The sequence below is a fragment of the Streptomyces sp. NPDC059142 genome, from assembly GCF_042755665.1.
Taxonomy (GTDB): Bacteria; Actinomycetota; Actinomycetes; order Streptomycetales; family Streptomycetaceae; genus Streptomyces.
In genome coordinates, this window is sequence record NZ_JBHZDA010000016.1 from 1 (window position 1) to 57671 (window position 57671).

46 protein-coding genes and 1 pseudogene (1 of these 47 running past the window's edge) are annotated in these 57671 nt (G+C 73.3%); 24 read left to right on the forward strand and 23 right to left on the reverse strand.

Annotation, left to right across the window (positions count from 1 at the left end; genetic code table 11):
• Positions 1–268 precede the first annotated feature (268 nt).
• The gene (locus tag ACFXPK_RS08745; protein WP_385073132.1) at positions 269–571 is read right to left on the reverse strand and encodes a DUF2530 domain-containing protein; all 303 of its coding nucleotides are present in this window, start codon (positions 569–571) and stop codon (positions 269–271) included.
• Between the two features lie 248 nt (positions 572–819).
• Between ACFXPK_RS08745 and ACFXPK_RS08750 the strand changes: the two genes are divergently transcribed.
• Positions 820–2274, forward strand: a complete 1455-nt coding sequence (locus tag ACFXPK_RS08750) for an NCS2 family permease (RefSeq protein WP_385073135.1) — start codon at positions 820–822, stop codon at positions 2272–2274.
• 52 nt (positions 2275–2326) lie between these two features.
• On the opposite strand, the gene ACFXPK_RS08755 is transcribed toward ACFXPK_RS08750, so the two are convergent.
• A complete protein-coding gene (locus tag ACFXPK_RS08755; RefSeq protein WP_385007145.1) occupies positions 2327–2509 on the reverse strand; it encodes a ribbon-helix-helix protein, CopG family in 183 nt (60 codons plus the stop codon).
• A 254-nt stretch (positions 2510–2763) separates the two neighbouring features.
• Here ACFXPK_RS08755 and ACFXPK_RS08760 point away from each other — a divergent pair, with 254 nt between their 5' ends.
• From ACFXPK_RS08760 to thpR, 3 genes are read left to right on the forward strand one after another with little or no spacing between them, the layout of a single operon-like run.
• Positions 2764–3210 carry a MarR family transcriptional regulator gene (locus ACFXPK_RS08760; RefSeq protein WP_365810155.1) on the forward strand — a complete coding sequence of 149 codons (447 nt, stop codon included), beginning with the start codon at positions 2764–2766 and terminating at the stop codon, positions 3208–3210.
• A gap of 29 nt (positions 3211–3239) precedes the next feature.
• Entirely contained in the window at positions 3240–4958 is a 1719-nt protein-coding gene (locus ACFXPK_RS08765; protein WP_385073139.1) for an MFS transporter, read from the forward strand.
• 44 nt (positions 4959–5002) lie between these two features.
• A complete protein-coding gene (gene thpR / locus ACFXPK_RS08770) occupies positions 5003–5647 on the forward strand; it encodes an RNA 2',3'-cyclic phosphodiesterase (protein ID WP_385007149.1) in 645 nt (214 codons plus the stop codon).
• 188 nt (positions 5648–5835) lie between these two features.
• Here thpR and ACFXPK_RS08775 read toward each other — a convergent pair whose 3' ends face one another.
• Complete coding sequence (locus ACFXPK_RS08775) at positions 5836–6825, reverse strand: aldo/keto reductase (RefSeq protein ID WP_385073143.1); 990 nt, start codon at positions 6823–6825, stop codon at positions 5836–5838.
• Between the two features lie 111 nt (positions 6826–6936).
• Positions 6937–7974, reverse strand: a complete 1038-nt coding sequence (locus tag ACFXPK_RS08780; RefSeq protein ID WP_385073146.1) for an alpha/beta fold hydrolase — start codon at positions 7972–7974, stop codon at positions 6937–6939.
• Between the two features lie 36 nt (positions 7975–8010).
• Between ACFXPK_RS08780 and ACFXPK_RS08785 the strand changes: the two are divergent.
• Positions 8011–9033: pseudogene (locus ACFXPK_RS08785) on the forward strand (WD40 repeat domain-containing protein); the annotation flags it as partial.
• A 93-nt stretch (positions 9034–9126) separates the two neighbouring features.
• Here the strand turns inward: ACFXPK_RS08785 and serC are convergent.
• From serC to ACFXPK_RS08820, 7 genes are all read right to left on the reverse strand, one after another.
• Complete coding sequence (gene serC / locus ACFXPK_RS08790) at positions 9127–10245, reverse strand: phosphoserine transaminase (protein WP_384998151.1); 1119 nt, start codon at positions 10243–10245, stop codon at positions 9127–9129.
• 135 nt (positions 10246–10380) lie between these two features.
• Positions 10381–11622, reverse strand: a complete 1242-nt coding sequence (locus ACFXPK_RS08795; RefSeq protein ID WP_385073151.1) for a cytochrome P450 — start codon at positions 11620–11622, stop codon at positions 10381–10383.
• Positions 11623–11666: 44 nt separating this feature from the next.
• Positions 11667–12935, reverse strand: a complete 1269-nt coding sequence (locus tag ACFXPK_RS08800; RefSeq protein WP_385073154.1) for a cytochrome P450 — start codon at positions 12933–12935, stop codon at positions 11667–11669.
• The gene (locus ACFXPK_RS08805; protein WP_385073157.1) at positions 12932–13609 is read right to left on the reverse strand and encodes an ATP/GTP-binding protein; all 678 of its coding nucleotides are present in this window, start codon (positions 13607–13609) and stop codon (positions 12932–12934) included. Before ACFXPK_RS08805 ends, ACFXPK_RS08800 begins: the two co-directional genes overlap by 4 nt.
• Entirely contained in the window at positions 13590–13982 is a 393-nt protein-coding gene (locus ACFXPK_RS08810; protein ID WP_384998163.1) for a DUF742 domain-containing protein, read from the reverse strand. The genes ACFXPK_RS08805 and ACFXPK_RS08810 overlap by 20 nt, the downstream gene beginning before the upstream one ends.
• Positions 13979–14443 (reverse strand): roadblock/LC7 domain-containing protein, encoded by a 465-nt coding sequence (locus ACFXPK_RS08815; RefSeq protein WP_385073160.1) that lies wholly within the window; start codon positions 14441–14443, stop codon positions 13979–13981. The genes ACFXPK_RS08810 and ACFXPK_RS08815 overlap by 4 nt, the downstream gene beginning before the upstream one ends.
• Complete coding sequence (locus tag ACFXPK_RS08820; RefSeq protein ID WP_385073163.1) at positions 14440–15909, reverse strand: ATP-binding protein; 1470 nt, start codon at positions 15907–15909, stop codon at positions 14440–14442. The genes ACFXPK_RS08815 and ACFXPK_RS08820 overlap by 4 nt, the downstream gene beginning before the upstream one ends.
• Positions 15910–16197: 288 nt before the next feature.
• On the opposite strand from ACFXPK_RS08820, the gene ACFXPK_RS08825 reads away from it, so the two are divergent.
• Entirely contained in the window at positions 16198–19110 is a 2913-nt protein-coding gene (locus tag ACFXPK_RS08825; protein ID WP_385073166.1) for an FAD-binding and (Fe-S)-binding domain-containing protein, read from the forward strand.
• Here the strand turns inward: ACFXPK_RS08825 and ACFXPK_RS08830 are convergent.
• Both ACFXPK_RS08830 and ACFXPK_RS08835 read right to left on the reverse strand, forming a co-directional pair.
• Positions 19092–20402, reverse strand: coding sequence for a hypothetical protein (locus ACFXPK_RS08830; protein ID WP_385073169.1), 1311 nt, complete (start codon positions 20400–20402; stop codon positions 19092–19094). The genes ACFXPK_RS08825 and ACFXPK_RS08830 overlap by 19 nt on opposite strands.
• Entirely contained in the window at positions 20399–21043 is a 645-nt protein-coding gene (locus ACFXPK_RS08835; RefSeq protein ID WP_385073172.1) for a hypothetical protein, read from the reverse strand. The genes ACFXPK_RS08830 and ACFXPK_RS08835 overlap by 4 nt, the downstream gene beginning before the upstream one ends.
• Positions 21044–21349: 306 nt before the next feature.
• Here ACFXPK_RS08835 and ACFXPK_RS08840 point away from each other — a divergent pair, with 306 nt between their 5' ends.
• The 3 genes from ACFXPK_RS08840 to ACFXPK_RS08850 all read left to right on the forward strand — a co-directional run bounded on the left by ACFXPK_RS08840 (position 21350) and on the right by ACFXPK_RS08850 (position 23952).
• The gene (locus tag ACFXPK_RS08840) at positions 21350–22021 is read left to right on the forward strand and encodes a hypothetical protein (protein WP_385073175.1); all 672 of its coding nucleotides are present in this window, start codon (positions 21350–21352) and stop codon (positions 22019–22021) included.
• A 311-nt stretch (positions 22022–22332) separates the two neighbouring features.
• Entirely contained in the window at positions 22333–22944 is a 612-nt protein-coding gene (locus ACFXPK_RS08845; protein ID WP_384998185.1) for a hypothetical protein, read from the forward strand.
• 54 nt (positions 22945–22998) lie between these two features.
• The gene (locus tag ACFXPK_RS08850) at positions 22999–23952 is read left to right on the forward strand and encodes an endonuclease/exonuclease/phosphatase family protein (RefSeq protein WP_385073178.1); all 954 of its coding nucleotides are present in this window, start codon (positions 22999–23001) and stop codon (positions 23950–23952) included.
• A gap of 12 nt (positions 23953–23964) precedes the next feature.
• Here the strand turns inward: ACFXPK_RS08850 and ACFXPK_RS08855 are convergent, their stop codons facing one another.
• Together ACFXPK_RS08855 and ACFXPK_RS08860 are read right to left on the reverse strand one after the other, a co-directional pair.
• Entirely contained in the window at positions 23965–25815 is a 1851-nt protein-coding gene (locus ACFXPK_RS08855; protein WP_385073181.1) for a sulfatase, read from the reverse strand.
• A gap of 99 nt (positions 25816–25914) precedes the next feature.
• Positions 25915–26793: a LysR family transcriptional regulator gene (locus tag ACFXPK_RS08860; protein WP_385073184.1), complete on the reverse strand. Its 879-nt coding sequence runs from the start codon at positions 26791–26793 to the stop codon at positions 25915–25917.
• Between the two features lie 247 nt (positions 26794–27040).
• Here ACFXPK_RS08860 and ACFXPK_RS08865 point away from each other — a divergent pair, with 247 nt between their 5' ends.
• From ACFXPK_RS08865 to ACFXPK_RS08905, 9 genes are all read left to right on the forward strand, one after another.
• Entirely contained in the window at positions 27041–28036 is a 996-nt protein-coding gene (locus ACFXPK_RS08865) for a DMT family transporter (protein WP_385073187.1), read from the forward strand.
• A gap of 81 nt (positions 28037–28117) precedes the next feature.
• Positions 28118–28921, forward strand: coding sequence for a TIGR03084 family metal-binding protein (locus tag ACFXPK_RS08870; protein ID WP_385073190.1), 804 nt, complete (start codon positions 28118–28120; stop codon positions 28919–28921).
• Positions 28918–30789, forward strand: a complete 1872-nt coding sequence (locus ACFXPK_RS08875; RefSeq protein ID WP_385073193.1) for an acyclic terpene utilization AtuA family protein — start codon at positions 28918–28920, stop codon at positions 30787–30789. The genes ACFXPK_RS08870 and ACFXPK_RS08875 overlap by 4 nt, the downstream gene beginning before the upstream one ends.
• Positions 30786–32393 carry an acyl-CoA carboxylase subunit beta gene (locus ACFXPK_RS08880; protein ID WP_384998206.1) on the forward strand — a complete coding sequence of 536 codons (1608 nt, stop codon included), beginning with the start codon at positions 30786–30788 and terminating at the stop codon, positions 32391–32393. The genes ACFXPK_RS08875 and ACFXPK_RS08880 overlap by 4 nt, the downstream gene beginning before the upstream one ends.
• An 8-nt stretch (positions 32394–32401) precedes the next feature.
• Positions 32402–34522: a biotin carboxylase N-terminal domain-containing protein gene (locus ACFXPK_RS08885; protein ID WP_385073198.1), complete on the forward strand. Its 2121-nt coding sequence runs from the start codon at positions 32402–32404 to the stop codon at positions 34520–34522.
• Positions 34519–35691: an acyl-CoA dehydrogenase family protein gene (locus tag ACFXPK_RS08890; protein ID WP_385002677.1), complete on the forward strand. Its 1173-nt coding sequence runs from the start codon at positions 34519–34521 to the stop codon at positions 35689–35691. Before ACFXPK_RS08885 ends, ACFXPK_RS08890 begins: the two co-directional genes overlap by 4 nt.
• 84 nt (positions 35692–35775) lie before the next feature.
• Entirely contained in the window at positions 35776–37455 is a 1680-nt protein-coding gene (locus ACFXPK_RS08895; RefSeq protein WP_385002675.1) for a 4-coumarate--CoA ligase family protein, read from the forward strand.
• The gene (locus tag ACFXPK_RS08900; protein ID WP_385073201.1) at positions 37452–38237 is read left to right on the forward strand and encodes an enoyl-CoA hydratase family protein; all 786 of its coding nucleotides are present in this window, start codon (positions 37452–37454) and stop codon (positions 38235–38237) included. The genes ACFXPK_RS08895 and ACFXPK_RS08900 overlap by 4 nt, the downstream gene beginning before the upstream one ends.
• A 35-nt stretch (positions 38238–38272) precedes the next feature.
• Positions 38273–38905, forward strand: a complete 633-nt coding sequence (locus ACFXPK_RS08905) for a TetR/AcrR family transcriptional regulator (protein WP_385073203.1) — start codon at positions 38273–38275, stop codon at positions 38903–38905.
• 62 nt (positions 38906–38967) lie between these two features.
• Here ACFXPK_RS08905 and ACFXPK_RS08910 read toward each other — a convergent pair whose 3' ends face one another.
• Positions 38968–40086, reverse strand: coding sequence for a citrate synthase 2 (locus ACFXPK_RS08910; protein ID WP_385002667.1), 1119 nt, complete (start codon positions 40084–40086; stop codon positions 38968–38970).
• A 287-nt stretch (positions 40087–40373) separates the two neighbouring features.
• Between ACFXPK_RS08910 and pdxH the strand changes: the two genes are divergently transcribed.
• Both pdxH and ACFXPK_RS08920 read left to right on the forward strand, forming a co-directional pair.
• Positions 40374–41012 (forward strand): pyridoxamine 5'-phosphate oxidase, encoded by a 639-nt coding sequence (gene pdxH, locus ACFXPK_RS08915; protein ID WP_385002685.1) that lies wholly within the window; start codon positions 40374–40376, stop codon positions 41010–41012.
• Between the two features lie 472 nt (positions 41013–41484).
• Entirely contained in the window at positions 41485–43002 is a 1518-nt protein-coding gene (locus ACFXPK_RS08920) for a PAS domain-containing protein (protein WP_385002664.1), read from the forward strand.
• An 87-nt stretch (positions 43003–43089) separates the two neighbouring features.
• Here ACFXPK_RS08920 and ACFXPK_RS08925 read toward each other — a convergent pair whose 3' ends face one another.
• From ACFXPK_RS08925 to ACFXPK_RS08935, 3 genes are all read right to left on the reverse strand, one after another.
• A complete protein-coding gene (locus tag ACFXPK_RS08925) occupies positions 43090–44586 on the reverse strand; it encodes a SulP family inorganic anion transporter (RefSeq protein ID WP_385073206.1) in 1497 nt (498 codons plus the stop codon).
• Between the two features lie 107 nt (positions 44587–44693).
• Positions 44694–45278: a carbonic anhydrase gene (locus ACFXPK_RS08930; protein ID WP_385002659.1), complete on the reverse strand. Its 585-nt coding sequence runs from the start codon at positions 45276–45278 to the stop codon at positions 44694–44696.
• Positions 45279–45968: 690 nt separating this feature from the next.
• The gene (locus ACFXPK_RS08935) at positions 45969–46733 is read right to left on the reverse strand and encodes an SIS domain-containing protein (protein ID WP_385002656.1); all 765 of its coding nucleotides are present in this window, start codon (positions 46731–46733) and stop codon (positions 45969–45971) included.
• A gap of 304 nt (positions 46734–47037) precedes the next feature.
• Between ACFXPK_RS08935 and ACFXPK_RS08940 the strand changes: the two genes are divergently transcribed.
• Positions 47038–47730 (forward strand): metal-dependent transcriptional regulator, encoded by a 693-nt coding sequence (locus tag ACFXPK_RS08940; RefSeq protein WP_385002653.1) that lies wholly within the window; start codon positions 47038–47040, stop codon positions 47728–47730.
• A 509-nt stretch (positions 47731–48239) separates the two neighbouring features.
• On the forward strand, positions 48240–49106 hold the full coding sequence (locus tag ACFXPK_RS08945) for an alpha/beta fold hydrolase (RefSeq protein ID WP_385002682.1): 867 nt from the start codon (positions 48240–48242) through the stop codon (positions 49104–49106).
• Between the two features lie 73 nt (positions 49107–49179).
• On the opposite strand, the gene ACFXPK_RS08950 is transcribed toward ACFXPK_RS08945, so the two are convergent.
• The 3 genes from ACFXPK_RS08950 to ACFXPK_RS08960 form a co-directional block, all read right to left on the reverse strand.
• A complete protein-coding gene (locus ACFXPK_RS08950) occupies positions 49180–50808 on the reverse strand; it encodes a transporter (protein ID WP_385073210.1) in 1629 nt (542 codons plus the stop codon).
• Positions 50809–50918: 110 nt separating this feature from the next.
• Complete coding sequence (locus tag ACFXPK_RS08955; RefSeq protein ID WP_385007224.1) at positions 50919–51725, reverse strand: ABC transporter ATP-binding protein; 807 nt, start codon at positions 51723–51725, stop codon at positions 50919–50921.
• Between the two features lie 102 nt (positions 51726–51827).
• A complete protein-coding gene (locus tag ACFXPK_RS08960) occupies positions 51828–52520 on the reverse strand; it encodes a bifunctional DNA primase/polymerase (protein WP_385073213.1) in 693 nt (230 codons plus the stop codon).
• A gap of 328 nt (positions 52521–52848) precedes the next feature.
• Between ACFXPK_RS08960 and ACFXPK_RS08965 the strand changes: the two genes are divergently transcribed.
• Both ACFXPK_RS08965 and ACFXPK_RS08970 read left to right on the forward strand, forming a co-directional pair.
• A complete protein-coding gene (locus ACFXPK_RS08965) occupies positions 52849–54231 on the forward strand; it encodes a transcriptional regulator (RefSeq protein WP_385007228.1) in 1383 nt (460 codons plus the stop codon).
• Positions 54232–54649: 418 nt separating this feature from the next.
• On the forward strand, positions 54650–56422 hold the full coding sequence (locus ACFXPK_RS08970) for a hypothetical protein (protein ID WP_385073216.1): 1773 nt from the start codon (positions 54650–54652) through the stop codon (positions 56420–56422).
• A gap of 109 nt (positions 56423–56531) precedes the next feature.
• Here ACFXPK_RS08970 and ACFXPK_RS08975 read toward each other — a convergent pair whose 3' ends face one another.
• Positions 56532–57671 carry the 3' portion of an ABC transporter substrate-binding protein gene (locus ACFXPK_RS08975; protein WP_385073219.1) on the reverse strand. The gene runs 120 nt beyond the window's last position, so 1140 of the gene's 1260 nt are visible here — the last part of the coding sequence; its start codon lies beyond the right edge, outside the window — the gene reads right to left on this strand; the stop codon is at positions 56532–56534.

A 57671-nucleotide genomic window follows, 5' to 3' on the forward strand; every position in this document is an offset into this window, starting at 1 on the left:
GGGTCGTGGGCGGGGGCGGGGGCCCCCGCCCCGGGGCCCCCCGCCACCCCGCACCCGCCGGCCCCCCCCCCCCCCCCCCGCGGGCCGCCGGGGGTAACCGCGCCATTGGTGTTGATCTTCGCCCGCTGCGTCATGCTCCGACGGTACGGCGGGGAGGGCCCCGCCACCCGCCGGCCGGGGCGAAGATCAGACCCCGGTACGACGGTTCGTGGCAGGAATCGTCCCTGGGCAGGAGAGCCGGGGGACAGATGTAGGGGTCACGCCCGCCTCACGCCCCGCCGGGGCCGGGCGCGGGCCCGTTCCCCTCCGCGTCGTCCTCGTCGTCGCCGGCGGCCGCGCGCTTGAGCGCCGCGTCCCGCCCCCGTACGTACCAGATCCCGATGAGTCCGAGCCCGGCGCCGGCCAGGCAGGTCCAGATCCACCAGGCGTGTCCGTGGTCGCTGTACCAGCCGTAGAACGGGAGCTGGACGAGGAAGAGGGCGAACCAGATGATCGTGCCGCCCGTGACGGTGCCGACGACCGGCCCCTCCAGAGGCTCGGGCGCGGCGCGCTGGGGCGTAGAACCGGTCATGGGATCAGTGTAAGTGGGGGTGGCCGGGGACCGGAGGGCAGGCGGCTCAAGGGTCTACGCGCGGAGATAGCGATCTTCGTCTGATCTGTTCATACTGAAACGGTTTGTGGGTGTCTGGTTTTGTTCGTTCGAACATCCAATGGAAATCCTATGAACACATCAGTCTGATCAAGTTGTGCCGCAGCTCCGCCCCACCTCCGCCCCGCCCCCACCCAGTCCTCTCCCTCGTCTGACGTCTGAGGTCCCGCATGCCTTCCTCGGCCACCGCTCCGGTCGGTTCCGACGCCCAGCCGCCGAACCCCGGGCAGCAGTCCGGCGGGCTCGACGGTTTCTTCAAGATCTCGGAGCGCGGCTCCACGATCGGCCGTGAGGTACGGGGCGGCCTCGCCACCTTCTTCGCGATGGCCTACATCATCGTGCTGAACCCGATCATTCTCGGCAGCGCGAAGGACATGTACGGGCACCAGCTCGACAACGGCCAGCTCGTCACCGCGACCGTGCTGACCGCCGCGTTCTCCACGCTCCTGATGGGCGTCATCGGCAATGTGCCGATCGCCCTCGCGGCCGGCCTCGGCGTCAACACCGTCGTCGCCCTGCAACTGGCACCCCGGATGAGCTGGCCGGACGCCATGGGCATGGTCGTCCTCGCGGGTCTGCTGGTGATGCTGCTGGTCGCCACCGGACTGCGCGAGCGGGTGATGAGCGCCGTACCGCTGGGGCTGCGCAAGGGCATCGCGATCGGTATCGGCCTCTTCATCATGCTGATCGGGCTGGTCGACTCCGGGTTCGTCTCCCGTATCCCGGACGTCGCCCAGACCACCGTGCCCCTCCAGCTCGGCGGGAACGGTCATCTGCAAGGCTGGCCGATCCTCATCTTCGCCATCGGTGTGCTGCTCACCCTCGCACTGATCATCCGCAAGGTGCCGGGCGCGATCCTGATCTCCATCGTCGCCATGACGGTCCTCGCGATGATCGTCAACGCGGTCACCACGGTGCCGAACTGGGGCCTGACGGTGCCCAAGTGGCCCGGCAACCCGGTCGCGGGCCCGGACTTCGGCCTGATCGGGCAGGTCAGTCTCTTCGGCGGCTTCGAGAAGGTCGGCATCCTCACCGGCGCGCTCTTCGTCTTCACCGTGCTGCTCTCGTGCTTCTTCGACGCGATGGGCACGATCCTCGGCGTCGGGGACGAGGCCAAGCTGATGGACAAGAACGGCAACCTCCCCGGGATGAACAAGGTCCTCTTCGTCGACGGCATCGCGGTCGCGGCGGGCGGCGCGGGTTCCGCCTCGGCCAACACCTGTTACGTGGAGTCCACGGCGGGCGTCGGCGAGGGCGCCAGGACCGGGCTGGCGTCGGTGGTGACGGGCCTGCTCTTCGCGGTGGCGCTCTTCCTCACCCCGCTGGCGACGATGGTCCCGTCGCAGGCGGCGACGCCCGCACTGATCGCGGTGGGCTTCCTGATCCTGGCCGGCTCCGTACGGGACATCGACTGGAGCGACTTCACGATCGCCGTGCCGGCCTTCCTGGCCATGGTGATGATGCCGTTCACGTACTCGATCACCAACGGCATCGGGATCGGCTTCATCACCTTCAGCGTGCTGCGCCTGGCGACCGGTCGGGGCCGCGAGGTGCCGGCGGCGCTGTACATCGTCTCGGCGGTCTTCGTCTTCTACTACGCGATGCCGGCGCTGGGCCTGACCTGACCTGACCTGACCGGCTCCCGTCCGTCCCCTCCGGGGCGGGCGGCCGGGCCGGTCACGGCACGCCGTAGAACCGTTCCGTCTCGTCGACGGACGCGTTGAAGCGTTCGTCGAAGTCGTCACGGATGAGCGTCCGGGTCACATAGTCCTGGACGCTCATTCCGCGTATGGCGGCATGGTGGCGGATCCGGTCGAGCAGCTCACCGTCGATCCGCAGGCTGAGCACTGTCGATCCCATACGCACCAGAGTCGGGGGCGCACGCCGCCCGGCGGGACGCTTTCTGCCTCAATCTCACTCGTACGGGTGATCTGCCCCGCTGTTGTTCCCCTGCCGCCCCGCGTCGGTCCGCCCGCCCGCCCGCCCGGTCGGTCCGCCCGCCCGCCCGCCCGGTCGGTCCGCCCGTCCGCCCCGCCCGGCCGGTCCGCGATCCCGCTCGGAGTCGTGCTGCGCCCCGGTGGTATTTAGCTTGGGTAATGAGTTAAGCTAAATACATGCCTGACCTGCCCCACGGTGACGAGAACGAGAACGACGCCGCCGTGAACGCTCTCCGCTCCGCCGTCATGCGGCTGGGCCGGCGACTGAAGCACCAACGTGTGGACGAGTCGCTGTCCCCGACCGAGATGTCGGTCCTGGGCACGCTCGCGCGCTGTGGCTCCGCCACGCCGGGCGAGCTGGCCCGCAAGGAGCATGTGCAGCCGCCGTCGATGACCCGCATCGTCGCGTTGCTGGAGGCGAAAGGTCTTGTCAGGCTTGAGCCGCATCCCGACGACCGTCGGCAGAAGGTGGTCAGCCAGACTGAGCGGGCCGAGGCGATGCTCGAAGAGAGCCGCCGTAAACGCAACGTCTGGCTGGCGACCCTTGCCGAGGGCCTGGACGAGGACGAGTGGGCGAAGCTGCGCGCTGCCGCTCCCGTGCTGGAGAAGCTCGCCCATTTGTAGACCGCGCGCTGTAAGGAGGCGAACCCCCATTGAGTACGGGATCCGGAGCAGACTCCGCCCCCGCACCGCAATCCACCCACGACAGCACCACCCGCGTCACCACCACCCGCGTCGGCACCACCCCTGACGCCGTTCCGCCCGAGGGCACCATCCCCGAGGCGGACGACCCGGACGCCATAGGCTCCACGGACGGCACCGGCCCCCTCGGCCGCACCGAACCGCTCCCTCCCGCCTCCCCGGACTCCGCCGCCGCTCACCCGGCCGGCCGTACGGACCCGACCGGCCGTACCGACCCGACCGGCTGTACGGACACCGGCGCGACCGGCTGTGACGACTCCACCGGGAGCAAGCCGGCCGCCGGCGGAACCTTCTCCTCGCTGAAGATCCGCAACTACCGCTTGTTCGCGACGGGCGCCGTCGTCTCCAACATCGGTACGTGGATGTCCCGCGTCACCCAGGACTGGCTGGTCCTGAGCCTCACCGGCTCCTCCGCCGCCGTCGGCATCACGACGGCCCTCCAGTTCCTGCCGATGCTGCTCTTCGGCCTCTACGGCGGCGTCATCGCCGACCGCTACCCGAAGCGCCAACTCCTGCTCTTCACCCAGGCCGCGCTGGGCCTGTGCGGCGTCTCCCTCGCCGTGCTGACGCTCTCCGGGCATGTCCAGGTCTGGCATGTCTATCTGCTCGCGTTCCTGCTCGGCATGGTCACGGTCGTCGACAACCCGACCCGCCAGTCCTTCGTCTCCGAGATGGTCGGCCCGGACCAACTGCGCAACGCGGTCAGCCTCAACTCGGCCAACTTCCAGTCGGCCCGGCTGGTCGGACCCGCCGTCGCCGGTGTGCTGATCACCACCGTGGGCAGCGGCTGGGCGTTCATGCTGAACGGCGTCTCCTTCCTGGCCCCGCTCATCGGGCTGCTGGTGATGCGCCCGCACGAACTGCACCGGTCCGTCCAGGTACCGCGTGCGAAGGGGCAGCTCAGAGAAGGGCTCCGCTATGTACGCGGCCGTCCCGACCTGATCTGGCCGATCGTCCTCATCGGCTTCATCGGCACGTTCGGCTTCAACTTCCCGATCTGGCTGACGGCCTTCGCGCACGAGGTCTTCGAGGGCGGAGCCGGGCTCTACGCCTTCTTCAACATCCTGATGGCCGCCGGCTCCCTCGCCGGTGCCCTGCTCGCCGCACGCCGCCGCTCCAGCCGCGTCCGGCTGCTGATCCTGGCGGCGATGGCCTTCGGCCTGCTGGAGATCGTGGTCTCCTTCTCGCCGTCCGTCTGGATGTTCTCGCTGCTGCTCCTGCCGATCGGCATGATCGGGCTGACGACGAACATCAGCGCCAACACGAGCGTCCAGATGGCCGCGGACCCGGAGATGAGGGGCCGCGTGATGAGCCTCTACATGATGGTCTTCGTCGGCGGCACCCCCATAGGCGGCCCGCTCCTCGGCTGGGTCACCGACACCTACGGCGCCCGCGTCGGCTTCGCCACGGGCGGCGTGGTCTCCCTGCTCGCGGCGGCGGCGATCGGCCTGGTCCTCACCCGGGTGGTGGGGGTACGGCTCAAGGTCGACCTGCGCGGCGGACGGCCGCACATGGAGTCCTACCCTAACCCCCCCCCAAACCCCCCCGCGCGGGCCGCGGGCCCCGGGGCCCGGGGCCCTGGGCCCGTCCCCGTTGGGGGCGGGGGGGGCCCGGGGCGGGCGGAGGCCGCCGGGGCCCGCTTTTCCGCCCTTCGACGCTACGCACAGTGACGGCGTGCCGTCCGGTAGGCCGTACGCCCGGCAGAATCCCCTCCATGAGTTCCACGACGAGCCCGACGACGCTCAGACTCTTCGCCGCCGTCCTGCCGCCCGCCCCGGCCGCCGTCGAACTGGCCGATGCCGTACGGCGTCTGCGCGACCTGCCCGGGGCCGACCGGCTGCGGTGGACCGGGCAGGAGGGGCGGCACTTCACGCTGGCCTTCATGGGGGAGGTCGACGCGGCGCTGCTGCCCGAGCTGACCGTACGGCTGGAGCGGGCGGCGTACCGGACCGAGCCGTTCCGGCTCCGGGTGCGCGGGGGCGGGCACTTCGGCGGCCGTACGCTGTGGGCCGGCGCCGCCGGGGGCATCGACGAGCTGCGGCTCCTCGCGGAGCGGGCCGGCGCCGCCGCGCGCCGGGCCGGGGTGCCGATGGACGAGCGGCACCACTCCTACCGCGCGCACCTCACGCTGGCCCGTGGCGCCGCCGGGCGCGAGGTCGATCTGGAGCCGTACGTGGAGGCCCTGACGGGCTTCGAGGGCCGGGCGTGGGACGTGTCCGAGCTGGTTCTCGTACGGAGCCGGCTGCCGGTCTCCGGGGTGGCGGGCGAGCGGCCCCGGTACGAGCCGATCGCGCGCTGTCCGCTCGGCCGGGGCCGTCCGGTCCACCCGGGCGCCGGTTCTGCCGGACCGGGCGGTTAGGCTCGGACCCGTGGACCCGAAAACCCGAAACCGCATCATGGCCGCCGTGCTCGTGCTGATGTTCGCGATCATCGCCGTGGCGGCCGCGGTCGGCTGAGCCCTGTCCGGCACAGGGCCCCGCCGACCGCCACCGCCGTTCACCCGGCTTCAGCGGCCTCCGCCGGCCGGAGCCGGGGCCGGAGCCTGGGCTACCAGGCGAAGGCCTCCGGCGACGGCCCCGGACCCGGGAAGATCTCGTCCAGCGCCGACAGGACCTCCTCGGAGAGCGTGACGTCGACGGCGCGTACGGCCGATTCGAGCTGTTCGAGCGTGCGCGGGCCGACGATCGGGCCCGTCACGCCCGGACGGGTGAGCAGCCAGGCCAGCGCCGCCTCGCCCGGGTCGATGCCGTGCTTGTCGAGCAGGTCCTCGTACGACTGGATCCGCGCGCGGGTCGCGGTGTCGGCGAGGGCGTCGGCTGCCCGGCCCGCGGCGCGCCGCCCGCCCTGCACCTCCTTCTTGATCACTCCGCCCAGCAGACCGCCGCCGAGCGGCGACCACGGGATGACCCCGAGCCCGTACTCCTGCGCGGCCGGGATGACCTCCATCTCGGCGCGGCGCTCGACCAGGTTGTAGAGGCACTGCTCGCTGACCAGGCCGTACGAGCCGAGGCGGCGGGCGGTCTCGTTGGTCTGGGCGATCTTCCAGCCGGGGAAGTTGGACGAGCCCGCGTAGAGGATCTTGCCCTGCTGGATCAGGGTGTCGATGGCCTGCCAGATCTCCTCGACCGGGGTGGAGCGGTCGATGTGGTGGAACTGGTACAGGTCGATGTGGTCGGTCTGGAGCCGCTTGAGGCTCGCGTCGACCGCGCGCCGGATGTTGAGCGCGGAGAGCTTGTCGTGGTTGGGCCAGACATCGCCGTCGCCGGCCATGTTCCCGTAGACCTTGGTGGCGAGGACGACCTTGTCGCGGCGGTCGCCGCCCTTGGCGAACCAGGTGCCGAGGATCTCCTCGGTGCGGCCCTTGTTCTCGCCCCAGCCGTAGACGTTCGCGGTGTCGAAGAAATTGATGCCCGCGTCGAGCGCGGCGTCCATGATGGTGTGACTGTCGGCCTCGTTGGTGAGGGGTCCGAAGTTCATCGTCCCGAGGACGAGTCGGCTGACCTTGAGTCCGGTGCGTCCGAGCTGCGTGTACTCCATGACCCCACAGCCAACGCGTTCGAGCGCACTCGAAGCAACCCCTGGTTCCCGGCGTGATGCGCGCGGTTGACGCGGTGGGTGGTGTGAAACGGCGGGGAACGGTGGTACGGCTCAGCCCATGAGCGCGTCGATCGCCGCCCGCACCGCGCGCCGCGCCTCGGCGCTCCCCTGGTGGCCCGCGTCGTCGATCACGGTCAGCCGGGCGTCCGGCCAGGCGCGGGCCAGCTCCCAGGCGGTGCCGAGCGGCCCCGCCAGATCGTGCCGCCCGTGGACGAGGACCCCGGGGACGCCGGCCAGCCGGTGCGCGTCGCGCAGCAGGGCGCCCTCCGCCAGCCAGGCTCCGTGGGAGAAGTAGTGCGCGCAGATCCGGACGAACGCCTGCTGGTGCGCGGGCGGCCGGTCGGCGTACGGGGTGGGGGCGCCGTGCGGCTCCCGGGAGAGCACGGCGTCCTCCCAGGCGCACCAGTCGAGGGTGGCCCGCTCCCGTACGGCGGGGTCGGGGCTCTCCATCAGGCGCGCGTAGGCGGCGACGAGGGGGAGCGCGGCGGCCGTACGGTGGTCCATGCCTTCGGGGACGGCCGCTCCCTCCCCGGCCGGACGGCTCGGCTCCGCGAGGGCGCCGGCGCCCTCGCGGAAGCGGTCCCACTGCTCGGGGAAGAGCCGTCCGGCGCCCCCGTACAGCCAGGCGATCTCCGAGCGGCGGGTGGCCGTGACGCCGGAGATGACGATCCCGGAGACGCGCTCGGGGTGCCGTTGCGCGTAGGCGAGGATCAGCGTGGATCCCCACGAACCGCCGAACAGCAGCCAGCGTTCGATCCCGAGACGGCTCCGCAGCCGCTCCATGTCGGCGACGAGATGGTCCGTGGTGTTGTGCCGCAGGTCGGTGGCGGGATCGCTCGCGTGCGGGGTGCTGCGCCCGCAGTTGCGCTGGTCGAAGAGGACGACACGATGGCGCCCGGGGTCGAAGTACCGGCGGGTGTACGGGTGGCTCCCCGACCCGGGGCCGCCGTGCACGACGAGCGCGGGCCTGCCCCGAGGGGCGCCGCTGACCTCCCAGTACAGGTGGTTGCCGTCGCCGACGTCGAGCATCCCGTGGTCGTACGGCTCGATGGGCGGATGGACCGGCGGGGAGGCGGGGACGGAGGTCATGGCACGCCACGCTACGGGGGGTGGCAGGCTGGGGGGATGCGTTTTCCCTCGCGCGGTCGTGGCCGCCGTTCCGGAGCCGTCGCCGCGCTGCCGGCCGTGGTGGTGCTCGTGTCCCTGTCGGGGCTGTGGGGGCCGGCCACGGCCCACGCCGACGACGGGAAGCCCGACCAGAGCTTCACGATCGAGGACGAGCGGATCACCGAGTCCAGCGGACTGGCCGCCAGCCGGCTGCACCCCGGCGTGTACTGGACGCACAACGACAGCGGTTACGGGCCGCAGGTGTACGCCGTGGACTCCCGTACCGGCGAGACCGTCGCGACGATCACCATGCGGGGCGTCGGCAAGCCCCGGGACGTGGAGGCCATTTCGATCGGGTCCGACGGGAACGTCTACGTCGGTGACATCGGCGACAACCTCAACGGGACCTGGGACCACGTCTGGATCTACCGCTTCCCCGAACCGAAGCGGCTTGAGGACGCCACCGTGCGGGCCACGCAGTTCACCGTCGAGTACGCCGACGGGGCGCGCGACGCCGAGGCGATGATGGTCCACCCGAAGACCGGGCGCGTCTACATCGCGTCGAAGAACGAGGACGGCGGCGGGCTGTACGAGGGCCCCGCGGAGCTGTCCTCGTCCGGTACGAACACCTTCCGGCGGATCGGCGAGGTGCCGTGGGTGACGGACGGGGCGTTCTCGCCGGACGGCGAGGAGTTGACGCTGCGCTCGTACTTCAGTGCCCGCGCCTACGCCTGGAAGGACGGCCGCCTCGGCGCGGACCACCGGGTGCGGGCGCCCATCCAGCGGCAGGCGGAGTCGGTGACGTACACGACGGACGGCAGCGCGCTGATGTTCGGCTCGGAGGGCAGCCGGAGCGGTGTCGTCCGGGTGGACCTGAACAAGGAATCGGGCGGCAACGCCTCGTCCGGAGGCGGAAGTTCCTCGTCCGGCGACAGCGGTACGGGCGCCTCCGGGAGCGGGCAGACGGGGAACGCCACGTTCGGGGCGATCGTGCTCGCCGTGGGGGCCGTGCTGTACCTCGGCTACCAGCGGCTGCGGCGCAGGAACTGCGTCGGGCCCCGGCGCGCCTGGCGCCGGGGCCCGCGCACGGACCACGGGAACCGCCGGAACGGGACCGGCGGGGGTGGTGCGGTGTCAGAGGCGCTCGATGACGTAGTCGATGCAGGTCGTCAGGGCCTCGACGTCCGCCGGGTCGATCGCCGGGAACATCGCCACGCGGAGCTGGTTGCGGCCGAGCTTGCGGTACGGCTCGGTGTCGACGATGCCGTTGGCGCGCAGCGCCTTGGCCACCGCGCTCGCGTCGATCTCGTCGTCGAAGTCGATCGTGCCGATGACCTGCGAACGCTTCGCCGCGTCGACCACGAACGGGGTGGCGTACTTGGACGCCTCGGCCCAGCCGTACAGGTTCCGGGAGGAGGCGGCCGTACGGCTCACCGCCCAGTCCAGGCCGCCCTGCGAGTTGAGCCAGGTGAGCTGCTCGTTGAGGAGGAAGAGCGTGGAGAGCGCCGGGGTGTTGTACGTCTGGTTCTTCAGCGAGTTGTCGATCGCCGTCGGCAGCGAGAAGAACTCCGGGACATGGCGGCCCGAGCCGTGGATACGGGCGGCGCGCTCCAGGGCGGCCGGCGAGAAGACGGCGATCCACAGGCCGCCGTCGGCGGCGAAGGACTTCTGAGGGGCGAAGTAGTAGACGTCCGTCTCGGTGATGTCCACCGGCAGACCGCCCGCGCCGGACGTCGCGTCGACCAGGACCAGCGATCCCTCGTCGGCGCCCGCGACCCGCTCGACGGGGGCCGCGACACCCGTGGAGGTCTCGTTGTGGGTGAAGGCGTAGACGTCCGTGCCCGGCTCGGCGACCGGGTCCGGGTGCGAGCCGGGGTCGGCGGAGATGACGGTCGGGTCGGCGAGCCACGGCGCGAGCTTGGCCGCCTTGGCGAACTTGGAGGAGAACTCACCGAAGGAGAGGTGCTGCGACTTGGCGTCGATCAGTCCGTGCGTCGCGATGTCCCAGAAGGCGGTGGAGCCGCCGTTGCCCAGGATCACCTCGTACCCCTCGGGCAGCGAGAAGAGGCTGCTCACCCCGGAGCGTACGGAGCCGACCAGGTTCTTCACCGGGGCCTGCCGGTGGGACGTGCCGAGGAGAGAGGTGCCGGTGGCGGCCAGCGCGTCCACCGCCTCCGTCCGCACCTTGGAGGGGCCTGCGCCGAAACGGCCGTCGGCGGGCTTGATGTCAGCGGGAATCTGGATATCGGCCACGGGCCGGAGCCTAGCCGTTCCCCCAACGCGACGGGAACGTGTCCGTCGGATGAGACACCCCGGATCGCACTCCCGTTCGTAGCTTCGTCCGATCTTCGCGGCCACCGTGGTCAGGTCCCTGATCGTCCCGCGCGCTCATGGCGCCGTCAGGTGGACGGGGAGGTCGAACAGATCGTTCTGGGTGACCACGGGCTTGTTGCGGAGGTCCGTCGCCGGTACCGCGAGGCCCAGGCCGGGGAAGCGGGCGTACAGCGCGGGCAGCGCCACGGCCGCCTCCAGACGGGAGAGGGCCGCGCCCGGACAGATGTGCGGGCCATGGCCGAAGGAGAGGTGGCGGTTGGGGGTGCGCGTCGCGTCGAAGGCGCCGGCCGTCGGGCCGTACTGCTGTTCGTCACGGCCGATCGCCCCGTAGGACACGATCAGCGCCTCGCCCTCGGGGAGGACGGAGCCACCGACCGCGACGTCCCGCGTCGCGAACCGGAAGAGGACGTGCGAGGTGGGCGAGGACCAGCGCAGGGTCTCCTCGATCACGTTCTCCCACGGGATCGTGCCCGCCAGCACGAGCGCGCGCTGTTCCGGATGGGTCTCCAGGGCCACCACGGCGTTGACGATCAGGGTGATCGTCGTCTCGTGGCCGGCCGCGACCATCACCATCAGGGTGTTCAGGATCTCGTCCGCCGTCAGCCGGTCGCCGTCCTCCGAGGCGGCGAGCAGCGCACTGGTCAGATCGTCGCCCGGCGCCACGCGCTTGGTGTCGACCACCCGGGTGAACAGCTTCCGGAGGTCCGCCATCATCGCCGGGACCTCCTCCGGCGGGGTCTGCGTGGAGAAGAACTTCTCGTACAGCTCCTTCAGCCGGGGATGGTCCGCGGGGTCGACGCCCATCAACTCGCCGACGACGCTCATGGGCAGGCGGTACGCGAACTCCGCCTTCAGGTCGACCGGCCCCGGCGACCGCCCGGCGAGGCCGTCCAGCAGGCCGGACGTCAGCTCCTCGATCCGGGTGCGCAGCCGCTCCACCCTCCGCACGGTCAGCGCCTGCGCGACCAGCGCCCGTAGCCGGCGGTGGTCCCGGCCGTCCACGGTCAGCAGCGAGCGGCCCGGGTCGGCGAGCCCGATCAGCGGCCAGTCCGGCGGGATCTCGCCGCGCCGCCAGGCGCTCCACACCCCGATGTCCTTGACCAGCCGGGCATCGGTGAGGAGCCGGCGCGCCTCGGCGTGGTGCGTCACCGCGTAACAGGCCACGCCGCCGGGGAGCACGACGCGCGCCAGCGGGCCGGCGGCGCGGAGCGCGGCGCTCTCGGCGTCCAGGTCGGTGACGAGCGGATCGAGCACGACCGGGGCGGGACCGGTCCGGTGTGCGTGGGGACAGTTCATGCCGTGCCTCCGTGAGCGGGTCCGTCAGCCGGAAGGGTCGGGGGTCAGTCCGCGCGTCCGTACGCCGGGGTGGGGCCGAAGAGCACCGGCAGTTCCGACAGCCCCCGCTGCCACGGCGACTGGCGCCAGGTCAGCGCGTCGGCGGGGACGGCGAGATCGATGTCGGGGAGCCGGTCGAGCAGCACCTCGATGCCCGCGCGGGCCACGATCTCGGCGATCTCCTGGGCCGGGAAGGGACAGCGGTGCTCGCCGTGCCCGAAGGAGAAGTAGGCGTTGTTGCCGCCGGTGAGCGTGGAGCTGTCGGTACGGACCTGGGGGTCGTGGTTGGCGCCCGCGATGCCCAGGAGCAGCAGGTCGCCCGCCCTGACACGGCGGGTGCCGAGGGTGGTGTCGCGGGTGGCCCAGCGGCCCGCGACGTTCTGGGTCGGGGCGTCCTCCCACAGGACCTCGTTCATGGCCTCGGCGACGCTGTGCCGGCCGCCCGAGAGCGAGGCGGCGAACCGGTCGTCGGTGAGCATCAGCCGCAGCGAGTTGCCGATCCAGTCGGCGGTGGGCTGGTGGCCCGCCGCCATCATCACCATCAGGTCCTCGGCGACCTCGGTGTCGGTGAAGCCCCGGTCGTTGCGGAGCATCCGGGAGACGACGTCGTGGCCGCCCGCGACATGCTTCTCCCGCAGCAGCGTGGCCACCGACTCCGCGAGGAAGCGCTGGCCCGCCAGGGCCTCCTCGCTGCCGTCGGTCAGATCGTTGAGCGCCTTGACGATGGCGGGGCCCTGGTCGTCGGGGAAGCCGTAGATCCTGGCGAGGACCCGGACGGGGAGGAGCTTGGCGTACCGGGAGATGATCTCCGTACGGCCCTCCGTGCAGAAGCCGTCGATCAGCTCGTCGGCGAACTCCTCGGCGTACCGCTTGAGGACGAACGGGTCGACCGCCTCCAGCGCGTCGCTGATCATCCCGGCCCGCCGGCGGTGCTGTTCGCCGACGGTGTAGAGGACGGACGGCTGGTCGCGGCCGATCATCGGCGCCAGGGGCCAGTCGGCGGGGACGTTGTCCCACTGGTTCCAGAGGGCGGAGTCGCGGCTGAAGAGCGCGGGGTCGCCGGTGACCTGGTGCACCTCGCGGTAGCCGAGGACCAGCCAGGCCGGCAGGCCGCCGTCGAGGAGTACGGGGGCGACGGAGCCGTGGTCGCGCCGCAGCTCCCGGTAGAGGCCGGTGGGGTCGGTCCGGTGGCGGGAGCTGCCGAGCGGGACGGCGCCCTCCCCGAACCGGCCGCAGCCGGTGGCGCCGCCCGGGCCCTGGTCCGTCGTGGTCACGGTGTGCCCTCCGGGGACGGTCCTGCCGTGTCCGCCGCCGCTGCCGCGTCCTTCTCGGCCAGGGCGGACAGGGTGTGCAGATGCTCCACGAGCGTGATCAGCACGTACTTGCTGGACGAACGGTCCCGCGCGTCGCACTCGACCATCGGCACGTCCGGCGCGATGTCCAGCGCCTCGCGTATCTGCTCCTCGGTGTGGAGCGGCCCGCCGAAGTCGTTGCACGCCACGATGAACGGCGTGCCGTGGTGCTCCAGACGGTCGATCGCGTACCAGGAGTCCGCGAGCCTGCGGGTGTCGACGAGGACCACCGCGCCGAGCGTTCCGGAGAACAGCCGGTCCCAGAGGAACCAGAAACGTTCCTGTCCGGGTGCGCCGAACAGGTAGAGCACCGACCGCTTGTCGAGGGAGATCCGGCCGAAGTCGAACGCGACCGTGGTCGAGGTCTTCCGGCTCAGCCCGTCGAGGTCGGCGAGCTCGTCGATCCCCTCACCCGCGCGGGTCATCGTCTCCTCGGTGTTGAGGGGACGGATCTCACTGACGGAACGGACCATGGTGGTCTTCCCGACGCCGAAACCACCGACGACGACGATCTTCAGACCGTTGTCGGCGGTGCTGGCGAGGGAAGGACCGGCCGGCGAGGGGCCGGAGGGCCGTTCAAAGGTTGCGGAGTCCAACGAGCACCTGCTCCAGGATGTGGGGATCGGGCAGCCGGCCGGCCGAGCGATCCGTACGGGGATGACGAGCGCTGATCCGGCCCGTGTCGAGCAGATCGGCGAGCATGATCCGGACGATGCTGCCCGGCAGGCGGAGCTGGGCGGCGATCTCCACGACGGCCGTCGGGGTCCGGCACATGCGCAGGATCGAGACGTGCTCCGACTGCATGCCCGGGGTCGGATCGGACTCCGCGACCACCAGGGTCACCAGGTCGAACGTGTCGGAGTCGGAGCGGCTGCGCCCTCCGGTGAGGGTGTACAGCCGGTCGGGGGACTCGTCCCGCCCGGGGCGCCCCGGGCGACCGGAGTGGCCGCCGGGACCGGGGCCGCTCATACGGAGCCCGTGGCGCCCGTGCCCGTGGTGCTCGGCGTCGGGGGCGCGGACGGCTCGGACGACGAGCGCGGGGGCGCGCTGAGGTACGCGCCGAGCTGTTCGACGAGTTCGCTCATGTTGTGCCCGACCAGGCCGACATCGGAGTCCTCGGCGGCGACGACGGCCAGATGGGCGCCCTCCCCGGCCTCCACGATCAGCAGGAGGCCGCCGTAGAACTCGGCCATGGCGGACCGTACGCCGCCCTGTCCGTTGCCGAACTCGACGGACGCGCCGTGCGACAGGCTCTGGATGCCGGCCGCGATGGCGGCGAGCTGGTCGGCCTGGTCGACGGAGAGTTCGGGCGTACGGCACAGCTTGAGGCCGTCCCGGGAGAGGACCAGCGCGTGGCGGGCGCCGGGGGTGCGCTGGAGCAGGCTGTCCAGCAGCCAGTTGAGCTTCTCGTCGGTGGGGGTGCCGTTCATCGGGAATCGCCTTCCGGATCCGGGTGCGTGGTCGTGGCCGGGCGCTGCGGAGTGTCCCGTACGGCCTTGCGGAAGCTGCTGAACCGGGCCGCCTGGACGGCCGGGCTGGTGGGGGGTGCGGGGGGCGTGGTGGTGCGGGCGGCGGCCGCGCCCTCGCCGGTACGGCGCATCGAGGCGGCGAGCGTACGGCCGCGGCGCCGCTTGGGCAGCCCGCTCTCGCCCAGCTCGGGCGGGGGTTCCGGGGCCGGTTCCGCGGCGGCGGGACGGGCGGCGGTCCCGGGGGCGGCGGTCCCGGGGGCGGCGGCGGCCGGGGTGTCCGCGGCCGGTGCGTCCGCCGGTGCGTCCGCCGGGGCGGGTACGGGCCGGGGCGGTTCCCCGGCGGTGTCCGCGGCCGGGGACACCGCCGTCGCGGCCTTCCCGCGGGGCGGCGCGGGCGGCGGCGCCACGTCCTGGGCCGGTCCGGGCGCGCCCGGGCGCACCTGCGTGACCAGGTCCTGCGGGAGCATCATCAGCGCGCCCGTGCCGCCCCGCGCCGAGGGCCGGAACGACACCGTCAGCCCGTGCTTGCGCGCCAGCCTGCCGACCACCGCGAGCCCGAGCCGGGTGCCCGAGAGACCGCTGAGGTCCGAGGGCACCGTCGTGACGGCCTGTTCGGCGCGGCGCAACTGGACGTCGCTCATCACCAGGCCGCTGTCCTCGACGGTGATGACGATGCCGGCCGGCACCTCCTCCACGTACACATGGACCTCGGCGGTCGGCGGCGAGAAGTTGGCCGCGTTGTCGAGGAGTTCGGCGAGCGCGTGCATGACGCCCTCGGCGGCGTGGCCGGCGATCGCGACCTGGCTCGTCGAGTGCAGCCGTACCCGCTGGTAGCCGCTGATCCGGCCCATCGCGCCGCGCAGGATGGACTCCATCACGATGGGCTTGGCCCAGCGCCGCCCGGAGCGCGCGCCGGTCAGCACGGCGAGGGAGTCGGCGAGCCGGCCGGCCTGCGCGGTGCGGTGGTCGAGATGGAGGAGATCGCCGAGGACGTCCTCGTCGGTGTGGCGGTGCTCCATCTCGCGCAGATCCGCGAGCATGCTCGTCGCGAGCGCCTGCATCCGCCCGGCCGCGTTGGCGCAGGCGGAGAGGGCGGCGGCCCGGTTGGACTCGCTGCGGGCGGCGGCGTCCGCGCCGCGCCGCGCGTCGGCGAGGGCGTGCCGTACGTCCGCCGCGGCCCGCTCGGCGTCGCTGTCGAGCCGCTCGATCCGTGCGGCGAGTTCGGCGTTCCGCTCGCGCAGCCGCTCACGGGCGGCCGTGAGGTGCGCGACGGCGGTGACGGCGGCGACGAGCGCCGCGGCGCCGCCCCAGGCGAGCGGCGTCCGTACGGAGGCGGGAGCGTCGGAGACGGCCCACAGGCACAGGAGCCCGCTGACGGCAGCCGATATCAGCAGGGCCGGTGCGGTGAACCGGAGTGAACGGCGCAAATTCGGCTACCTCGTAGACGGAGAGGCGGGGGAGAGGCGGGTGAAAGGCGGGGCGCGGGGGGACGGGGACGGCGTGCGGCGGACGGGCGCCCCCTTCGAGGGAACCCTCCGGGAAATCCCGGGGACCCCGAGAGGCCGCCCGGAGACTACGTAACGTGCTCAAACGGTGGCCACTATATGAGAATTGACGATCAGATTGGGAGGTTCCCGGCCGCTTTCTTCTCCGGGGCAGGCGTGGTGGAGATCGAAACCAGCGATCCGCGCGCCCTCCGGGGGCATCCTGGAGGTATGGCCGATCAGGTTGAGCAGCGGGAATCGACAGCAGCGGCGCTCTATACGTCCACCGCCCTGGCGCAGGAGCTGAAATCAGCCATGCGGGGCGAGGTGGACTTCGGGGCGGCCACACGGGCCCTCATGACCATGGACGCGTCCAACTACCGCAGGGTTCCGGTGGGAGTGGTCGCGCCGCGCGACCCGGCGGACGTGGCGGCGGCCCTCGCGGTGTGCGCGGAGCACGGCGTGCCGGTGGTGCCGCGCGGCGCGGGCACCTCGATCGCCGGGCAGGCGACGGGGGTCGGGGTGGTCCTCGACCTCACCCGCCATCTGCGCTCCGTCCTGTCGGTGGACGAGCGGACCCGTACGGCGGTCGTCCAGCCCGGCGTCGTCCTGGACGACCTGCGCGCCGCCGCCCGCCCGTACGGTCTGACCTTCGGCCCCGACCCGTCCACGCACAGCCGGTGCACCCTCGGCGGGATGATCGGCAACAACTCGTGCGGCTCGCACTCGGTGGCCTGGGGCACCACCGCCGACAACGTCCATGAACTGTCCGTCCTCACCTACGGCGGCGAGGCGCTGCGCCTGGGCCGGGGCTGGGGCGCCGACGGGGGCGCCGGCGGGGGCGCCGGGCCGAGGGCCGCGCCCGCCGGGCTGCGCGCGCTGGTGGACCGGAACCTGGCGCTCCTGCGCACCGGGTTCCCGCCCGCGATGCCCCGCCGGATCTCCGGCTACGCGCTCGACGCGCTCCTCCCGGAGAACGGTGCCGACCTCGCCCGCGCGTTCTGCGGCAGCGAGGGCACCCTCGGCGTCGTCACCGAGGCGACGGTGCGGCTCGTCGGGTCGCCCGCCGCCCGCGCGCTCGCCGTCCTCGGATACGCCGACGAGAGCGCCGCCGCCGAGGCCGCCGCCGGGCTGCTCCCGTACGGTCCGCTCACCGTCGAGGGCATGGCCGAGGACCTGGTGCGCGGCGCCCACGCGCTGCCGCGCGGCGGGGCCTGGCTCTTCGTGGAGACCGGCGGCGCGACCTCCGCCGAGGCGCGCGCCCGCGCCGAGGAGATCGTGCGCGCGGCCGACGCGCTCGACGGGACGGTCGTGACCGACCCGGCGGGGCAGCGGGCGCTGTGGCGCGTACGGGAGGACGCGGCCGGCACGGCGACGCGCATGCCGGACGGCAGCGAGGCATGGCCCGGCTGGGAGGACTGCGCCGTCCCGCCCGCCCGACTCGGCACCTATCTGAGGGAGTTCAGGTCGCTGCTGACCGAACACGGGCTGCGCGGCACGCCGTACGGGCACTTCGGCGACGGCTGCATCCATGTCCGCATCGACTTCGACCTGTTGAGCGAGGACGGCGTACGCCGCTTCCGCCGCTTCTCCGAGGAGACCGCCGAACTCGTCGTCGCGCACGGCGGATCGCTCTCGGGCGAACACGGCGACGGGCTGGCCCGCGCCGAGCTGCTGCCGAAGATGTACGGGGACGAACTGGTCGGCCTCTTCGGTGAGTTCAAGGACGTCTGGGACCCGAAGGGCGGTCTGAACCCGGGGGTGCTGGCCCGTCCCGCCCGCCTCGACGAGAACCTGCGCTTCTCGGTGCTGCCGCGCGAGCCCGTCGACGTCGCGTTCGGCTACCCGCACGACGGACCGGCCGGCGGAGACTTCTCGGCGGCCGTACGGCGCTGTGTGGGCGTGGCCAAGTGCCGTGTCGCCGGACCGAGTTCGGGGACAGGAGTGATGTGTCCCTCGTTCCGTGCGACGGGCGAGGAACAGCACTCGACCCGGGGCCGCGCCCGGCTGCTCCACGAGATGCTCGCGGGCGAGGTGGTCAAGGACGGCTGGCGCTCCACGGAGGTGCGCGACGCCCTCGATCTCTGCCTGTCCTGCAAGGGCTGCCGCAGCGACTGCCCGGTGGGCGTCGACATGGCCACGTACAAGGCGGAGTTCCTGCACCACCACTACGCGGGCCGGCGGCGCCCGGCGGCCCACTACGCCATGGGGTGGCTGCCGCGCTGGCTCCGTATGGCGGCGCCCTTCGCGCGCGTACTGAACGCGGCGGCGCGGGTACGGCCCCTGGCGGCGCTCGCGAAGCGGCTCGGCGGGATCGCCCCCGAGCGCGCGATCCCGGCGCTGGCACCGGAGACGTTCGGCCGGTGGCTGCGCCGCAGGCGGCGGGCCGCGGCCCGGGGCGCGGAGCCGGCCGGGCCGCGGGTGGTGCTCTGGCCCGACACCTTCACCGAGTACCTGTCGCCGTCGGTCGGGCAGGCTGCGGTCCGCGTCATGGAGGCGGCGGGCCTCGACCCGGTGACCCCGGGGGAGCGGCGGGGCGCCGGGGGCGGCCGGGTCTGCTGCGGGCTCACCTATGTCTCCACGGGCCAGCTCGACCGGGCCCGTACGGTCATGCGCCGCACCCTCGACGCGATGGAACCGCTGCTCGACGCGGGCCTCCCGGTGGTCGTCCTCGAACCGAGCTGCGCCGCCGCGCTCACCACGGACCTCCCGGAACTCCTCGCCGACGACCCCCGCGCGCCCCGCCTCGCCGCGTCCGTCCGCACCTTCGCCCAGGCGCTGGAGGAGTACGCCCCGGGGTGGCGCCCGCCGCGTGTGGACCGCCCGGTCGCCGGCCAGACCCACTGCCACCAGCACGCGGTCCTGGGCGACGCGGCCGAACGCCGGCTCCGCGAACGGGCGGGCCTGACCGGTGAGCTGAGCGGCGGATGCTGCGGCCTGGCGGGCAACTTCGGCTTCGAACGCGGCCACCACGACGTCTCGGTGGCCTGCGCCGAGGACCAACTGCTGCCCGCCGTACGGGCGGCGCAGGACGGTACGGAGATCCTGGCGGACGGCTTCTCCTGCCGTACACAACTGGAGCAACTGGACGGCACCCGGGCCCGCCATCTGGCGGAGGTCCTGGCTCAGGGACTGGAGGACTGACCTCGGCGCGGGCCGCGTGCGGCACCGGTCCGTGCCTCAGCCGCGAGCGCGGCGGCCTCGACGACGAGCGGGTCGCACAGGTGCCGCGCCACGGCCACGAGATGCCGCCGCTCGGCGTGGGGCTCCGTATCGCTCCCGGGCAGCCGCGCGAGACGGTGGCCGGTGGGCAGCGCGGGCAGTCCGGCGGCACGGGCCCGCGCGGCGTACAGCAGGGTGGCCGCCGCACGGGCGGCCGTGATGTCCCGGTCGCCGCCGGATTCCGCGCCCTCCCGGTCCTGTCCGTCGGTGGTGGGGCGGTCGGCGGCGAGGCGGTCGACGACGAGGGCGGGCACCGGGCTCCACCAGGGGCTGAGCCGTCCGGCCCCGTCATGGATCTCGGCCATGACGGCGACGAGGTCGAGCGCCGTGTTCAGGCCCGGCCAGAGAGCGTGCCCGCGCAGGGCGGCCGTGGGCGCCGGGGGCCGGGGGCCGGACGTTCCGGCGTCCTCGGACACCAGGCCGAGCAGGGGCTTCAGCGTGCGCTGGTCCTGACGTTCGGCCCGGCGCGAGCGCAGCACCATGGACGCCAGGGCCACGTTCGCGGCGACGCAGCTCGCGATGGTGGCGAGCCAGGCGCTCTGGGCGACGGCGTCGAGGCGGTGCGGTCCGGTGGCCGAGCCGATCAGCGCCGTGGCGCCGAGGGCCACGTTCACCAGGTTGAACCCGAGAGCCACGGCGAACCAGCCCAGCACCGACCTGAGTTCGCCGGCGAGGGCCGGGCGCCCGGGGATCGACAGGGACCGGCACTCCCGGACGGTGACCACGACGGTGGTGATCAGCGCGGCCCAGTAGACGAGGTGGAGCGCGACGACATCGGGCACCCGCGCGTAGGCGGCGGCGAACCGGAGCGGCGTCGCGGGGCCCAGCTCCGCGCGGCCGTAGAGCACGGCCATGGCGGTGATGGCGCCGCCGTAGACCGGGCCCCACCGCAGAGCCCCGGCGCGCAGCGCGGAAGCGCTGCTCCGGTGGGGCTGCCAGAGCTGGGTCAGCGCGTGGGCGTGGGCGACACACACCAGGGTGAGGACGGGGACCAGAAGCGCGCTGATGTTGGGGGAGTGCACCGCGGCCCCGACGGTCCGGTACACGACCGGGGTCGCGAGCAGGAAGATCAGCCCGGCGCAGAGGAGCACCGAGGCCGTGAGCTTCAGCGTCCACTCGCGTTCGCGGCGGGCGGCCAGCCCCTTGACCGTGCCGAGGCCGAGCGTGACCCCGGCGATGACCAGGTTCGTCACGGTGAGGGGCAGCGTCGTCATAGCGAGCGGCGATTGCTGAACGCGGTGGTCAGGGAGCCGGCGCTGCGCCCGTCCCGGTTCAGGTCGAGCAGGGGCAGCGCGACCCGCGCGAACCATTCGCAGGCGCGCTCCTCCGGGTCGTCGTACCCGGCGCGCAGCTTCACGGGCCGGCTGAGGATCTCCTCCCTGACCCGGTCGGGCAGGGCGGACATCCGGGCACGCAGTTCCTGGAGACCGACGGCGTCGACGTGCCGGTGCACGGCCACGGCGTCGGCGTCACCGCCGGAAGAGGGGCGCAGATGGCGGACCTCGTGCAGCAGGACATGGGCGTGGTGACGGCGGCTGAGGCGGTCGCTGAGCCCGATGTAGTCGACGTTCTCACCCGGTACGGCGATACCGCTCACGTGGGGCGGCAGACCGGGCAGCAGGAGACTTTCGACGGCGCGCCCGCGCAGGGCGGATATCGCCGCCAGCACCTCGGGCACGCCCGCGCCCGCGGAGAGGCGGAGTTCGTCGTGGAAGAAGCGACGAGCCGCGCGCACCTCACGGATGTGGACACGGTGGTCCCGCAGGGCCGTGCCGACGCGGCCGGTGGCCTCGGCGAGACGGGCGAGAACGGCGCGGTCGGCGGTGCGCGGGGCGGATGGGCCGGTGGTGGTCATGGTCCGGCCGGTCCCGGGACACCCGCGCGGCGCGGCGGCGCGCAGGGCGTCCGTACGTGGCTGTGCATGGGTCGCACGCTCTCACGCTCCCGTTTCGCCCGCCGTGCCGGGCTGTACCGACCGAACTGCGGGGTGACAGTATCAAGGCGGCCGTGAGCGACGCCGGGTGAGATCGCGGGCGGCACGGCCGCACGGAGGGTGATCCGTCGGGACCGGGCGCCAGCGGTTACCGTTGTAAACGAACGATTACGGCGCTGGTGGGGGCTTGGCGCCTCCCTCCTCTCGTCATGTCCTGGAGACCAACAGGTGAACGTCCCTCGCGAGGTAACCGCAGCCGAGATCGCCCAACTCCTCCGCGATGTCGACGCGGCCGCCCGGCGACTGGGGTACGACGGCCGCGGTTCCGTCCTGGACGTCCCGGACATCGCCAGGAGGACGGGCATCGGTCCCGCGCGCGTACAGGAACTCCTCGACGGCGCCGAGCCCGAGCCGCCTCCCCGTGAGAACAAGGCGCGCGAGGCCTTCTACCGCGGGCTGGTGAGCCGGCGGCTGGACATGCTCCGGCGGAGCAACCCCGACTCCCCGGACGGCGAGAGCTACCGCGAGATCGGTGACGAGGTCGACCTCTCCCACTCGCTCATCGGGCATCTGGTCAACGGCAAGCGCAGCGCGCGCCCGGAGTACAGCTCCCCGCTGGAGACGCGGTACGGCGTGGCGCACGGCTTCCTGTCCCGGCCGGAGGGCGACGCGCTCACCGAGCACCTGGTCAGGGTCAAGGAGGGGCTGCACGCGGGCGCGGTGCTCGAAGGGCTGCGCGTGCTCGGCGGCGAGCAGGTCTCGCTGCGCCGTACCGATGACGACACCCCGTCACTGGAGGGTCTGGTGGCGGTCGTCGACGCGCTCGTGGCGCGCAAGCGCATCCTCGACAGGGCGGACAGGGCGGAGCCGGAGGGCCCCGGCGGCGACTCCGGGGTTTGACGCGGTACGGAACCGTACGCACCCATCTGTGCCCTGCCGCGCGCCCTGCGCTGTAGCCATTTGTTGACAGTGCGCGGATGGTGCACAAGGATTCCTGCCATGCCAAACACAGAGGTCCACCGGTCGGAGGAGGACGGCGAGCCCTGCGTCCGGACCCTCCCCAACGGCTGAGGCCCTCCGATCCGGCGGGGTGCCGCACAGGGGACGGCACCCCGCCCCCCTCGGGGGCAAAAGGACCGCCGGGCGGAATCCAGGTCCCGGCCCATCGCTCCCACAGAAACGAGGTTGACGTGCTCAAGGCGCTACGGGCGATGCTCGTCGGAACGGCCGTGCTCGCGGTACTCACCGCGTGCGGAGGCGGCTCCGCCGCCGGTTCCGCCGACGGCGGGCCGAAGGGGCCGGTCGTCTTCGGACCCGACATGATTCGTACGGCGCTGATGAGCGAGGCGGGCGCACCCGAAGGCTGGACGGGGAGCGGTCCCCGGATCGATCTCGACAACGGCCTGACCGACTGCGAGCAGGACACGCATTCGGCCTGCGGTGGGTTCGTGGCCAGGGGCCTTTCACACCTCCGCCCGGACAAGGCCCCGGAGTACGAGTCCAGAACGCCGGGAGTCAGGTTCCTGATGCTCTCCTTCCGCTCCACGGACGACGCGAAGGCGGCCATGAAGAGCCTGATGGCCGAGGAGCGGCGGCTGGCCGCTGCCAACGGTGTCGGGACGAAGCCGCTGCGGCTCTCGGTGGAGGCGGACGAGACCGACGCGTTCACCGGTCGGAGGACCAGCATCACGATGCGCACGGGAGCGCTCCTCGTGCTCGTCCAGAGCCAGGACCTCCGGGAGGAGCAGCCCTACGGCGACCTCGCCGGGCTTCAGATGGACCGGATCAGGAAGACCGCCGAGGGCGGGAATCCCGACGCCTGAAACTGATCGGTTCCGCCGCTCGTCCTGGATGACGAGGACGAGCGGACGGGAACCATGGTGGAGCGGATACGGGCGGGCAGCGGTGCCTGGGTGCGGGGGCGGGTGGTCGCCGGGCTGGCGGTGGTGACCGGTGGCTTGTTGGCGGGGCACCGGGCGGTGCCCAACTCGGTGGGGCGGCTGGGGAGTCTGCTGGAGGCGTTCCTGCCCTGGCTCGGCCTGGTGGTCGTGGTGCTGTTCGCACTGGCGCTGCTGCGCCGGTCGGCCGTGGCGCTGGTGGCGCTGCTCCTGCCGGTGGCGGCCTGGACGTATCTCTTCGGCGGGCTGCTGCTCCCCGGGGCGGAGCCCGGCCCGCGCGAACTGGTGGTGGTGCAGCACAACGTCAGCGACGAGAACGCCGACCCCGCCGGGACGGCCCGCGCGCTGGCCCGGGCGGAGCCCGATCTCATCGCGCTGGAGGAGCTGATGCCCCCGGCGCTGGAGGTCTACGGGAGGACACTCGCGCCCCGGTACCCGCACCACGCGGTGCAGGGCAGCGTCGGGCTCTGGTCGAAGTATCCGCTCACCGAGGCGGCGCTGCTGGACATCAGCCCGCAGGGGATCGGTGAGGGGTGGCGGCGCGGGCTGCGCGCCGTGGTCCGCACACCGCACGGCGAGGTCGCCGCGTACGTCGCGCACCTGCCCTCGATCCGCGTCCGGGCGAGCGGTCTCGCCTCCGCCTGGCGCGACGAGAGCGCCGGCCTGCTGGGGCAGGCGATCGGCGCGGAGAAGGTGGAGGCGCTGATCCTGCTGGGCGATCTGAACGGCACGGTCGAGGACCGGGGGCTGGCCCCGGTGACCTCGCGGCTGAACGTCGCGGAACGGGGCATGGCCTTCAGCTTCCCCACCTCCCTGCCCCTGGCGAGGATCGACCAGGTCATGGCCCGCGCGGGCACCGTCACCGAGATCCGTACGCTGCCCGCGACCGGCAGCGACCATCTGCCGGTGGCCGCCCGGATCGCCCTGGAGTGAGCGGGCGGCGCGTCACTCCTCCTTCCGGCCGCCCGCCGCCACCTTGCCCGGCGACGACCGCTCGTCGTCCGGCTGCGAGCCGTACGCCGTCAGGAAGCGGTCCCGGAAGGTGTCCATGCGCCAGACCGGCGCGTCAGGACCCGGCTTCAGGCCGTCCTGCCAGCCCCAGTCGGAGATCCGCTCCAGCACCGCCGGGTCGCGGGCGACGATCGAGATCGGTACGTCGCGGCCCGCGCCGGGGCCCGTGACGGTCGCGTTGGGCTGGTGGTCGCCGAGGAAGACCAGGACGGTGTCGTCGGTGCCGTACTTCTCCACGTACGAGATGAGACTGCTCAGCGAGTACTCGATGGCCCTGCGGTACTCGCGCCGCAGCTTCTCCGGGTCCGCCAGGGTCTCCTTCGGGTCCGTGCCCGCCTTCTTGATGCCGTGGTAGACCGAGCCGTCGCCGATCTCGTCCCAGCCGATCATCTCGGGGATGGGCGACCAGGGGTTGTGGCTGGAGGCGAGGACGATCTCCGTCATCAGCGGTTCGCGGTTCTCCCTGCCGTGCTCCAGCCGCTCGTACGCGTCCAGGCTGTACTGGTCGGGCACGGGCGACCAACTGAACTTCGGGCCCCGGTAGCCGATGTCCCGCGAGTCGTAGATGTGGTCGAGGCCGAAGAACTTCCCCTCCGGCCAGGAGCGGGTGACACCGGGCATGATGCCGACGGTCCGCCAGTCGCCGGTACGGCCGAAGGCGCCGGTGAGGGTGAGGCGGTCGCTCGACGTGACGCTGCGGTACCGCTGCTGGTTCTTGATCCACATGCCGGACATGAAGGTGGAGTGCGCCAGCCAGCTTCCCGCGCCCGCCACCGGCGAGGTGAGGAAGCCGCTCTCGGAGGCGAACCCGGCCGCCTTGAGCCGGGCCGTCCCGTCCGCCAGCACCTCGCCGACCTGCGGCGCCATCGCCGGGTCCTCGATCGCGCTGCGGCCGTAGCTCTCGATGAACGTGAAGATGACGTCCTTGCCGCGCAGGTCCGTCAGCAGGCGGTCGGACGGGGTGTCGCGGAAGTGGTCGACGGCGGCTTCCTTGGCGAACTGCTTCCCGTCCTTGAGACCGGCGGTCACCAGGTCCGCGTGGTTCTGTACGAGATCGGTCGCCGTCCTGGACGCCACCGGCGCCCCGGCTATCTGGACGCCGAGCGCCGTGCAGGTGACCCACACGGTTCCGAACAGCAGGGTGGTACGGGTCGTCGCGCCGCTGTGGCGGACCAGGAGACCGGCCAGCCGTACGACCGCCAGCGTCGTCAGGACGACCAGGGCGAGGGCGAGGACCACCACCCCGATCACGGCGGCGACCGCCCCGGCCCGGCCGAGCGTGTCCCTGAGGAACGACTCGGCGTCGTCGAACAGGATCCAGTCCAGCACCAGGTCGAACGGCCGGTCCAGCACGGTGTGGAAGCCCATGTCCAGGAAGTTGAGGAGGGTCACCAGACCGAGGACCGCGCCCGCGACCGCCGCCGCCACCCGGCCCGCCCTGGGCGGCAGGACCAGCACCGCACCGGCGCCGATGATCGCCTCGACCGGTAGGTGCGCGAAGGCGCCGGGGGTGAGGAGGCCGGTCTCGTTCGGGAGGAGGAGGGCGAGGAAGACCAGCAGCGCCGAGAGCCCGGTGAGCGTCCAGGACGCGGCGCGCGCCAGGGCGGGGTGCCGGTCCCGCACGGAGACGGGCGCGGGCGGCTCCTCCGCCACCGGGGTCTCCTCCGCCGCCGGAGTCTCTGTCGTGGTGGCCCCGGCAGGGGTGTTCCCGGGCGGGGTGTTCTCTGCCGGGGTGGTCGCTCCGTCCGTGTTCAGCAGCCGGCGAGCGCGCGTCCAGAGCGACAACCTGAAGGTCCTTCCGTGCGAAACCCTGGGGTGACACGGCGGATCCGGCCCGTCGGGCGGGACCGCCGCCAGACTGTACGGACCTGCGGCGGTTTCGGTTCAACCGTCCTGGTGCGGCGTGGTCCCCGCCAGCTCGCGGGCGAGCGCCACCAGGTGACGTACCGCAGGATGCGGCGCCGCCTCCCGCCAGGCCAGGAAGAGCTGGAGCGGCGGTGCCTCCGGCAGGGGGCGGTAGGCGACCCCGGGGTGCGGGTGGACGGCCGGTGTCGAGGTGCCCGTGACGCCGACGCCCCGGCCCGCCGCGATCGCCGTCAGCCAGTCGTCGGTGTTGCCGACGGTGAGCGTGGTGAGCGGGCCCGCCCCGGCCGGCCACAGGGCGGGGGTCGTGGTGCCCGAGACCGTGTTCACGAGCACCGTCTCGGCGGCCAGCTCCGCCAGCGTCAGCGACGCACGGGCCGCCAGCGGGCTGTCCGCGGGGACCGCCGCCATCCGGTCCTCGGTGAACAGCGCCTCCTTGACCAGCCCCGGAGTCTCCACGGGCCCCGGTCCGCGCAGCAGCGCCGCGTCGACCTCGCCCCGGGCGAGCCCCGCCGTACGGTCGTCGATCCTGAGCAGTTCGAGCGGGGTCTCCGGGTGCTCCCGTTCCCAGCGCCGCAGCAGGGGCGTGGTGTACGGGCCGAAGGCGGACCAGGCGTGGCCGAGCCGCAGCGGCCGGTGGCCCAGCCGGCCGATGTCGAGCGCCTCGTCGAACGCGGCGACCGCCGACGCCGCCTTGTCGCGGAAGGCGCGGCCCTCGGCGGTGAGGGTGAGGTGGTGGGTGGAGCGCTCCGCGAGCCGTACGCCGAGCTGCTTCTCCAGCGCGGCGAGGGTGCGGGAGACGACGGGCTGGGTGAGGTGGAGCCGGGCCGCCGCCCTGGTCACGCTGGACTCCTCGGCGACGGCGAGGAAGCAGCGGAGGTGACGCAGCTCGATGCTCATGCTTCCGGAGCATAACGCCAGTCCACTTGGTATTTCCGGAGGTGGGGGCGGCGGTCGTAGCGTGGGCGGGTGGCCCGTGCCCGGTGGGCGGTCGGCCGGATTCCGGTAGTGCAGTATCTTGGATGCAGTGTCCACTGTGTTGGACTGACGTCTCGCGCCGGCCGATCGGATCGCACCGACCGGCCGACCGATCGACCGACCGGCTGACCGGCCGGTCCGACTGACCGATGTGATGGGAGGGTTCGGGGTGGATGAGTCGCGTACCGCCGCTGTGGGCGCCGCGGTGCCGGTGCCGGAAGCCGTTGCGGCGGGGGTCGCGGGCGAGGGCGGTCCCGGCGCGGACCCCGGCTCCCGGGGGCGTTCCCTCGGGCCCGTCGCCCTGGTCGTCGCCGGCGGGATATCCGTGCAGTTCGGGGCGGCCGTCGCCGTCATGCTCATGCCCCGTACCGGCGCCGTCGGCATCGTCACGCTGCGGCTCGGGCTCGCCGCGCTCGTCATGCTCGCCGTGTGCCGGCCGAAGCTGCGCGGGTACTCGCGCGCCGACTGGGGGACCGTCCTCGCCTTCGGCGCCACCCTCGCCGCCATGAACGGCCTCTTCTACCAGGCCCTCGAACGGATCCCGCTGGGGGTCGCCGTCACCCTGGAGGTCCTCGGTCCGCTCGCCCTGTCGGTGATCGTCTCCCGGCGGCTGGTCAATCTCCTGTGGGCGGTGCTCGCGCTCGGCGGGGTGGTGCTGCTCAGCGGCGGCGGCTTCGACCGGATCGACCTGGTCGGTGTCGCGTACGCGCTCGGCGCGGGCGCCATGTGGGCGACGTACATCGTCTTCAGCGCGCGCACCGGCCGCCGCTTCCCGCAGGCGGACGGGCTGGCGCTGGCGATGGCGGTCGGCGCGCTGCTCATCCTGCCGCTGGGGATCGCCGAGTCGGGGTCGAAGCTGCTGGTGCCGTCCACGCTGGGGCTGGCCCTGGTGGTGGCGTTCATGTCGTCCGTCCTGCCGTACACCCTCGAACTGCTCGCGCTGCGACGGCTGCCCGCCCCCACCTTCGCCGTGCTGATGAGTCTGGAACCGGGGATCGCGGCGGCCTCCGGGTTCCTCCTTCTGGACCAGGCGCTCTCCACGCTGGACGCGCTGGCGATCGCGCTGGTCATCGCGGCGAGCATGGGGGCCGTGCGGACCCAGACGGGGAAGCGGGCGCGTACCCGGAAGCTGCCCGCGGTGGAGCCGGCGGCGATGGAGAAGTAAAGCAAGCATGCTTGCTTGTTTCTCCGGGCGCTGCCATGCTCCGGGACACGCACACCGCCGTGCCCCGAGGGGAGCGCATCCGTGTCCGACGCCGTTGCCGTGTTCGGTGACCTGAAGGCCGAGAGTGATGAACTCGACCTGATCGTACGGAAGTTGCGCGAGGCGGACTGGGTCGCCGACACCCCGGCGCCCGGCTGGACCGTCGCCCACCAGATCGCCCATCTGGCCTGGACCGACGCCGTGGCGCTGCTCGCCGTGACCGAGCCCGGCGCCTTCGCCGTGGAGGCGGAGCGGGCCGCGCGCGCCCCCGACGGCTTCGTGGACGAGGCCGCGCGCGCCGGGGCCGTGGACCCCGGCCCCGTACTCCTCGCCCGGTGGCGCGACGGCCGCGAACGCCTCGGCGCCGCGCTCGGGGAGGCCCCGCCCGGTGCGCGTTTCCCCTGGTACGGGCCGCCGATGAGCGCCCCTTCGCTCGCCACCGCGCGGCTGATGGAGACCTGGGCGCACGGCCAGGACATCGCGGCCGCGCTGGGCGTGGCGCGGCTGCCGACCGCGCGGCTGCGCCATGTCGCCAGAATCGGCGTACGGGCCCGCGACTACGCCTATCTCGTCCGGGGCGAGCAGCCGCCCGAGGAGCCGTTCCGCGTCGAACTGACCGGTCCGCGCGGCGAGTTGTGGGTGTACGGGCCCGAGGGGGCGAGCCAGTACGTGACCGGGCCCGCGCTGGACTTCTGTCTGCTGGTGACGCAGCGGGCCCATCGCGCGGACCTCGCCGTACGGGCGAAGGGCCCCGACGCCGGCCACTGGCTGGAGATCGCCCAGGCGTTCGCGGGACCGCCGGGGAAGGGCCGCGCGCCCGGGAGCCTCCGGGGCCGGGGCGTGTGAGCCGGGTGGGCGACGGCGAGCGCATACCCCGGAGCGGCTTACCCCGCGGCGGCGTCCTGCGGATCGGGAACGCCTCCGGTTTCTACGGTGACCGCTTCGACGCGCTGCGCGAGATGCTCACCGGCGGCCCCCTCGATGTGCTGACCGGGGACTATCTCGCCGAACTGACCATGCTCATCCTCGGCCGCGACCGCCTGAAGGACCCGCGCGCGGGGTACGCCAGGACCTTTCTGCGGCAGTTGGAGGAAGGGCTCGGGCTGGCCCGGGAGCGGGGCGTCCGGATCGTCACCAACGCGGGCGGGCTGAATCCGGCCGGACTCGCCGACGCCGTGCGGGAGTTGGCCGAGCGGGTCGGTGTGCCGACGCGGGTTGCCCATGTGGAGGGCGACGACCTGCTGCGGCGGCGGGAGTGGGGCGACGGCGTCCTCACCGCCAACGCCTATCTCGGCGGCGCCGGGATCGTCGCCTGTCTGCGGGCCGGCGCGGAGGTCGTGGTCACCGGCCGTGTCACGGACGCGGCGCTGGTCACCGGCCCCGCCGCCGCGCACTTCGGCTGGGACGAGGGCGGTACCGGCCCGGATCTCGACGCGCTCGCGGGCGCCGTCGTCGCCGGGCACGTGCTGGAGTGCGGCACCCAGGCGACCGGCGGGAACTACTCCTTCTTCACCCGGCACGACCTGCGCCGCCCCGGCTTCCCCCTCGCCGAGATCCACGCCGACGGCTCGGCGGTGATCACCAAGCACGACGGGACGGGCGGGGTCGTGGACCTCGGCACCGTCACCGCCCAACTGCTCTACGAGACCGGCGGCGCCCGCTATCCGGGCCCGGACGGCACCGCCAGGATCGACACCGTACGGCTCCACCAGGAGGGGCCCGACCGGGTCAGGATCTCGGGCGTACGCGGTGAACCGCCGCCCCCGGCGCTCAAGGTCGGGCTGAACCGGATCGGCGGCTGGCGCAACGAGATCGTCTTCGTCCTCACCGGGCTCGACATCGAGGCCAAGGCACGCCTCGTACGCGCCCAGGTGGAGGACGCCCTCGGCGCGCTCGCCGCGGCCGGTACACCCGCCGCCGGTACGCCCGCCACGGCCGGTACGCCCGCCGCACCCGCCGCACCCGCCGCACCCGTCGCGCGCCGCCGTCCGGCCGAGGTCCGCTGGGAGCTGTCCCGTACGGACCGGCCGGACGCCGCCACCGAGGAGACCGCGAGCGCGCTGCTCCGGCTCGTCGTACGCGACAGCGATCCGGAGGCGGTGGGGCGGGCGGTCACCGGGGCGGCGGTCGAGCTGGCGCTCGCCAGCTACCCGGGCTTCCATGTGACGGCCCCGCCGGGCAAGGGCGCGCCGTACGGGGTCTTCGAGGCGGCGTACATCGACGCGGACGAGGTGACACAGGTGGCCGTACTGCCGGACGGAACACGTCTCACCCTGCCGACTCCTCCACGTCGCAGCGGGGTTGACGAGGAACCCGTACCGTCTCCCGGGCTTCCCGAGCCGCTGCCCGCGGGGCTGCCCACCCGCCGTGTCCCCCTCGGCGCCGTCGCGGGCGCCCGCAGCGGTGACAAGGGCGGGGACGCCAACGTCGGGGTCTGGGTGGAGAGCGAGGAGGCGTGGCGATGGCTGGCACATGAGCTGACCGTCGAGCGGTTCCGTCAACTCCTGCCCGAGACGGCCGCCTTACCCGTCGAGCGGCATCTTCTGCCGTATCTCCGCGCCGTGAACTTCACCGTCGAGGGGCTGCTCGGCGAGGGGGTCGCCGCGCGCGCCCGGTTCGACCCGCAGGCGAAGGCGCTGGGGGAGTGGCTGCGCTCCCGCCATGTCGACCTCCCCGTGTCCCTGATCGCCGGATCCCCGGAGGTCCCGCAGTGACCGTGCTCCCCTCCGCCCTCGACACCGCCTCCGCCGAGTACGCCGCCCACCGCGAGGCCATGCTCGCCAAGCTCACCCGGCTCGACGCCGAGCACGCGAAGGCGCTCACGGGCGGCGGCGAGAAGTACACCGCCCGCCACCGCGCGCGCGGCAAGCTCCTCGCCCGGGAGCGGATCGAGCTGCTGCTCGACCCCGACACCCCGTTCCTGGAACTCTCCCCGCTCGCCGCCTGGGGCAGCGAGTACCCCGTCGGCGCCTCCATGGTCACCGGTGTCGGGGTGGTCGAGGGCGTCGAGTGCGTGATCACCGCCAACGACCCGACCGTACGCGGGGGTTCGTCCAACCCCTGGACCCTGCGCAAAGCCCTGCGGGCCAACGCGATCGCGTACGCCAACCGCCTGCCGCTCATCAGCCTGGTCGAGTCGGGCGGCGCCGATCTCCCCTCCCAGAAGGAGATCTTCATCCCCGGCGGGGCGCTCTTCCGCGATCTCACCCGGCTCTCCGCCGCCGGAATCCCCACGGTCGCCGTGGTGTTCGGCAACTCCACGGCGGGCGGCGCCTACGTCCCCGGGATGTCCGACCACACCGTGATGATCGAGGGACGGTCGAAGGTCTTCCTCGGCGGGCCGCCGCTGGTGAAGATGGCCACGGGGGAGGAGAGCGACGACGAGTCCCTGGGCGGCGCCGCGATGCACGCCCGTACCTCGGGGCTCGCGGACCACTTCGCGCGGGACGAACCCGACGCGCTCCGGCAGGCCCGGCGCATCGTCGCCCGCCTCAACTGGCGCAAGGCACAACCCGGTCCGGCGCTCACGACACCGGTCGAGCCGCCGCTGTACGACGCGGACGAACTCCTCGGGATCGTCCCCGGCGATCTGAGGACCCCCTTCGATCCGCACGAGGTCGTCGCCCGGATCGTGGACGGCTCCGACTTCGACGCGTTCAAGCCGCTGTACGGTCCCAGCCTGGTGACGGGGTGGGCCCGGCTGCACGGCTTCCCGGTCGGGATCCTCGCCAACGCGCGCGGTGTGCTCTTCTCCGCCGAGTCGCAGAAGGCCGCGCAGTTCATCCAGCTCGCCAACCAGCGCGACATCCCGCTCGTCTTCCTCCACAACACCACCGGCTACATGGTCGGCAAGGAGTACGAGCAGGGCGGCATCATCAAGCACGGCGCCATGATGATCAACGCGGTGGCGAACTCGAAGGTCCCGCACCTCTCGGTCCTGATGGGCGCGTCGTACGGCGCCGGTCACTACGGCATGTGCGGCCGGGCCTACGATCCGCGCTTCCTCTTCGCCTGGCCGAGCGCCAAGTCCGCCGTCATGGGCCCGCAGCAGCTCGCCGGCGTCCTGTCGATCGTGGCCCGCGCCTCGGCCGAGGCGAAGGGGCAGGTGTACGACGAGGAGGGCGACGCGGCGCTGCGCGCGGTGGTGGAGCGGCAGATCGAGTCCGAGTCGCTGCCCGTGTTCCTGTCGGGGCGGCTCTACGACGACGGGGTCATCGATCCGCGCGACACCCGCACCGTTCTCGGCCTGTGTCTGTCCGCCGTGCACAGCGCCCCGGTCGAGGGCGTGCGCGGCGGCTTCGGCGTCTTCCGGATGTGAGGTCCCAGATGATCGAGTCCCTGCTCGTCGCCAACCGGGGCGAGATCGCCTGCCGTGTCCTGCGCACCTGCCGTGAGCTGGGGATCGCGACCGTCGCCGTGTACGCGGACCCCGACGCGGACGCGCTGCACGTACGGAACGCGGACACGGCCGTACGGCTGCCGGGGGCCGCGCCCGCCGACACCTATCTGCGTGGCGACTTGATCGTGGCGGCGGCGCGCGCGGCGGGCGCCGACGCCGTCCATCCCGGGTACGGATTCCTCTCCGAGAACGCCGAGTTCGCCCGAGCGGTCCTCGACGCGGGGCTGGTGTGGGTCGGGCCGCCGCCGGAGGCGGTCGCGGCGATGGCGTCGAAGACGCGGGCCAAGAAGCTGATGGCGGCGGCCGGGGTACCGCTGCTCGCGCCCGTCGACCCGGCCGCCGCCACCGGGGCGGAGCTGCCGCTGCTGCTGAAGGCGGCGGCGGGCGGCGGCGGGCGCGGGATGCGGATCGTCCGTGAACTCGACGCTCTGGAACAGCAGATGACGGAGGCGGTGGCGGAGGCGCGGGCCGCGTTCGGGGACGGCGAGGTCTTCGCCGAGCCGTATGTGACGGGCGCCCGCCATGTGGAGGTGCAGGTGCTCGCCGACGCGCACGGCACGGTGTGGGCGCTCGGCACCCGTGACTGCTCGCTCCAGCGCCGCCACCAGAAGGTGATCGAGGAGTGCCCGGCGCCCGCGCTGCCCGACTCGCTCCGTACGGAACTGGCCGGGGCGGCCGTCGCCGCCGCCCGCGCGGTCGGCTACCGGGGCGCCGGCACGGTCGAGTTCCTGGTCACGGACGACGGCCGCCCGTACTTCCTGGAGATGAACACCCGCCTCCAGGTCGAACACCCCGTCACGGAGGAGGTGTTCGGCCTGGACCTGGTCGCCCTCCAGCTCTCCGTCGCGGAGGGCGCCGCGCTCCCGGCGCGGCCCCCGGCCCCGCGCGGGCACGCGGTGGAGGCGCGGCTCTGCGCGGAGGACCCGGCGGACGGCTGGGCCCCGCGCACCGGCCGGCTCCACGCGCTGGAGGTGCCGGGGGCCGCGACCGGCCCCTCCGCGGGCGCGGACCCCACGGGCGGCGAGGGCGCCGCCGGAGACGGGGCCGTCGCCCCGCCCCGGCTGCGGCTCGACACCGGGTACACCGGGGGTGACACCATCGGCGTCCACTACGACCCGCTCCTCGCCAAGGTCATCGCCTGGGCGCCCACCCGCGAGGCCGCCCTGCGCCGCCTGCGCACCGCGCTGCGCCGGGCCAGGGTGCACGGCCCCGTCACCAACAGGGACCTGCTCGTACGGACGCTGGGCCACCCGGACGTCGTCGCCGGGCGGCTCGACACCGGCTTCTACGACCGCCATCTGGCCGCCCTGACCGCCCCGGACCCCGGCCCCGGCGCCCGGCACGCCGCCGTCGCCGCCGCGCTCGCGGACGCCGCGTCCCGCGCGCTGCGCGACGGGGTCCCGGCCCGGCTCGGCGGCTGGCGGAACGTACCGTCGGCGCCGCAGACCAAGACGTACGGAGCGTACGAGGTCCGCTACCGGGCGACCCGCGACGGATTCGTGGTCGAGCCGGCGAACGACGCGGACCGTGTGGGCAGCCCGGACCGTGTGGACGACGCGGACCGTGTGGACGACGCGGACCGTGTGGATGCCCCGGACGGGGGCGCCGGCGCCCCCGAGCCCTCCGGGGACCTCCGGGTCGTCGCCGTCTCGCCCGCCCGTGTCAGCCTCGACGTGGGTGGTGTCGTACGCCACTTCGACATCGCCGCCTATGGGGGCGAGGTCCATGTGGACTCCGCCACCAGCGCGTACCGGCTGCTCGCCCGGCCCCGGTTCGCCGGTCCCGGGCGCCCCGCCGAGGCCGGATCGCTGCTCGCGCCCATGCCCGGGACCGTCGTACGGGTCGCGGAAGGGCTGACCGAAGGCGCGTGGGTCGGCGCCGGGCAGCCGGTCGTCTGGCTGGAGGCCATGAAGATGGAGCACCGCGTCGTCGCGCCCGCCTCCGGCACGCTCACCGCACTCCACGCCGTCCCCGGCCGTCAGGTCGAGGTCGGCGCCCTGCTCGCCGTCGTCACCGCCACCGACGCACCGGAGGAAGATCCCTCATGAGCGGCACCGGTACGATCCCCCGTTTCCTGACCGAGAGCGAGGAGCACACCGCGCTCCGCGCCGCCGTCGCCGCCCTCGGCCGCCGCCATGGGCGCGACTACGACCGCGCGACCCTGTGGCGCGAGGCCGGCGGGCTCGGCTACCTCGGTGTGAATCTGCCCGAGGAGTACGGCGGCGGAGGCGGCGGCATCGCCGAACTCTCCCTGGTGTTGGAGGAGCTGGGCGCGGCGGGCTGTCCACTCCTGCTGATGATCGTGTCGCCCGCCATCTGCGGCACGGTGATCGCCCGCTTCGGCACACCGGACCAGAAGCGGCAGTGGCTCCCCGGTCTCGCCGACGGCTCCCGCACCATGGCCTTCGGCATCACCGAGCCCGACGCCGGGTCCAACTCCCACCGGATCACCACCACCGCCCGCCGGGACGAGCAGGGCGGCGGATGGATACTCGACGGCCGCAAGGTCTTCGTCTCCGGCGTCGACATCGCGGACGCCACCCTCATCGTCGGCCGGACCGAGAGCCGTACGGAACAGGGCGCGACCGGCCCCCTCAAGCCCTGCCTGTTCATCGTCCCGCGTGACGCCGAAGGGTTCGTCCGTACCCCCATCGACATGGAACTCCACGCCGTGGAGAAGCAGTTCGAGCTGGTCCTGGACGATGTACGGCTGCCCGCCGACGCGCTCGTCGGCGACGAGGACGCCGGGCTGCGCCAGCTCTTCGCCGGACTCAACCCCGAACGCGTGATGACCGCCGCGTACGCGCTCGGCATGGCCCGGTACGCCCTCGACCACGCCGTCGCGTACGCGAAGACCCGCCAGGTCTGGGCCGCGCCCATCGGCGCCCACCAGGCCGTCGCGCACCCCCTGGCCCAGTCCCACATCGAGATCGAACTCGCCGAGCTGATGCTGCGCAAGGCCGCCCACCTCTACGACGCGGGCGACGACACCGGCGCGGGCGAGGCCGCCAACATGGCCAAGTACGCCGCCGGGGAAGCCTGTGTGCGCGCCGTCGACCGGGCCGTGCACACCCTCGGCGGCAACGGTCTCACCCGCGAGTACGGTCTCGCCTCGCTCGTCACCGCCGCCCGCGTGGCCCGGATCGCGCCCGTGAGCCGCGAGATGATCCTGAATTACGTATCCCACCAGTCCCTGGGTCTCCCCAAGTCGTACTGAGACAGGCGATTCTGGGCGTCCTGGCGTGGTGGGCCGCACCCCGGTGCGGCGGCTCGCGCCGAACCCGTAGCGAAGGGGATCGCCATGGTGTTCAACGGAGTTGACGAGGTCCAGGAAGGCCACCGGGGCCGGGTGTTCCGCAGCGGGTACGCGGAGGTCCCGGCCCTCGAACTGCCCATCCACGAGGCGGTGCTCGGCCGCGCCGCCGAGTACGGCGACACCGTCGCGCTCATCGACGGGACGACCGGCGTTCCCACCACCTACGCCCAGCTCGACGCCGTGCACCGGAGGATCGCCGCCGCCTTCGCCGACGCGGGGGTGCGCAAGGGCGACGTCCTCGCCCTGTACAGCCCCAACACCGTCGCCTACCCGGCGGTGTTCCACGCCGCGACCCGCGCCGGGGCGTCCGTGACCACCGCCCACCCCCTCGCCACCCCGGAAGAACTCGCCTCCCAGCTCCGCGACTCCGCCGCCCGCTGGGTCGTCACCGTCTCCCCGCTGCTCGAAGTGGCGCGCAGAGCGGCCGAACTGGTCGGCGGGATCGAGGAGATCTTCGTCTGCGACCGGGCGCGCGGGCACCGCTCGGTCCTCGACCTGGCCCGGTCGGCCGCGCCCGTACCCGAGATCGCGATCGACCCCGGCGAGGACGTCGCCGCGCTCCCGTACTCCTCGGGCACCACCGGCGTCCCCAAAGGCGTGATGCTCACCCACCGTTCGATGGCCACCAACCTGGCGCAGCTCGAACCCGTCATGGCGATGGGGCCCGGCGACCGGATCCTCGCCGTACTGCCCTTCTTCCACATCTACGGTCTGACCGCTCTGATGAACGCGCCCCTGCGGCACGGCGCGACCGTCGTCGTCCTGCCCCGCTTCGACCTCGACCAGTTCCTCGCGGCCGTCGAGAGATACCGCGTCAACGGCCTGTACGTGGCCCCGCCCATCGTGCTCGCCCTCGCCAAGCACCCGGCCGTCGCACGGTACGACCTCTCCTCGCTCGACTACGTCCTGAGCGCGGCGGCCCCGCTCTCCCCGTCGCTCGCCGCCGCCTGCTCGGCCCGGCTCGGCCTGCCGCCCGTACGGCAGGCGTACGGCCTGACGGAGCTGTCGCCCGGCACCCATGTCGTCCCGCTCACCGCCGAGCACCCGCCGCCCGGCACCGTCGGCACCCTGCTGCCCGGCACGGAGATGCGCCTCCTCGACCTGGCCGCCGAGGAGGGGACGGAGCGCGACGCCGCCCCGGGCGCCGAGGGCGAGATCCTGCTCCGCGGCCCGCAGGTCATGAAGGGCTACCTCGGCCGCCCCGACGCGACGGCCGCGATGATCGACCCGGCGGGCTGGGTGCACACCGGCGACGTCGGACGCGTCGACGAACGGGGCTGGCTCTTCGTCGTCGACCGGGTGAAGGAACTCATCAAGTACAAGGGGTTCCAGGTCGCCCCCGCCGATCTGGAGGCGCTGCTGCTCACCCACGACTCCATCGCGGACGCCGCGGTGATCGGGGTGTACGAGGACGACGGCAACGAAGTGCCCAAAGCCTTCGTCGTACGCCGCTCGGGCGCCGAGGAGCTGACCGAGGCCGACGTCATGGGATTCGTCGCCGACCGGGTCGCCCCGTACAAGAAGGTCCGTCACGTCGAGTTCGTCGGGGGCGTGCCGCGCGCCGCGTCCGGCAAGATCCTCCGACGGGAACTGCGGGACCGGGAAGCGCGCGAGCGCGAAGTGCGGGAACGTACGGTGCGCGACCGCGAAAGGGAGAACACGTGACACCGAACATCCCGTCCGCCCGCCCCGGGGAGGCCCCACGGCCCCCGGGCACGCTGGTGACGACCGCCCACGACCGGGGCGTCACCACGCTGGCCCTCGACTCGCCCGCCAACCGCAACGCCCTGTCCGCGCCCCTGGTCGCGCAGCTCTCCGACGCGCTCACGGCCTGCGGCGCCGACCCGGCCGTACGGGCGGTGGTGCTCACGCACACCGGGACGACCTTCAGCTCGGGTGCCGACCTCAAGGCCCCGGCCAACCCGTACACCTTCGTCGGTCTGATGCGGCAGATCGTCGCCCTGCCCAAGCCCGTCGTCGCGCGCGTCGACGGCCATGTCCGGGCGGGCGGGCTCGGGCTGCTCGGCGCGTGCGACCTCGCGCTCGCGGGCCGTACGTCCGACTTCGCGTTCACGGAGGTACGGATCGGGGTCGCCCCGGCGGTGATCTCGCTGCCGCTGCTGCCCCGGATGGCGCCGCGCGCCGCCGCCCGCCACGTCCTCACGGGGGAGCGCTTCGACGCGGCGCGGGCGGTCGAGTCCGGGCTGATCACGGAGGCGGCCGACGACGTGGACGCCGCGCTCGCCCCCGTCCTGGACGCGCTGCGCGCCGCCTCGCCGCAGGGGCTCGCGGAGTCCAAGCGGCTGCTGACGGTCGAGGTCCTGGACGCCTTCGACCGGTACGCGGAGGACCTCGTCCAGCGCTCCGCCACCCTCTTCATGACGGCGGAGGCCCGCGAGGGCATCGCGGCGTTCCTCGAACGGCGGGACGCGGCATGGGTGCTCTAGGACCTTCCGGGCCCTCCGGGCCTTCTGTGCCTTCTGTGCCTCCGGAGCGTCCGGACCCGGCGGACGCGGGGCCGCTCGGGCCGAAGCAGGAGCGGGGCCGCGCCACCCGGCGGCGGCTGCTGGAGGCCGCCGTGGAGTGCCTCGCCGCGTACGGCTGGGCGGGCTCCACGGTCTCCGTCGTCGCCGAGCGGGCCGGCGTCTCGCGCGGCGCGGCGCAGCACCACTTCCCGACCCGGGAGGACCTGTTCACGGCCGCCGTGGAGCATGTCGCGGAGGAACGGTCCGCCGCGCTGCGCGCCCTGGTCCCGGCGGGCCCCGGACACCGGCGCGCGGCGGTGGAGGGCATCGTCGACCTCTGCACGGGGCCGCTCTTCCGGGCCGCGCTCCACCTGTGGGTCGCGGCCTCGGACGAGGAGCGGCTACGGCCCCGGGTCACCGAGCTGGAGGCCAGGATCGGCCGGGAGACGCACCGGATCGCCGTGGAGCTGCTGGGCGCGGACGAGTCCGTGCCGGGGGTACGGGAGACGGTGCAGGGGCTGCTGGACATGGCGCGCGGGCTGGGGCTCGCGACGCTGCTGACCGACGACCGGCGGCGCCGCGAGCGGGTGGTGGCCGAGTGGGCGCGGATCCTGGACACGACGCTGGACCGGCCGGGCCCACCGGGCTGAACGGCCCGGCGTTCCCGGCCGGAAACGGTCCCTCGTACGGTCCCGCGTACCGGCCCGGGTGCTCAGACGATCCCGGGGATGTCGTCGAACCCGTCGATCGCCCGGGGGCTGCGCGGCCCCGGCCCCACGTACCGCGCCGAAGGGCGTACCAGCCGCCCCGTCCGCTTCTGCTCCAGGATGTGCGCCGACCAGCCGGCGGTCCTGGCACAGGTGAACATCGACGTGAACATGTGCGCGGGGACCTCCGCGAAGTCCAGCACGATGGCCGCCCAGAACTCCACGTTCGTCGCCAGCACCCGGTCGGGCCTGCGCGCGTGCAGTTCCTCCAGCGCGGCCTTCTCCAGCGCCTCCGCGACCTCGAACCGCGGCGCCGCCAGCTCCCGCGCGGTACGCCGCAGCACGCGCGCCCGCGGGTCCTCGGCCCGGTACACCCGGTGGCCGAAACCCATCAGCCGCTCGCCCCGGTCGAGCGCCTGCTTGACGTACGCCGTCGCGTCGCCGGTGCGCTCGATCTCCTCGATCATGCCGAGGACCCGCGAGGGCGCGCCCCCGTGCAGCGGCCCGGACATCGCGCCGACGGCGCCGGAGAGCGCGGCGGCGACATCCGCCCCGGTGGAGGCGATGACGCGGGCGGTGAAGGTGGAGGCGTTCATGCCGTGCTCGGCGGCGGACGTCCAGTAGGCGTCGACGGCCTTGACGTGCCGGGGGTCCGGCTCGCCGCGCCAACGGATCATGAAGCGCTCCACGACCGAGTGCGCCTTGTCGATCTCGCGCTGCGGGACCATCGGACGCCCCTGGCCGCGCGCCGACTGGGCGACGTACGAGAGGGCCATCACGGCGGCGCGCGCCAGGTTGTCCCGGGCCGTGCGCTCGTCGATGTCGAGGAGCGGCTTCAGCCCCCAGACGGGCGCGAGCATCGCCAGCGCGGACTGGACGTCGACACGGATGTCACCCGAGTGGACGGGGATCGGGAAGGGCTCGGCGGGCGGCAGCCCGGGGTCGAACGCCCCGTCGACCAGCAGACCCCAGACGTTGCCGAAGGACACCTGCCCGACCAGGTCCTCGATGTCGACGCCCCGGTAGCGCAGGGCACCGCCCTCCTTGTCCGGTTCGGCGATCTCCGTCTCGAACGCGACGACGCCTTCGAGACCGGGGACGAAGGAGGTGTCGAAGTCGGGCATCGGGCGGCTCCTCGCGTGGTGTGCGGCGTGACGGGTGCGGTGGGGCGGGTCCACAGGGGTGTGGGCGGCCTGACCCCAGATTTTGGCGGGTTTCGACGGTACGGAAAGACACGGCGACGCGTGATAACCGGCACACTGCCAGATTTTGTCCCCCGAGGATTGGCGGTCCTCCGCGCGGGGCAAACTCGGCCCTGCGGCAGGATGATCCCGTGCCTCACGAGACCCCGGAATCCTCCGCCGCTTCCGCCGTTCCCGCAGATCCCGCCGCCTCCGCGGACCCCGCCACGATGCGTGAGCAGTACCGCTCCACCGCGCTGCGGGACAAGGACCTCGCCGCCACGCCCATGGACCAGTTCGCCCACTGGTTCGAGGAGGCCGCGGCCTGCGGCTTCCCCGAGCCGAACGCGATGGTGGTCTCCACGGCGACCCCCGAGGGCCGCCCGTCCTCCCGTACGGTGCTGCTGAAGGCGTACGACGACCGCGGCTTCGTCTTCTTCACCAACTACACCTCGCGCAAGGGCCGGGAGATCGCCGCCAACCGCCAGGTCGCGCTGCTCTTCCCCTGGCACGGGCTGGCCCGCCAGATCATCGTCACGGGCACGGCGGCGCGCACCGGCCGCGACGAGACGGCCGCGTACTTCCGCACCCGCCCGCACGGCTCCCAGCTCGGCGCCTGGGCGAGCGACCAGTCCACCCCGATCGGCTCCCGTGCGGACCTGATCCAGCGGTACGAGGCCCTCGCCGACCGCTACCCGGAGGGCGAGCAGGTCCCCGTGCCGCCGCACTGGGGCGGCTACCGGGTCACTCCGGAGACGGTCGAGTTCTGGCAGGGCCACGAGAACCGGCTCCACGACCGGCTGCGCTACGTCCGCGGCGAGGGCCCGGACGGACGGCCCGGCTGGCGGGTGGAACGACTCTGCCCGTAGCGCCGTAGCGCCGTAGCGCCGTAGCGCCGTAGCGCCGTAGCGCCGTAGCGCCGCGGGGCCGCGGCGGCGGGAGGGCGGCGGGAGGCTCCGCAACAGCAGAACCCCGCAGGCTCGGGTTCCTCCGAGGAGGAGCCGGCCGGACGTACCGGCGAGCCTGCGGGGCGGTGACTGCTGTGGATTGGGCCGGCGGGTTCACCGGCTCCGCACTGAGTGCGACGTCGGGCTGTCAGCCCGCAGCCACCTCACGAGTCCGGAAAGAAATCACTTCCGAATCACCTCCTTTCGGTGTGCTCCACACTCTAGGAAGCGGACCGCCACCGCTCAACCCAATTAAACGGACCGTTTCCGTGCCCGCCGGAGCGGATGATTTCGGGGAACGACGTGTGAGGTGGGCCACTATCGAGTTGAATGATCGTAGGTGCGGCAGCAGAGTCGGCAGCACAGGCGGAGACGTCCCGCAGGGGGTACCAGCATGAGTGCTTCTCGGAGTGAGACCACCAGTGCTCCCGGGCCGGACGAGCCGGAGTCGGATTCCGGGTCGGACACCGGCCACGGAGCCGCGGGCCGGGCCGCGCCCGGCCGGGACGGGCCGGGGTCCGATCTGCTCGCGGCGCTGCTCGACGGGATGGACGCGGCGCTCTGCGCCTTCGACGCGGACGGCGTGATCACGCACTGGAACCGCGAGGCGGAGCGGATACTCGGCTGGTCCGCGGCGGAGGCCGTCGGCCGGCACGGCTTCGCCGGCTGGGCCGTACGGACCGCCGACGCGGACGAGGTCCAGGACCGGCTGATGGCCGTGATGGACGGCCCCGACCGGCAGGTCGACGAGTTCGCGCTGCTGCGCAAGGACGGCGGCCGGGTCCTCATCCGTACGCAGTCGTCCGGGATGCGGAGCGCGGACGGCAAGCCCGCCGGGGTGTACAGCGCTTTCAGCGAGGTCCACGACCAGATCGACCTCGAACGGTCCATCGCGCTCAGCGAGGCGCTCTTCGAGGACGCGTCCTGGGGTGTCGTCCTCGTCGACGTCGATCTGCGGCCCACCGTCGTCAACGTCCACGCCGCGCGGCTGCTCGGCTCCGGGCGCGCCTCCGTGCTGGGACGGCCGCTGGGCGAGCTGATCACCCAGGGTGTCGAGGAGCTGGAGTCCGCGCTCCACCATGTGCTGTCGGAGGGCGCGCCGTCCGCCGTCACCGAGCTGTGGGTGACGGTCCGCACGCCGGACGGCGAGCGGCGGCGGTGCTGGCGGTGCGGCTTCCTGCGGCTGGCGTCGCCGCTGGCGGAGGAGCCGGTCCCGCTGGGTGTGGGCTGGATGTTCCAGGACGTGACGGCCCAGAAACTGGCGGTGCAGGAGGCGGACCGGCTGCGGTTCCGGGGCAACCAGCTCCACCGCGCGGGCCGGGCGGCCGCCGAGTGCGAGGACCCGATGGAGGCGGCGACGGTCTATCTGGACTTCGCGCTGGCGGGCTTCGCCGACCACGCCCTGATCGATCTGGTCGCGGAGGGCCGGGGCCCGGCGGGCCTCACCTCCGGACCGGCCGGCCCCGTACGGCTGGTCCGTGCGGTCGCGACACCGGGCGGTGGCACGTCCGGGCCGAGCGCGCCGACCGGGCCGGGGTCCATACCGGTGCGGTACGCGGCCGGGCACCCGGCGCTCCAGGCCATCGACCGGACGGGCTCGGTGCGGGCGAGCGCGCCGACCGGCGCGAACGGCGCCAAAGGCGGCGGCGACACCAAGGGCTCCCCGGCCCCGAAGCCGGTGCCCGCGCCCGTGTGGGCGGCGTCCCGGCAGTGGCCGGAGGACTCCGTCCACGCCCTGTGCACGGTGCTGCGCAGCCGCGGCAGGTCGCTGGGCGTGGTGACCTTCCTCAGGGGGGCGAGCCGCACCGAGTTCGAACGGCCCGACGCGGTGTACGCGGAGGACGTGACCGTACGGATAGCCACCTGCCTGGACCTCGCCGCCCTGACGGGCACGGAGGCGGACGGCGGCTGAAGGACACGTACGGCTCCGGCCGGGAGGGATGTCCGGCCGGGGGACGGGTACGGCGCCGGACCCGGGTGAGTCGTCCGGCGCCGTATCTCAGGACGTGCCCGCGCCGTTCTCCGCCGCCACCGGGGGCAGCATCCTGACGGGCTCGGTCTCCGCGTCGTTGTGCCGCAGCGCCCAGTTCTCCAGGGAGATACGGCACGCGTGGTCGACATGGCGCAGACCCGACAGGTCCAGCTCGATCGGCTGGTCCTTCGGCAGGGCTTCGAGCTGCTCCATGATCCGGGGCAGCCGCAGGAACGTCGCGTTCCCCGTCACGGAGACCACCAGCCGGCCGCCGGTCAGTTCCCGTACGTCGACGTTGAGGTGCGAGATCTCCCAGGCCGTCTTGACCACCGCGAGCAGCAGACCGAGCAGCACCCCCTCGAAGAGGTTGGTGACCAGCACGGCGGTCGCCGTCACGGCCAGGATCACGGCCTCGCCGCGATGCTCCCGCCACAGCGGGGCCAGCTCCTTCACGGGCATGAGCTTGCATCCCGCGTGGACCAGGACGCCCGCGAGCGCCGCCAGCGGGATCACCCCGATCGCCGCGGGCAGCAGCGCCGCGAAGAGCAGCAGCCACACGCCGTGCAGGACCCGGGAGAGCGAGGTGCGCGCCCCCGCCTGGACATTGGCGGCGCTGCGCACGATGACCGCGGTCATCGGCAGCGCGCCGAGCGCGCCGCAGATCGTGTTGCCGACGCCCTGGGCCATCAGCTCCTTGTTGTAGTCGGTGCGCGGTCCGTCGTGCATACGGTCGATCGCGGCGGCGCTGAACAGGCTCTCCGCCGAGGCGATCAGGGTGAAGGCGAGGACGGTGCCGAGTACGGCGACGCCCCCGAGCTGGCTGAAGTCACCGAGGCCGGGCGGGCTGATGGACTCCAGCAGGCCCTTCACCTCGACCTTGGCGATGGACAGGTCGAACAGCAGTGTCGCGCCGGTGGCGAGCGCCACGGCGGCCAGCGGTCCCGGCACCACGCGGACCTTCGCGGGGAGCCTGGGCCACAGGACGAGGACGGCGACCGTACCGGCGCCGACCAGGAACGCGGTGAGCGCCGTACCGTTCGTGAAGATCTCGCCGACCAGTCCGGGCAGGCCGGTGAGCTTGGGGATGCCGCCGGACGGCTGGGCGGTGTCGGCCATCGCGTACACCTGGCCCAGGACCAGCACCAGGCCGATGCCGGCCAGCATGCCCTGCACCACGGCGACGGAGATGGCCCGGAACCAGCGGCCGAGGCCGAACGCCCCGAGCGCGAGCTGGAGCAGCCCGGAGACGAGGACGATGGCGCCGAGCACGCCCAGACCGAAGTCCTGGACGGCCTGGTAGACGAGGACGGTGAGTCCGGCGGCGGGGCCGCTCACCTGGAGCGAGCTGCCGGGCAGGAGGCCCACGACGATGCCGCCGACGATGCCGGTGACCAGACCGAGTTCGGCGGGCACCCCGGAGGCGACGGCGACGCCCACACAGAGGGGCAGGGCGACGAGGAAGACGACGAGTGACGCGAGGATGTCGCGCCTGAGGACCTCACGGTCCTTCAAGAGGGTGAGCATGAGGGTGTCCTAGCTGTGAGACGGGGACGTACGACACGGCGTGGGCCATGGCCGACGGCCCCAGCCACGGCCGGTTGCCGTGGCTGAGGTCGCGGCCGAGGCCGTGCTCACAGCGGTCTGAAGTCCCCGTCCAGCTCGGGCCGGTGGCTGCTCACGGCACCGGTGTCCACCTCGTAGTACCAGGCGTGCAGCGAGAGCTGCCCGTCGGCGAGCCGTTCCCGTACGGCGGGGTAGCCGCGCAGGGTGTCGAGCTGCGCCGCGGCGTGCTGCTGCACGGCGTGGGCCAGCTCGCGGGCGGAGGGCTGCCCGGTGGCGCAGCTGTCCAGCCAGCAGCGCACGGCGGGGACGGCGGACAGGTCGTCCCCGCGCACCATGGCGCCCACGGCGCCGCAGTGCGAGTGCCCGCAGACGACGATGTCGCGGACGTTGAGCACGCGCAGCGCGTACTCGATGGTGGCGGTTTCCCCGCCGGGCCGCTGTTCGTCGTACGAGGGGACGATGTTGCCCGCCGTACGCAGTTCGAACAGCTCACCCGGGCGCGCGCCGGTGATGAGGGACGGAATGACTCGGGAGTCCGAGCAGGTGATGAAGAGGGCCTGTGGCGCCTGTCCCGCGGCGAGTTCTCGGAACTCCTCGGGACGTTCCGCCACATGGACGGAGAACGCGCGGGCGTTGTCGATGAGTGACTTCATGATGGCCTGCCTCCTGCACCCCCGGTCTTGCCGGGGCGCGGTGTGGTCGGGTCAGTGGGGGGTGAAACTAAGTAAGAGCGAGATAAGGGCCGACCGGGTCAGGCGGCGTTGATCCCGCGTCTGAGGGGGAGCGCGCGACTCGGTCGGAATCTCAACTCTCGCCCTTTCCTTCACACGGATACGTGGATACGCGGATGCCCGGTGCCGAACTCAATGATGCAGCACCGCAGGCTCCCCTACTTTGCCTGAACATTACCTCCAGATGAAAGCTCAAAATTCCGCCAAGTGTTCCTTTCGTGACGCAAAGTGGCGGTTCTGGATCGTGTGTGCGAGTGAAGTTCATGTGGACGGTTCCCGCAGACCCCGGTATTCGTCCGGGGCCCCGTGGGTATCCGATCAGGCGCGCGAATGGGCGTTGCATTGGTGACGCGGAGACCCCGGGGCGCGCCCCGGAGACTGTTTCCGGGGCGTGTCATGGCCGGAGGACGGCACGGAGCGGCGGCTTCCGCGGCCGGCGGGCCCGGCACCCGTACGGAGGCGCGCGAAGCCCGCGCGAGGAGCTCGCGCGGGCGGCGTCGTGGGAGTTTGGGCCGAGGGGGCGGTCCCGAGGGGGTGGGGCCGAGGGGGGAGCCGAGGGGGGTGGTCCCGAGTGGGCGGTCCCGAGGGGGCCGAACAGGTGTCGGCGGAGCGTCAGTGGCGGTAGAAGATCCGGTCCCGGTTCTCGGTCATCACGCGGCCGTTCCACTCGGTGCCGCCGTCGACGTTGCCCGACCGCAGCAGCGGCGGCTCGATGCCCCGCGCGGCCAGCTCCCCGGCGCCCGCGGCCATCATCGCCTGCATCAGGGCGCTGGTGACGACCGTGGAGGCGGGCGCGAACGGCGCCTCGACGCCGGGGGCCGACAGCTCCGCGTCGCCGACCGCGATCCCGCTGTCGAGGACGATGTCGCAGTGGTCCTTGAGGAAGGTCCCCGTACGGTGCCGTGAGCGGGTCTCCGTCGCGTACGCCACGGAGGTCACCCCGATCACCGTCAGCCCCAGGGCCCGCGCGTTCATGGCCATCTCGACGGGCAGCGCGTTCCGCCCGGAGAGCGAGACGATCACCAGCAGATCCCCCGCGGCGGCCGGGCTGGAGTCCAGCACGGCGCCCGCCAGGCCCTCGACCCGCTCCAGCGCGGAGCCCAGCGGGGCGGGCATGACGTCGACGCCGACGACCCCGGGGACGGTGAGCAGGTTCATGGTGGCGAAGCCGCCGGCCCGGTAGACGACGTCCTGCGCGGCGAGCGAGGAGTGCCCGGCGCCGAAGGCGAAGAGCCGGCCGCCGGCGGCGACGGTGTCGGCCACCGCGGTGCCCGCGACGGCGATCGGCCCCGCCTGTTCCTCACGCGCCCGCCGGAGCAGTCCGATCGCCGCGTCGAAGAACTGATCGGCAGGCTTGCTCTCGCTCGTCGCGCTCATCGAGGAGGCCCTTCCAGAAGTGAGGGTCCGGGGCGGGTTCCCGGGAGGGGAATGTCCGGGGGAATGTCTGTGCCGCGGATCACGTTGAGGTCTGGACCATTGCTCTGTCAATAGCGCTGTGCGCACCGCTGTCCGCCCGGGCGGGGCCCGGGTCCGCCCGGTCCCCCCGGCCGGTGCCCGAGCGGTCCACGCGCGGCCTTCGAGCGACTGTCGCAAGGACTGTGCTCTCCTGCGAGGCACGCTTGTCGGTGGCATGCGTCAGAATTGAGTCAGGGCCAGCGCACGATTTATTCGAGGGGCACGAATGTCCGGACTGATCGACACGACGGAGATGTATCTCCGCACCATCCTTGAGCTGGAAGAGGAAGGTGTGGTCCCGATGCGCGCCCGGATCGCGGAGCGGCTCGATCAGAGCGGCCCGACGGTCAGCCAGACCGTGGCGCGCATGGAGCGCGACGGTCTGGTGCAGGTCGCGGGCGACCGGCATCTGGAGCTGACGGAGGAGGGCCGCAGGCTGGCGACGCGCGTCATGCGCAAGCACCGGCTCGCGGAATGCCTCCTGGTCGATGTGATCGGCCTGGAGTGGGAGCAGGTGCACGCGGAGGCGTGCCGCTGGGAGCACGTGATGAGCGAGGCGGTGGAGCGCCGGGTGCTCGAACTGCTGCGCCACCCGACGGAGTCGCCGTACGGGAACCCGATCCCGGGGCTGGAGGAGCTGGGGGAGAAGGCCGAGGCCGACCCCTTCCTCGACGCGGGGATGGTGAGCCTGGCGGAGCTGGATCCCGGCGCCGAGGGCAAGACCGTCGTCGTACGCCGGATCGGCGAGCCGATCCAGACGGACGCCCAGCTCATGTACACCCTGCGGCGCGCGGGCGTGCAGCCCGGCTCTGTGGTGAGTGTGACGGAGTCGCCGGGTGGGGTACTGGTAGGGAGCAGTGGCGAGGCGGCGGAGCTGGAGTCCGAGGTGGCGTCGCACGTCTTCGTCGCCAAGCGCTGAGACCGGCGGACCCGGTCGCGGCGGGTGGAGCGCGGACCGGGGAACGGCCGGTGAGGGCGCCGCAGGGCGCCCGGGTGTGACGCCGGCGGACGGGGGGAACGTCCGCGGCGGTGGGGGAGGGAGCGGCTGATGCGTGGCGTGATCTGCTCGTACGACGGCGTGGGCCGGTGGCCGCGCGCGCTCGCGGCCGGAGTGCGCCCACCGGGCCCCGGCGCCTCACGGCACCGGAGCCCGGCCGCCCCCACGCCGACCCGGAGCCCCGAGCTCCCAGGGTCGTCCCCGGCGGGCCCTCATCCCCGAGCGGCCCGCCTCCCGGAGAAGATCTCCCCTGAGGGTCGTCCGGCAATCCTGGTGTGTGGTCACTCGAAAGAGCGGTGTTGCACACCAGGACCGCGTGTTCGAATAAAGGTTCGATAGCCTGGCGGGGTGAGGGCCGGGACCGGTCGGTCCGGGATCCGAACCCCGTGTTCGTGAGCGAGTCGGTGGGACCGAAGGGGGTGCCGGGACGCATGGTGCGGCGTATCGATGTGACCGGAGCGGACGGCGTACGTCTCGCTGCCTGGGAGTTCGCCGATCCGCCCGGAGCGGGGGCACCCGGCCCGGCGGACGGCTCCGGGGTCTTACTGCTGCACGGCCTGATGGGCCGCGCCTCGCACTGGGACGCCACGGCGCGCTGGCTCGCGGCCCGGCACCGGGTCGTCGCGTTCGACCAGCGGGGCCACGGCCACAGCGAGAAGCCGCCGGAGGGCCCCTTCACCCGTGAGGCGTACGTGAGCGACGCCGAGACCCTGATCGAGCGGCTGGGCCTCGCGCCCGTCACGCTCATAGGCCACTCGATGGGCGCGCTCACGGCCTGGCAACTGGCCGCCCGGCGCCCCGATCTCGTCCGGGCCCTGGTCATATGCGACATGCGCGCCGCGGCCCTGGGCGCGGCCTCGCAGCGGGAGTGGGGCGACTGGTTCCGGTCCTGGCCGGTGCCGTTCGCGTCCCTCGCGGACGTACGGAAGTGGTTCGGCGAGGAGGACCCCTGGCTGGAGCGCCCCACCCCGGCCCGCGGCGAGTTCTTCGCGGAGGTCATGACCGAGCGCCCGGACGGCTGGCGCCCCGTCTTCTCCCGCCGCCAGATGATGACGGCCCGCGACACCTGGGTCCACGACGCGCACTGGGACGAACTGGCCCAGGTCCAGTGCCCCACGCTGGTGGTCAGAGGGCTCGACGGCGAACTGGGCAGGGCCGAGGCCCAGGAAATGGTCCGCGTACTGCCCCGGGGCCGGTACGCGGAGGTCCTGGACGCGGGCCATCTCGTCCACTACGACCGCCCGGAGGCCTGGCGGGCGGCGATCGAACCGTTCCTGGAGGGCGTTCTGACGGGGTGAGGGGCGGCTCCCGGCGGTTGCCCCCGGGGCTTCCCGGCCGGCGGGCCCGTACCGCCCCGCCGGGACGCCTCCCTCAGCCCTTGCTGACCGCCGCCAGGATCTCCGGGAGGCGCCTCGCCGTCCGGGGGGCCGCCAGACGCAGGCCGCCGAGGGCGATCAGCGCGCCGTAGACCGCGCCCACCGGGAGCAGGAGCCAGGTGCGGTCGCCGAGGTCCGTGATGTGCAGCCAGACCGTCAGGGCGAGCACCGGTGCGCAGAGCAGGGCCGCGCCGAGCATGCCGCCGAAGATGGAGATCCAGGCGAGCCCCGCCTGGCCGGGGGCGACGTTCTTGTAGCCGCTGTCCTGGGGGATGGAGTACGGGAAGCGCGCCGAGGCCACGGCGCCCGTCGCCAGCATCGCGCCCAGCAGCGCGAAGGAGAGCCCGAGCGCCTCCGGCAGGGCGTCCCAGTCGCCCAGTACGGCCGCCGTGGCGACGGTGACCAGCGCCGCGTACGGCAGCGTGACCACCAGCAGGGCCAGCGCCCGCGCCCGCAGCTCCAGATAGGCGTCCCGCGTCGAGGAGATCGTCAGCGCGACCATCCAGAACGCCGAGGTGTCCTGGCCGAACTGGTTGTACATCTGGATGCCGAGCATGCCGGCCGCGAAGCACGCGAAGTAGATCGTGCCCGTGCCCTGGACCGCGTTGAACAGCGGCACGATCAGCCCGATCGCCAGCGAGGTCGCCCACGCCGCCTTCGTTTTCGGGTCCCGCCACACGTAGCGCAGACTGCGCTTCATCACCGGCGCCGTACGCCCCTCGGGGAACACCGAGGCCAGCAGTCGGCCAGGGCCCCGGCCGGCCGCCGCGCCGGTGCGCGCCCGGTCCGGCTGCCCGGCGTCCAGCGTCGAACCGTCCGGCGCCGTCATCAGCTTCACCAGCGAGCGCTGCCACGCGTACAGCAGCGCCGCCAGCGCGCCCGCCGTCAGCAGCAGTTGCGCCGCGGCGCGTCCGTACGCGCCCTCGCTCACCGAGCCGACCGCGCCGAGCGCCGCGGCGGGCGGCAGCCACCGTACGACCCCCGTCACCGGGTCGAGCGCCCCGAGGCCGCCCGCGTCGCCCAGCCGCTGCGCGGCGAAGTTGACGAACTGGACGCCGACGGCGATCACCAGCCCGCTCAGCACCGCCAGATCGCGGCCCTTGCGCGAGGTCAGCAGCCGGATGTTGGCCGCCGCGACCGCCCGCGCCAGCGCCACGCAGACCAGCAGCGCCAGCGGCACGGCGAGGACCGCGACGGCCACCGCGCCCGCGCCGTGCGCCGTCGCGACCGCCGAACCGGCCAGCAGACAGAGCGTGAACAGCGGCCCGAGCCCCACCAGCGACGTCACCAGCAGCGCCCGCACCAGCGGACGGGGCCGCAACGGCAGCATCACCAGCCGCGTCGGGTCGAGCGTCTCGTCACCGCTCGGGAAGAACAGCGGCATCACCGCCCAGCCCAGCGCCAGTACGGCGGTCAGCAGCACCACCACCGTGCCCACATGGGCGGTGGAGCGCAGCAGCACCAGACCGAGGACCTGCGCCGCCGTGAACAGCAGCACGAGGACCACGGTCGCGACGTACGCGGCGGTCCGGCCCGACGACTGGCGCAGCCCGTTGCGCAGCAGGGACAGCTTGAGCCGGACGAAGACGGGGGTGAGCGAGGGCGCGGCGGGACCGGACGGCACGGCGGGCGCCGTGCCTCCGGCGGACCCGGCGGACGCCGCGTTTCCGAAGGCCCCGGAGGCCCCTGAGGCCCCTGCGGCACCCGTGGTCCCCGGCTCCGTGGGTACGGCGCTCATCGCGCACCGCCCAGCCAGTCGAGATGGTCCCCGCCGCCGCCCTGCGGCTGCGCGCCGACCAGTCCGAGGAAGGCGTTCTGGAGCGACGTCGCGTCGCCCCGTACCTCCGCGAGCGTGCCCTGTGCGCGGATCCGGCCCGCCGCCATCACCGCGACCCAGTCGCACAGCGACTCGACCAGCTCCATGACATGGCTGGAGAAGACGACGGTGGCGCCCGAGGCGGTGTAGCGCTCCAGCACGCCCCGGATCGTCTGCGCGGAGACCGGGTCGACGCCCTCGAACGGCTCGTCCAGGAAGAGCACCTCGGGGTTGTGCAGCAGCGCCGCCGCCAGCCCGATCTTCTTCCGCATCCCGGTCGAGTAGTCGACGACGAGCTTGTGCTGCGCGCCCGCCAGGTCCAGCACGTCGAGGAGCTGCGTCGCCCGCTTGTCCACCTCGGGTCCCGGCAGTCCGCGCAACCTCCCGGTGTAGCCGAGGAGTTCGCGTCCCGAGAGCCGTTCGAAGAGCCGCAGCCCCTCCGGCAGGACGCCGATCCGCGCCTTGACCTCCGCCGGGTCCCGCCAGACGTCGTGCCCGGCGACCACGACCCGGCCCTGGTCGGGACGGAGCAGGCCGGTGATCATGGAGAGGGTGGTGGTCTTGCCCGCTCCGTTCGGTCCGACCAGCCCGATGAACTGGCCCGCGGGCAGCTCCAGATCGACCCCGGCGACCGCGATCTGCTCGCCGAAGCGCTTCCAGAGCCCTTCGACCCGCACGGCGGCCCCCGTGACCGCCCCCGCCTCTCGTGTTGTCCGGTCCGGCATGACGCACGACCTCCCCGTGTCCTGTTGGTTCCCCTACATCCCTTTCCGGGAGTACGGGAACCACCCTACGTACGGGTGCGCGCCTGCCCCGCCGTGCGCGGACTACCCGTGCCCGGCCCGCCCGTCCCGCGCCCGTACGGCCGCCGCCTCCTGTCCGCACGCGTACGCGAGCGGACTGATCAGCTCCGCCACGTCCGGCAGCCAGCGGTTGGCCGGGGTCGGCCCGCACGCCCACTGCACCGCGCCCCGGCCGCCCACCCGGGTCGGCGGCGCCGCCACGTAGTGCCCCTCGCCGCGCGCGACCAGGTCGACCGCCTCCGGGGTCCACCCCAGCTTCCGTACCAGGGCGTCCGCCTTCGCCGCCCCGCCCGTCAGCACGAAGAAGACCATCCGCCGGTCCGGGGTGCAGGTCACCGGGCCCAGCGTCAGCGACATCCGCTCCATTCTGGCCAGCGCGAGGAAGCCCGCCGACTCCGGTACGTCCAGCGCGTCGAAGGCGCGCCCCGTCGGCAGCAGCACCGACGCGCCCGGCTGCTTCGACCACAGCCGGCGCACCGCGGCCGGGCTGCCCGTCGCCAGGGCCGCCCAGTCGGGGCCCGTGGCGTGCGCCCCCGGTGAGGCGCACTCCGTCCGCTCGCAGGAGCACCGCTCCCCGCCGGGCACCGGCACCAGCCGGGTGCCGGGGAACACCTCCCAGTGCCGCTCCTCCGCGTACCGCACCGCGCTGTCGAGCAGCAGGTCGCCCCGCTGTCCGGGGATCCGGGCGGCGTCCGTGACGCCGATGGTCTCTTCCACGCAGAACACAACTCCCGCCACCCGCACGGGTTACGGGCGCGGGACGGCGCGCCGCACCCCTTGATCACGCAAATGGGGCGCATCGATGCATGTATGGGGGCGCGCGGGAAGGGGTGGAGCGGTACGCGGGTAACCACCCCCGGGGGTCGGACACCATATGGGCAGCGCGGGGCCGCGCACGACCGATGGTCGGCGGTGGCCCGGTCGTGGTCGTGGAAGTTTCCGGAAAGACCTAGATTATTTGCGTTATTGCCGAACATGCGCATTCTCCGCACATTTGCCGGGCAGTGTTCACAGAGTTGATCACTGCGGCCACAGGGGGTATCCATTGGCAGCCAGGCCACTCGTCGCGCGCCAGCCGAACGAACGGCTCCAGGCGCTCATCCAGGAAGCCGGGTGCTCCAACGCCGGGCTCGCGCGGCGCGTCAACATGGTGGGAGCGGAGCGCGGTCTCGACCTGCGCTACGACAAGACATCGGTGGCCCGCTGGTTACGCGGCCAGCAGCCGCGCGGCCGGGCCCCGGGCATCATCGCCGAGGCACTCGGCCGCAAGCTGGGCCGTTCGGTCACGATCGACGAGATCGGTATGGCCAACGGGAAGAACCTCGCCTCGGGGGTCGGCCTCCAGTTCTCGCCGACCGTCATGGGGGCGATCGAGCAGGTCTGCGAGTTGTGGCGCAGCGACGTCGGTCGCCGTGACTTCCTCTCCGGTTCGGCCGTGGCCTCCTCGGCGCTCGTCGAGCCCAGCCGGGACTGGCTGATCACGGGCGCGGACTCCGCCGTCGCGCGCAACACCGGTGCCCGGGTGGGCGATTCGGACGTCGAGGCGGTACGGGCGATGACCCGCGCCCTGATCGCGCTGGACCACCGCTTCGGCAGCGGCCATGTCAGGCCGGTCGTCGTGCACTACCTGAACAGCGTGGTGGCGGGGCTGCTGGCCGGTTCGTACCGGGAGGCGGTCGGCCGCCGGCTCTTCTCCGCGGTGTCCCGGCTGACCGAACTGGCCGGGTACATGGCGGTCGACACCGGGCAGCCGGGGCTCGCCCAGCGCTACTACATCCAGGCGCTGCGCCTCGCGCAGGCGGCGGGGGACCGGGGGTACGGCGGGTACGTCCTGGCCGCGTCCATGAGCCATCTCGCCGCCCAGCTCGGAAACCCGCGCGAGATCGCCCAGTTGGCGCGCGCGGCGCAGGAGGGGACACGCGGTCAGGTGCCGCCGCGCGCCCAGGCCATGTTCCACGCGGCGGAGGCGCGCGGCCACGCGCTGATGGGTGACACCCGTACCTGCGAGGCGGCGGCGGGCCGGGCCGTCACGGCGCTGGAGCACGTGGACGACGGCGCGGGGGCGGACCCGGACTGGATCGAGCACTTCGACCACGCCTATCTCTCCGACGAACTGGCGCACTGCTACCGGGATCTGGGCCGTCCCGAGGCCGCCGCGCGCCACGCCTCGGCGGCGCTGGAGGGCCACCCGGAGTCCCGGGCGCGGCGCCGGGCGATCGGTCTCGTCCTGCTGGCGACGGCGCAGGTCCAGCAGCGCGAGGTGGAGCAGGCGTGCCAGACCGGCACGCGCGCCGTCGAGTTGCTGGGGACGCTGCGCTCCAGCCGGGGGGCGGAGTATCTGGAGGACCTTCAGCAGCGGCTGGAGCCGTACGGGGACGAGCCCGCGGTGCGGGAGTTCGGGGCGCGGCTGGAGATCCAGGCCGCGTGAGCGCCGTCTGAGGGGCGGTCCGAGGGCCGTCCCGGGGCCGGAGCGACGGCCGGCCGGTCACGCGAGCGGCCGGGCGGACCGGGGTCCCCGGGCGGTGGCCCGGTTCCCCCGCGCCCCGGCGGGGCCGGGCGCGGGGTTTTCGTGGGGGCGTCGTGAGGGCGCGGTGTGGACACCGTGCCCTCGGTCAAATCCGGTGAGAAACGTGTGACTTCACACCTGCCACCTGCGTCTTCGCAGGCCGGGGCGTTACCGGTCCGACACCCTTCCCATGCGTGTGTTCGAAGGCGGGATTCACCCGGTAGCGTGAACCGACGATTCGGTAGGTCCAGCCGTTCCACACGTAGGAGTCCCGGTGACGCACAGCGGACAAGGGGATGAGCCGCAGTATCCCGCCGCTCGGCCCGCGCACGAAGGCGTCGTGCTGCCCAGCGACGGCAGCGGGCCCTGGATCCCCGGCTCGGCCGCGGACCAGAACCCGCCGACGCCGGTCCCGGCCGCGCTGCCGCCGACGGGTGGCCGGCAGGACGCCCAGCCGTGGGGACAGCCGCAGCAGCCGCACCAGGCGTACGGGCAGGATCCGCACGCCCCGCATGCGCCTTACGGAGCCCAGGGCACCCCGCAGGACCCGGCGCAGGGGTACGGGGCGCCCGGGGGATCACCGTCGTACGACCAGCCCTACCAGCAGCCCTACCCGCAGGGCGGCCAGGAACCGTACGGGGCGTACGGCGCGCCGGAGCCCACGCCGTCGTACGGGAGACCGGGGGGCGCTCCGTACGACGCGACCCCGCCGCAGCAGCAGCCGTACGGACAGCCCGCGCCGCAGCCCCAGGCGCAGCCGCTGCCCCAGCCGTACGGGGAGTCCCCTCAGTACTCCGAGCCCCAGCCGTACCCCGGTTCCCCGCAGTCGCAGGGGTACGGGGACCCCGCCGGCCAGGCGCAGCCCCCGCAGCAGGGCGGCTACGGGCAGCCGATGCCGCTGCCCGCCGAGGCGCCCCCGCCCGGCAGCGCGGACGCCACGCAGTACCTGCCGCCGATTCCCGCCGCGCCCCCCGGCGCGGGCGACTCGGACGCCACCCAGTTCATACCGCCCGTTCCGCCCGCCTCGCCGGGCTCGCGGGGGCCGGGCGTCCTGCCGCCGGAGAGCCGGGACAACGGCTCCGACGCGACCCAGTTCCTGCCGCCCGTCGCGGCGCAGGGCTCCGACGCGGAGGCCACGCAGTTCATCGCGCCCGTCCCGGCCGGGCCCCCGCCCGCCGCCGCGGGCCCGGCTCCGTACGGCGTACGGCCCGGCGCGCCGGGCGACCGCCCGCCGCCCGCCGAGTTCGACAACCTCTTCCGCACGGACGGCCCGTCCTCGGGCTCCACCCAGAAGATGCCCCGGATCGAGACCCCGGCGCCGCCCGTCGGCAGCCGGCGGTCCCGGGGCGGCGGCGCCGGACAGCAGCCGCGGCAGCAGCCCCCGGCCCCCTCGTACGGGAACTCCCCGTCCTACGGGGACCAGGCCGCGCCGGGCGGTCACGCGCCGCACGAGCCGCGCGGACGCTCCGCCGGGCGCCGTACGTCCTCACGGGTCCCGCTGATCGCCACCGTCACGGCCGGCATCGTCGTCCTCGGCCTCGGCGCGGGCGCGCTGATGAGCGGCGGCGGTGACGACGCGCCCAAGGACGACAGCAAGACGGTGGCGGCGGCCAGTTCGCCCTCGGCCACCGAGTCGGCCGCCCAGGCCGCGCCGGACCCGGTGAAGACCCAGGCGACGGAGCTCGACAAGCTCCTCGCCGACAGCAGCAGCAGCCGAGAATCGGTGATCAACGCCGTCAACTCCATCAGGACCTGCGACAACCTCGGGCAGGCGGCCACCGATCTGCACGCCGCCGCCGAGCAGCGCCGCGGTCTGGTGACCCGGCTGGACGCGTTGACGGTGGACAAGCTGCCCCAGCACACCGAGCTGACGTCCTCCCTCACCGACGCGTGGGAGGCGTCCGCCTCCGCCGACGACCACTACGCGGCGTGGGCCAAGCAGGTCGGGAAGAAGAAGGGGTGCAAGGACGGCCAGGCGCGGGTGACCTCGGAGCGCTCCAAGGGCGACCGGGCGAGCGGCGAGGCGACGGCCGCGAAGAAGAAGGCGTCCGGCCTGTGGAACGGCATCGCGACGAAGTACGGCCTCACCGAGCGGGCCCCGACCCAGCTCTGAGGCCCCGGGCCGGGCGGGGAGGACACCCCCGTCCGGCCCGGCACGCGCCGTCCGGCCCGGCACGCGCCGTCCGGCCCGCGGCCCCGCCCGGCGCGCGGGGGGAGCGCGGCTACCGCGCGGGCCCCTCCAGCAGCGTCGCGCCCACGTCCACGAACCCCTCGCGCTGGCTCACCAGCCGCCCCTGCTTGACCACTTGGAACGTCACGTTCCCGTTGACGATCCGCGGGAAGTTCGGCGTCCCGAGCATGTCCTCGTACCGCCAGCGCAGCGTGGGCGTGAGACCGCCGGTGTCCACCTCCAGCCCCCGGTCCAGGGTGTCCGTGATCCTCTCGGGGGTGATCCCGCCCGTGCCGATCGACTCGACGACCTTCTTCAGCACCGTGTACGCGATCCATGTGGTCTGCGGGCCCGGGTCGGCCGGGTCGATGTCGTTGTTCCCGAAGGCGTACTTGTCGATCACGCCGCGCATCGGCCCCCACGCCCGGTCGCCGGCCACCGGGTACCAGCCGGTGAGATACGCGTTCTCGAAGATCCCGTCCTTGCCGCCCGTACGGTCGACGAGCGACTGGTCGGCGCTGCCCAGCACGGAGGAGATCCGGATGGACCGGCCGTCCTCGGGGAGCCTGCGGTAGGAGTCGAGGAAGGTCTCGGTGCGGTCCCCGAGCACCGCCGTCACACAGCCGCCGTCCCGGGCCCGCTCCCGCGCCGTCCTCGCCTGCCGCGTGTAGTCGGTGGCGTCCTCCGCCGCGCGGATGTCGGCGGCCGGACCGCGACCGCCCTGCGAGAGCCCGGCGTCGATCAGGTCGGGCAGGTTGTCGCCGCCGATCGTGTCGGGCCGTACCAGCGCCGTACGGGCGCAGTTGCGCGCGACCTGACGGCCGCTGCCCGCGAGGAGCGTGGCCTGCCCGCCGTTGACCGGGTAGGAGAGGAAGCTCGTGAACTCCTCCTCGCTGATGCCGTACCCGCCGATGTACGGGATGCCCGCGGCCTCCAGCGGCGCCATGAACTGACGTCCGAACTGGCTGTACGAGCCGACGACGGCGACGGCCTTCTCCTTCACCGCCCGCCGGGCGCACTCGGCGGCCCCCGCCGAGTCGTTGCGCTCGTTGCAGGTCAGGACGCGCAGCTCATGGCCGTCGAGGCCGCCGGCGGCGTTGACCCAGCGGGCGTACGCCTGCGCCATGGCCGGCATCCCGGGCAGATTGGTGGCGTTGGTGCCGATCGGCGCCCAGGTCATCACCGTGACCGG

What these genes read in the sequence shown, in the direction of transcription:
- ACFXPK_RS08745 (WP_385073132.1), bottom strand. Translation starts at nt 571, where the DNA reads ATGACCGGTTCTACGCCCCAGCGCGCCGCGCCCGAGCCTCTGGAGGGG.
- ACFXPK_RS08750 (WP_385073135.1), top strand. Translation starts at nt 820, where the DNA reads ATGCCTTCCTCGGCCACCGCTCCGGTCGGTTCCGACGCCCAGCCGCCG.
- ACFXPK_RS08755 (WP_385007145.1), bottom strand. Translation starts at nt 2,509, where the DNA reads ATGGGATCGACAGTGCTCAGCCTGCGGATCGACGGTGAGCTGCTCGAC.
- ACFXPK_RS08760 (WP_365810155.1), top strand. Translation starts at nt 2,764, where the DNA reads ATGCCTGACCTGCCCCACGGTGACGAGAACGAGAACGACGCCGCCGTG.
- thpR (WP_385007149.1), top strand. Translation starts at nt 5,003, where the DNA reads ATGAGTTCCACGACGAGCCCGACGACGCTCAGACTCTTCGCCGCCGTC.
- ACFXPK_RS08775 (WP_385073143.1), bottom strand. Translation starts at nt 6,825, where the DNA reads ATGGAGTACACGCAGCTCGGACGCACCGGACTCAAGGTCAGCCGACTC.
- ACFXPK_RS08780 (WP_385073146.1), bottom strand. Translation starts at nt 7,974, where the DNA reads ATGACCTCCGTCCCCGCCTCCCCGCCGGTCCATCCGCCCATCGAGCCG.
- ACFXPK_RS08795 (WP_385073151.1), bottom strand. Translation starts at nt 11,622, where the DNA reads ATGAACTGTCCCCACGCACACCGGACCGGTCCCGCCCCGGTCGTGCTC.
- ACFXPK_RS08810 (WP_384998163.1), bottom strand. Translation starts at nt 13,982, where the DNA reads ATGAGCGGCCCCGGTCCCGGCGGCCACTCCGGTCGCCCGGGGCGCCCC.
- ACFXPK_RS08815 (WP_385073160.1), bottom strand. Translation starts at nt 14,443, where the DNA reads ATGAACGGCACCCCCACCGACGAGAAGCTCAACTGGCTGCTGGACAGC.
- ACFXPK_RS08825 (WP_385073166.1), top strand. Translation starts at nt 16,198, where the DNA reads ATGGCCGATCAGGTTGAGCAGCGGGAATCGACAGCAGCGGCGCTCTAT.
- ACFXPK_RS08830 (WP_385073169.1), bottom strand. Translation starts at nt 20,402, where the DNA reads ATGACGACGCTGCCCCTCACCGTGACGAACCTGGTCATCGCCGGGGTC.
- ACFXPK_RS08835 (WP_385073172.1), bottom strand. Translation starts at nt 21,043, where the DNA reads ATGACCACCACCGGCCCATCCGCCCCGCGCACCGCCGACCGCGCCGTT.
- ACFXPK_RS08845 (WP_384998185.1), top strand. Translation starts at nt 22,333, where the DNA reads ATGCTCGTCGGAACGGCCGTGCTCGCGGTACTCACCGCGTGCGGAGGC.
- ACFXPK_RS08850 (WP_385073178.1), top strand. Translation starts at nt 22,999, where the DNA reads ATGGTGGAGCGGATACGGGCGGGCAGCGGTGCCTGGGTGCGGGGGCGG.
- ACFXPK_RS08860 (WP_385073184.1), bottom strand. Translation starts at nt 26,793, where the DNA reads ATGAGCATCGAGCTGCGTCACCTCCGCTGCTTCCTCGCCGTCGCCGAG.
- ACFXPK_RS08885 (WP_385073198.1), top strand. Translation starts at nt 32,402, where the DNA reads ATGATCGAGTCCCTGCTCGTCGCCAACCGGGGCGAGATCGCCTGCCGT.
- ACFXPK_RS08890 (WP_385002677.1), top strand. Translation starts at nt 34,519, where the DNA reads ATGAGCGGCACCGGTACGATCCCCCGTTTCCTGACCGAGAGCGAGGAG.
- ACFXPK_RS08895 (WP_385002675.1), top strand. Translation starts at nt 35,776, where the DNA reads ATGGTGTTCAACGGAGTTGACGAGGTCCAGGAAGGCCACCGGGGCCGG.
- ACFXPK_RS08910 (WP_385002667.1), bottom strand. Translation starts at nt 40,086, where the DNA reads ATGCCCGACTTCGACACCTCCTTCGTCCCCGGTCTCGAAGGCGTCGTC.
- pdxH (WP_385002685.1), top strand. Translation starts at nt 40,374, where the DNA reads ATGCGTGAGCAGTACCGCTCCACCGCGCTGCGGGACAAGGACCTCGCC.
- ACFXPK_RS08920 (WP_385002664.1), top strand. Translation starts at nt 41,485, where the DNA reads ATGAGTGCTTCTCGGAGTGAGACCACCAGTGCTCCCGGGCCGGACGAG.
- ACFXPK_RS08925 (WP_385073206.1), bottom strand. Translation starts at nt 44,586, where the DNA reads ATGCTCACCCTCTTGAAGGACCGTGAGGTCCTCAGGCGCGACATCCTC.
- ACFXPK_RS08930 (WP_385002659.1), bottom strand. Translation starts at nt 45,278, where the DNA reads ATGAAGTCACTCATCGACAACGCCCGCGCGTTCTCCGTCCATGTGGCG.
- ACFXPK_RS08935 (WP_385002656.1), bottom strand. Translation starts at nt 46,733, where the DNA reads ATGAGCGCGACGAGCGAGAGCAAGCCTGCCGATCAGTTCTTCGACGCG.
- ACFXPK_RS08940 (WP_385002653.1), top strand. Translation starts at nt 47,038, where the DNA reads ATGTCCGGACTGATCGACACGACGGAGATGTATCTCCGCACCATCCTT.
- ACFXPK_RS08945 (WP_385002682.1), top strand. Translation starts at nt 48,240, where the DNA reads ATGGTGCGGCGTATCGATGTGACCGGAGCGGACGGCGTACGTCTCGCT.
- ACFXPK_RS08955 (WP_385007224.1), bottom strand. Translation starts at nt 51,725, where the DNA reads ATGCCGGACCGGACAACACGAGAGGCGGGGGCGGTCACGGGGGCCGCC.